This window comes from Neobacillus camarae, from assembly GCF_054950115.1.
Genome location: NZ_JBUCKX010000001.1, coordinates 445,001 through 502,671, shown reverse-complemented (window position 1 = coordinate 502,671; position 57,671 = coordinate 445,001). Strand labels below are relative to the sequence as shown.

Genomic DNA, 57,671 nt, shown 5'->3' with positions numbered 1-57,671 from the left:
TAGAAAAATAAAGAAAAAATGGGGAAATGATTATGCTGCGAGATTTATTAACACTCTATAAAGACTCCTATTTGCTAAAAGAAACATCAGATATAGCTTGCGACAATGTTTATGTTTTTTGCGATGTGCAAAATAATGAATCGATTTGTATCCCAAAACAAGAAATCGGCGAAAAAGAATTAAGACTTTTGAAAACCCTTTATCAACAGTTGGAATCCAGCCCCGTATTTCCATCAGCAACTGACAATTGGCATAAATTTTTATGGTTGAATGGCCCTGCTCCGGTTCTGCCTTTACAAACATCCTACCGGTTTATCCAGTTTCAGGTGTTTAATGATCACGTTGCCCATAAAGAATTGGAATCAGCTCTTAAAGGATTTTTCACAGAAGAAGTCATGATTATTTGGGATAGTTTAACCAGGGGCTTAATTATTAAGGAGAAACGCCAAATTTCACTTTCCGAAGAAGAACTTATATCCATGTTGGAAACACTAGAAAGTGATTTTTTTGTAAAAATTTCATTTTTCATTGGGAAAATCTACCCGTTTTCTGATCAACTCCCTTCTTTGTTTAAGCAAGAACGGGAATTCTTCACTTTTGCTCTGACAAATATCAGTCACTCGGGCATTTTCAATTATGAGCGGATTTTTCCGGTCTACCTTGCTTATCATATGCCAGTTGAGATTATTCAAGCCATGAACCCGGACGTATATGAGCTTTTTTCCCAGGATCCTGAAATGTATTCGACCATTCTTGTATTCCTTGAGAATAATTTAAATGCCAGTTTAACGGCTAAGAAATTGTATATTCACCGGAATACCCTTCAGTACCGAATTGATAAATTTACGGAAAAAACCGGAATTGGTTTGAAAGATTTTTATGGTGCCTTTACGGTTTTCTTAGCCTGTTTATTATTCGAACACAAACGGAATTGACTACAGCCACCAATCCATCTGAGGTATTTATAAACCGGTTACAAAATGCCCAATAGAAACGCTTTCATTTTTGTGCAACCTGTCTATATGGATTTTTTGCCCCTCCTTGTAAACTAAAAGTACAGCAAACAACACAATCAAACAGGGAGGCAAAAAAAATGGCAGAATTGAAATTAGATCATATCTATAAAATCTATGATAACAAAGTAACAGCAGTATCTGACTTTAACTTGCATATTCAAGATAAGGAATTCATCGTATTCGTTGGTCCTTCCGGTTGCGGAAAATCAACCACTTTACGTATGATTGCAGGACTTGAGGAAATCTCCAAAGGGGATTTTTATATTGACGGAAAACGCGTAAACGATGTAGCTCCAAAAGATCGTGATATCGCGATGGTATTCCAGAACTACGCCCTGTATCCGCACATGACGGTTTATGATAACATGGCCTTTGGTCTAAAACTGAGGAAATTCCCTAAAGATGAAATTGACCGCCGCGTGCAAGAAGCTGCGAAAATTCTTGGCCTTGAAGCCTATTTAACCCGTAAGCCAAAAGCTCTATCTGGCGGCCAGCGCCAGCGTGTTGCATTAGGCCGTGCCATCGTCCGTGATGCAAAGGTATTCTTAATGGACGAGCCATTATCTAACCTAGATGCTAAACTACGTGTAGCGATGCGTGCAGAAATCGCCAAGCTTCACCGCCGGTTAAACACTACAACCATCTACGTAACCCATGACCAAACAGAGGCCATGACAATGGCAACACGTCTGGTTGTTATGAAGGATGGTATTATCCAACAGGTTGGTTCACCTAAAGAAGTATATGAAAAACCTGAAAATGTCTTCGTTGGCGGATTTATCGGTTCACCAGCAATGAACTTCTTCAGCGGCAAACTCGAAGATGGCAAGTTTGTAATTGGAAAAAACACTGTTACAGTTCCTGAGGGCAAGATGAAATATCTTCGTGAACAAGGCTATGTTGGCAAAAACATAACTCTTGGCATCCGTCCAGAAGATATCCATGACGAGCCTCTATTTATCGAAGCTTCAGCCGGTACCAAGATAAATATTAACGTCGAGGTTGCCGAGTTAACCGGTGCTGAATTAATGGTATATTCAAATATCGATGGGCAAGACTTTGTGGCACGGATTGATTCCCGTACTGACATCAAACCTAATGACAAACTGGAATTAGCGTTTGATTTAAACAAAGCCCACTTCTTCGATGCGGAAACTGAAGCAAGAATTCGTCCGCAAGGCGAGTAATGACCGCGTTATCCTAATAGTAGAAAATTCATGGAGGCCCCAACACTTGGGGCCTCTATTCATTGATAAAAATGGTTTCATCCTTTAAACAGGAAGGGCAGCGGAACAGATGCGGACATTTATGGCCGGTTTTTGATTCCGGGTAGCCATCCTCCATTTTCATTAAATCAATTTCCATATAGGCACTATAATCATCGTAATAATCCATTTCCCTGCCACTCTCCAACATAGGTTGTCCGCAGTCAGGACACAATACATAAACTTCCCTCATACCATTGCAGACCGGGCATATTGACATGTTTTCCACCCTTTTGAGTTTTATCTTTAAGGATAGTTTGTGTCATGAAAGGTGCCCCTATGTTATGGAATAAATTTCTAATTGTTTTTTCGAATAAGCAGGTGAATTATCGCCATAATATTGATTAACAGCAGCAACAACAACAACAACAGAAATTAATTCACAACGATGGATGCAGCCAAAAAGGGTTCCACCGGTGCAATTCCGGTACATCCAGCCAAGGAAGAAAAGGCAGCGCTTAGTTATCAGGTTAACTGGGCGCTCCCCAAAAGGCAATAAGTTAAAACAGTATGACAGTATTTGGTATGGGTTAGGTCAAGGTGGCAATGGTTTTACCCATTATGGTTCAATTCCATACTAACCCCAAAAATAATAAGAGGAGTGTTAACTAACTATGGCTAACAACAACAACTCTAACCAACTTTTAGTACAAGGAGCACAACAAGCACTTGACCAAATGAAGTATGAAATCGCTCAAGAGTTTGGTGTAAATCTTGGTGCTGACACTACTTCTCGTGCTAACGGATCTGTCGGAGGAGAGATTACTAAGCGCTTAGTATCTATGGCTGAATCTCAACTTGGTGGATTCCAACGCTAGTTTTAAAGTAAAAACATTTATTGAAAAATAAAATAATATGGCTTAGCCCCTTCCATTTGGAAGGGGCTTCCACATGTAAAAAAAGCCGCGGAAACTTGTCCGCAGCCTTTTACTTAATTCTTAATTCTTAATCAAGGTATAACCAATATAATAAGAAAGGATTAATAAACTTCCAATTGCCAATACAACCGAATAGTCCGACATTTCTTCTCCACCCCATTTTGAAAAAATGATAAATCACTTTCAAATTAACACAAAAAAGAAGTTTCTCGAGTGATATTTGTTACACTTAAACGGCAAAAATGTGAATAATTTTTGAAATGTAAAAAAGGGGGAGAAAAGTTAGTCTGCCGTATCCTACTGAGCTGTCAGACTTATTCAATCGCAGATAATTCCTTAAAGCGCTGTTTAGATTGCTTCTCATCAAAGCTGCTAAAAATTCGATAATTTTTTACGTCTAAAATTCTGAAATGTTTACTCAAAACATTTTGCTGTAATACATACCCATTTTTTCTTGAGAGAATTCTCCACCAGACCCGGCCTCCCAATGTTTTGGTTTTACGGTAATCAATTTCCTCTCTAGCCACTGTTTCCAATACTTCAAGAGGCTCATTGCCGAACAAAAATTGAACCGTTTCCGTTTCCCTGAATAAAGCACATATGGCCACTACTACAGACCAGTTGGCGAGCACCCTTCCCTTTTCAATTTGAACAAGGGTTTTTTTGGATATGCCAACAATGTCCGCCATTTTTTCCTGGGTATACCCTGCCTCGGTCCGAATTAATCGGAGCTTTTCCGATATGATTTGAATAATATCCTCCCTGGTCATATTCAGCCCTTCCTTCACTAACTTCTAGTGTAATTTTACACAAAGAAATCCCGATTTAAAAGAAATAAAAAACTGCTGACAGGATTAGCAGCAGTTCTCGAACTATTTATTTCACCTGTTCTGGAATACAACATTCCTTGGAACATGATTTGTTTAACTCACAAGCAGCACATTTGCCTTGTTTTGATTTTTTTATAAATTTGACCAATGCCCAAGATGCATATCCAAAAATCGCAATTCCAATGATGATACTGGAAATCATATTTTTCATCTCCCTTACATGTTAAACAAGACCAAACAGTTTACCGCCTTGATAAATGATAAAAGATAAGACATAGGCGATCACCAATGCATACCCAAGCGCAAATGCCGTCCATTTTTTCGAACCTGTTTCTTTATAAATGGTAGCCGTGGTTGCCAAACAAGGAATATACAATAAGATAAATACCATAAAGCTATAGGCGGAAAGTGGAGTATAAAAATTGGACAAAAGCCCCTGCAAACTTGCATCGTTTGGCGCAAAATAAATGATATTCATCGTTGAAATAATGGATTCTTTAGCTAGAAATCCGGTTATTAACGATGCTGAGGCCTGCCACGTTCCAAAGCCTATCGGCTCTAAAATGGGAGCGAAGATACCACCGATGGCAGCAAGGAAACTATGGTCCATATCAACTTTTAATCCGCCGGGTCCCGCATAGGATAATAACCAGATAAAAACGGATCCTGCAAAAATAAAAGTCCCGGCTTTCCTTACAAATCCTTTTCCTTTATCCCAGGTACTTCTCCATAGTGATTGGAACTGTGGGAGCCGGTACGGCGGAAGTTCAATCACAAATAAAGATGTTTCTGATTTTAACATGGTGGAAGAAAAGATTTTTGCAAGAGTCAGCGCAACCACAATACCCAGAACATACATGCTTAACACCACAAATGCCTTTTGTTCAGCAAAAAAGGCTCCAACGAATAAGGCATATACAGGTAGACGTGCCGAGCAGGACATCAATGGTGTCAACAAGATCGTCAACAGACGTTCACGGGGAGTTTCGATGGTCCTTGCCGCCATGATTCCCGGAACATTACAGCCAAAACCAATCATCATTGGTATAAAGGCCTTTCCATTTAACCCGACAGACTCCATGATCCGGTCCATGACTAAGGCAACACGGGCCATATACCCTGAGTCCTCCAAAAGGGAGATGAAAAAAAACAGAATGAAAATTTGCGGGACAAACACCAGAACCCCGCCAACCCCTGCCACTAATCCTTGAATCACCAAGTCATGAATAAATCCGGAAGCCCCCACCGTGGCCAAAGTCTTCTCAACCCCAGTGGTTATGGGGCCTGTCAGCAATGCATCCAAGGCATCAGACAATGGCGTCCCCAGCCAATCAAATGTGAGCATGAACATCAAATACATAAACAGCAGAAAAATCGGCATCCCTAAATATTTGTTGGTCACGATGCTGTCGATTTTATCAGTTAACGGAATAACCGCTTCCTTTTTGACAGCCACAGCGCCAGTTAAGGTTTCAATTGCTTCTTTCCTCTTTGAATAGATAAAGTTGGCCAAAGATTTACTGTCGTGATTTTTTATCAGGCTTGCTTCCAATTCCAAGGTTATTTTTTTCAGCTTTTCCGCGTCAATGATTTTATGAAGATAATTCTTTACATATTCATTACCTTCTAAATATTGGACTGCCAGAAACCGATGAGAATGATCCGTCTTGCCGTCGATTTCACGGGATATGTTGGCTATAGCCGTTTCTACTTCTTTCCCGTATGATACAAGATGGCCGCTTCGGGGCTGGTTAGATTTAGTGGAAATCACATCGAAAAGTTTATCACAGCCTTTACCGCTGCGTGCCACAACGGGCACAACTGGTACTCCAAGTAAATCGGAGAGCTTGCGTGTATCAATGTGTATCCCACGCTTGGCAGCAACATCGATCATATTTAAGCCAATTAACATCGGCTTTTTAAATTCAAGCAATTGCAAGGTTAAGTGCATATTTCGTTCCAGTTGGGAAGCATCCAGTATATTTAACAACCGGTCAACCGATTCATTTAAAAAGAAGGAAGTGACCACACCTTCATCCTTTGATAAGGGATTTAAGGTATACACCCCAGGCAAATCGATTAATTGACCAAGATTATTTTTAAAAACGCCTACTTTTTTCTCAACCGTTACACCGCTCCAGTTCCCAACATACTCATATGATCCTGTAAGATTATTGAACAATGAAGTTTTGCCGGTATTTGGGTTACCAATTAGTGCAATTTCCATTATACTTTCACCACTTCTATTTGAACCGCTTCTTTGCGGCGTATTCCAACACATTGTCCGCATGATTCAATCATAATGGGACCTCCGAATGGCATTACACATTTGACACATACTTCGGAGCCTTCTGTAATACCGAGATCGAGCAAACGTCTTTGAACAAGGTGACTTACATGAGAAATATCCACAATTTTTCCTTTTTCTCCTGCTTTTAATGAACTAAACATGTATGATCACCCTTTGATTTTTAATTGAGAATGATTCTCTTTCTTATATAGACATTTTACCATCATTTTTGGACTTTAGGGTACTAATTTTTTGACAAATTACCGAAAAAAAAAAGAAAGCCTGCGGCTCTCTTTTTAATCGTTACCTATAAGTATATTCTCCCTTTCCACACATCCAGCATGATTACGCCTCTTAGCGCTGATGTAAAAAAGCCTTTTTAGGCATGGCACCAATAACTAAGATAACAATAATCGCACTGATAATGAAGCTAGGCAGCATGTATGTTCCATTATATAGCAATGAATAAACAGTTACAGGCTGTCCTTCAGGCGCATACTCGCCAAAGAAGACGATACCAGAAACAACATGGCACAAATACCGAAGCGCACTTCCGATTAAGGCCCCGACAAAGGAATAAACCATCCACTTGCCTTTCTCACCTTTTCCCAGCGCATTTTGAATTTGGCCCGCAAACACCCCAGCCATACCAACCACAGTAAAGGCGATAAAATAATCAATAATTCCTTGGATGATGGTATAGATTTGGGCAAAGCCTAAAATAAACTGTAAAAGTCCCAATAAAAACCCACTCAAAAGACCGCCTTTGATTCCCCAGCGATAAGCAATTAGGAAAACAGGTACCATGGCAATCGATACGGACCCGCCTTGGGGCCAAATCTTTAGCGAGAGGATATTGGCCGCAAAATCCAACAAATAAGCCAATGCGGAAAATACAGCCACCTCCGTGATAAAACGAGTATTACTCCTGCTCTTATCCATTCTTTCTCCCCCTATTGTTTTATAAAGATAAAATAAAAAAAGCAATGCAGACGTAGGATTGTCTGCATTGCTAATAAACTTATGCAAAGAACCACATCCCTACGCTAGTGCTAACTAACAGGTTCAAAGGGTCAGAACAAAAAAAGTTCACTCTCAGCCGACCAAAAGGCAGCTCCCCTTGTGGAAATATTCAATTAATCATCTATGACTATACCCCTAAAAAAACGCAATTACAAGAAAAAGTTTTTTCTATACCGTTCATTCCGCTCTCCCCTATACCATGCCTTGCATATGATGTAAGAAAAAACTGTGGAGAATGGATTATGTTTACATTAAAGGTAGATCACGAAATTGAATTGCAACTGTTACAAAGCCATCATGCCCTGCAGCTATTTAAGCTGGTTGAGGAAAACCGGGAACATTTGCAGGAGTGGCTTCCATGGGTAGGCAGCATGACAACACCTGTTCAATTTGAGGCGATTATTCCTGTCTGGCTCAATCAGTTTGCCGAGAACAGCGGCTGTAATCTTGGAATCCTTTACCGGGGTGAATTGGCCGGTTCAATTGGATTGCAACAAGTTGATTGGTTCAATCGGAACGCGAGTATTGGATACTATCTTGCCAAGAATGCAGAAAGACACGGAGTCATGACAAGGTCGGTAATTGCCTTGCTCCATTACGCATTTACTGGATTAGGATTAAACCGGATTGAAATCCGGTGCGGCGTGAACAATTTTAAAAGCAGAGCCATCCCTGAACGATTAGGCTTTGTAAAAGAGGGTATTGTACGGGACGGAGAACTGTTAAATGGTTATTATCATGATATCATCATTTACAGTAAACTAGCCCGTGAATGGAATAAGTCCCCAGCAGTTTGATTTTTATATACTTGCTGGGCTCTTTTTTTTGTGTTCAATTATGATTTGAAAAAGCATGCCACCTTGCAGATAAGCAGCTTTATCTTGCAAACGTCCGTCCCCTATTCCCAGCGCATATTAAATTATTTGCCCAGCGGGTATTTTTTTGAAATAATAAACATGTACATATTTCTGTAGAAATCCCTTATAAGGGTAATAATGAAAGTAACAGTAATTTTAAGTGAGGTGGTATGCCTTACAAATGTAAGGTGACCGATGATTTGGATTAATGTATTGATTATCGCACTGTTAGTGGCATTCACGGCCTTTTTTGTTGCCTCTGAATTTGCCATTGTACGGGTGCGGACAACGAGAATCGACCAATTGGTTTCCGAGGGAAACAAAAAAGCGGAATCAGCGAAAAAAGTGATATCCAATATCGATGGATACTTATCAGCAACACAGATAGGAATAACAGTCACATCGTTAATCTTGGGCTGGCGCGGCGAGCCGACAGTCCGTGCCATTTTAGTTCCGATATTTGAAATGATTCCATTACCGGCATCCATTGAACACTTTATTTCTTTTTTTCTTGCGTTTGCCATTATTACATTTTTTAATGTGGTGATTGGAGAATTAGCCCCCAAAACCTTTGCAATCCAAAAATCCGAGGAAATTATCATGTTGGTGGCAAATCCCCTTATCTGGTTTTACCGGATTCTTTACCCGTTTATCTGGATTTTAAACCACTCATCACGGTTTATTACCGGGTTATTCGGCATTCCACCTGCTTCCGAACAGGATATTGTCATGTCGGAAGAGGAATTGCGGATGATTCTGTCCCAAAGTTATGAAAGTGGAGAGATTAATCAATCCGAATACAGTTACATGAATAATATTTTCGAATTTGACGACCGAATTGCAAAGGAAATTATGGTACCGCGGACAGAGGTTATAACCCTTTCGAAAGATGCAACTTTAGAAGAAATTATTGAAACTGTTAAAGAGGAAGGATACACAAGGTATCCGGTAATCGACGGAGACAAGGACAATATATTGGGCATCGTTAATATTAAAGAAGTTTTGACGGATTGCATCCAGCAAAAATGCGGCGGAGACCAGCCGCTTAAACAATATATTAATCCGGTTATTCATGTCATTGAAACAATTCCGATCCAAGAATTGCTGGTCAAATTGCAAAAGAGTCGTTCCCATTTGGCCATTTTATCAGACGAGTACGGTGGTACCGCAGGAATTGTTACAGTAGAGGATATTCTCGAAGAAATTGTTGGTGAAATACGAGACGAATTTGATGTGGACGAAATGCCCCTTATTCAAAAGACCGGTGATTCCCACTATATTCTAGACGGCAAGGTATTAATCAGCGAAGTAAATGACCTGTTAGGCACTAATTTAGAAGAAGAGGATATCGACACGATTGGCGGATGGTTTCTAACCCAAAAGTTTGATGTCCAAAAAGGAGATACCATCGAAAAGGACGGGTTTGAATTTCAAATTAAAGAAATAGAAGGCCATCATATTCTCTATATTGAAGTAAGAAAAGCCGAGGCTCTAGTTTAATGGTCATTTCTTAATAATTAATTGGATTTGTTAAAAATGGCTGTTGATTGCAGCAAAAGATGCTTAGCAAACCCGTGTGCGTACCTGGTAACCTGCTCTGTCACGTACGCCCGCAGGAGTCGAGCGCATTCCGCATCAATCAATAGACTTCTAAAAAATCGATAAAACAATATCGTTTAACAGAGCTTTATATTTAAAACATCCATACTCTTTCCAATAGCACTGGCGTCATATAGTCCAATAGACGCAAGTGCTTTTTTTTTCATTATTCCATTCATATTACCTATTTCGTTCCATAAAATGTAGATATCAATACCTATTAAAACTGGAACGTTTGACTGTACGGTTTTAAATGAAGTATAATTATTGTTAATTTAAAAAAATTGAGGTGGTTAGATGGGGCTGTCTATCGTATTGGGGAATTAGCACAAAAAGCAATGGTCTCTAAACGCACGATTGACTATTATACATCTATAGGCCTACTCGTCGCCGAGCGTTCAAAATCCAATTATCGGATTTATTCAGATGAGTCACTAAATGATCTAAGATTTATAGAAGAATGTAAATGTTTGCATATACCGCTTGACGAGATTAGAAGAAAACTAGATATGAGAAAATCTAGGAATCTTCAAGCTACAGAAGTTGATAAGCATGTAAGTGCGGTTGCCCAGCAAATGAAGCAGCTTGAAAATGATTTATTTGACCTCATCCCCTTTCTTGAAAAATTGGATGATCGGCAAAAGGAAAAATTGACGAGCAATTTAAGTTTATTGAGATCGGCTTTAATACAATCCCTGTTAATGGTTTCAAGTTGATTGCAAAAAATTAGGAGGTGACACCTTACTCGTCGTAAAAAACGGGATAAGGGAATTTATTTGGACATATTTAACTTGGTTTTGATAGCCATTTTAATTGCTTTAACGGCATTCTTTGTAACTTCGGAGTTTGCTATAGTTAAGATTCGAAGTTCAAGGGTTGATCAGTTAATCGAGGAAGGAAGTTCGAAGGCAGTCACTGCAAAAAGAGTGATTTCAAATTTAGATGAGTACCTATCTGCCTGCCAGTTAGGTATCACCGTAACGGCTCTTGGTTTAGGTTGGATTGGGGAATCAACCATTGAACATTTGCTTGACCCGGTGTTCCATGCATTGAGCATTCCCGATAATGCAACAAAAATATTATCCGTCTCATTGGCATTTGTGATCATCACCTTTCTGCATGTTGTTGTAGGAGAGCTCGCACCAAAGACACTGGCTATTCAGAAGGCTGAGTGGATTACCTTAAATGTGGCACGCCCGCTGATCCTTTTTTATAAGGTGATGTATCCATTCATTTGGGTACTCAATGGTTCCGCGCGAATCGTTTCCAGCATTTTTGGATTAAAGCCAGTTTCTGAGAATGAACTTGCCCACACAGAGGAAGAACTGCGAATCATTCTTTCTGAGAGCTATAAAAGTGGCGAAATTAACCAGTCTGAGTTTAAGTATGTGAATAAAATTTTTGATTTTGATGATCGGATTGCAAAGGAAATCATGGTACCACGAACGGAAATGATCTCACTATCCAAGGATGATACATTAGAGACTTTCCTTAAAGTTATCCGTGAAGAAAAATACACAAGATATCCAATTATCGATGGAGATAAGGACCATATTATCGGCCTTGTTAATATTAAAGAAATAATGACCGATTTGATTGGAAATGAGCAGCTATCTGCACAAACCTTGGAAAATTATATCCGGCCGATTATTAGAGTAATAGAAACGATTCCAATCCATGATTTGCTTGTAAAAATGCAAAAAGACAGGATGCATATGGCTGTATTAATGGATGAATACGGCGGGACATCAGGTATTGTAACGGTTGAGGATATTTTAGAAGAGATTGTCGGTGAGATTCGTGATGAATTTGATATGGATGAAGTTCCTGAGATTCGGAGAATCAAAGAAAACCATTATATCATTGATTCAAAGGTGTTAGTAACGGAAGTTAACGATTTATTAGGAATTGAAATTGACGAGGAAGATGTCGATACAATTGGCGGCTGGATTTTAACCGAGAATTACGAGGCAAAACAAGGCGACAAGATTCTTTATGACGATTACACCTTTAAAATTACCGAAATGGATGAACACCATATCAAATATATTGAAGTCACCAAAACAGCAGGAAATAATGAAACAAACGTAAAACAGATTACGTTGGCAGAATCAGAAGCTCTATCATAAAATAGGAAAACAGACCTTATAAGGAGGTCTGTTTTTTTGGCCTAAAAAATGGGCCAAATGTCCAAACGAAGAAGCAGCCGTTTGCATACATTGCAGTAAGGAGGTGATCATCAATGAGTAATTTATATAATTATCATGCACTTCTTTACTTGGCTTGCATCTTGGCTGGATTTGCCCTGATAAAGGTTGCAGCGGTTTCATTTTTAGCCAGTCTGGCAACTGTTTTAGTTATTATCGGAGCAATTGTAGTCCTTATCTTTGTAGCCGCTCTGCTTTACTTGGGATTCAAGACATTGCTTCATAAATAACATTGTATTATTTATTTCTCATTCCATGAAAAGTAGCCGGGGACAAATGGGCTGCTGCCCTGCCTGACCCGGCTTTCTTTTACATAGGCTGCATCCTAGGTGCAGTAGTTATTTTGATTTTAATAATAATATCTCTTCTTCTGTTTTAGCTATTTTCATCAAATGGGAATCAAGACGGCGATGGATATGCTCCATTTCCGTTCGATGGGAGTCCTCAATTCGTTCCAACGCTTCTTTGATATCAGACAAATCTATTTGGTTAACCGCTACACGGTGTTCAATACTGTCAACCTTTTCTAATCTCGAGAGCCTTTTTTCAATGATCTCCAGTGTCTTATTGAAGGTTTCAATCAATGATTTAATATCATTACCACCATCATGTAGGTTTTCAAACTCCTGCGCCATAACAATCCCTCATTTCTTCTTTCCTCTATATTATCATCGTTACTACTATATGTATGTTACAAAAATGGGAACAAAATCATGACCCCATCTCAACCATTTTAAAGGTCCTATTTTATTTTTTTCAACAAAGCCCTTTTTATGAAATCCCGGTTTGAAATTGTGCCAATATTAATACAAATAATTGAACATTTTTTAACATTGTCGTCTTAATGCCTATTCATGTGAAAAACATCATATGAGAGCGGTAATAAATTTAATATTCTAAATTTGAAAGTTAAAAGGGATGAATATATAACATTGATCCCCCTCTTAAAAATTATGACAAATTATAAAAAGGTTGGTGACAAAATGCTATTAACAATTGATGAAAAAGCGGCTGCCTGGTTTAAACAGGAATTTCAGGGTACCATGCTTTCCAATATCTGCATGTTTCCGCAATATGCCGGATTCGGTGAGAAGAATAAAGGCTTTACACTGGCTTTTTCAGCAGAAACACCAGCAAATATCGGTTTTACGCAAGAAATTAAAGGTATTACATTTTTGGTGGATGGTAATGATGTTTGGTTTTTCGAGGAAACTGAAACGTGCATGACGGTGGACGAAAACATACATGAACTGCAAATCACATACAAAACAATTAATTAAACTATTATAAAAACCAAGCCAGATCCTTGATCTGGCTTGGTTTTAAAAATTAATTGACTTGTTTGTCCAGGCTTGGCGCGAAAAGCTTTTCACTTTCATACACTTTACCAAGCGTTTCTTCAGCTTTTGCAAATGTATCGGAACCAGCGTCTAAATTAGGAGCATCTTTCTTTAACTCTTCAGCTTTTTCGTTATAGGCTGCTGCAAAATCCTTTACTGCAGCTTCAAGATCTGCTTTATGCTCCTTTAATCCTTCCGGAATGGCAACATTTGAAAGGTCAGCTGCAACCGCTGCTGCCGCTTCACTGGCAGCTGTCTTTTCTTCTGGTGTCGGCATATCTTCAGGCGCAGCATCCGTCTTTGAAGCCTTCGCCACATAAGCATTTAGGTCCGCATCTTTTGCGTTAATTGTTTGGCCAAGTTCATCATAGAATTTAACCAATTCCTTTTTAACATCTACTTTTGGAGTTGCCGCTGTTTCAGCCGCATCCTTCTTTTCATTATCGTTGCTGCTTGAGCAGGCAGCAAGGCCAAAGACAAATATTGCAGATGCTGCTAAAAATAGTAATTTCTTCATAATTCATTCCCCCTACTCTATCTTTTGAGCCCTGTTTATTTTACAACATAAAAGAAGACGAGGAAAGCAAAAAAATGTTACAATAATAATATTCCGTGGATTTTTATTAAAATTAAATTAATTAACAAAAATATGGTTAAAATTCTATAAATCGTTAAAAGGGTTTCAAAATATGCTGACCTCGCTATTCAGAAAATTACGAATAAATTGTGAACTATATTACAATAATGCCAGTTTTTTTATATAATAGGAGTGTAGTAAAATTTTCCTAGCTTTTTTGGATTTTTCTCTCTGTTGTTTCCATACCTTTACAAGAAAGGGGGTGGACATCATAGAACACACAAGGCCACAGATTGTCTGGTTTGGTTTAACTTTTGACCTTTCCATAATCTTAACAAGTACAGTTGCAGCACTTATTGTTTTCCTCCTTGCATACTTGTTAACACGAAACCCCGCAGACCATCTTCCCAAGAAATCACAAAATTTTATGGAATGGGTTATTGAATTTGTAAAAGACATCATGAAAAACTGTATGGGTGCATCCAACAATTTATTTATTTTATCTACAGGTGTTACTTTATTGATGTATTTATTGATTGCTAACTTTATGGGCATACCATTTTCTATCGTTACCGCACAGGACAAACCTGTTACATGGTGGAAATCACCGACTGCAGACGCACATGTAACGATGACACTTGCTATCATGATCATTGTCTATACTCATTTTATTGATATTCGCACCAATGGATTTAAACATTATCTACTCAGCTTTTTCAAGCCATTCACAGCTTTGTTTCCCATAAATATCCTCGAACAAATCTCTACTACTCTTACATTGGGATTGCGTTTATTCGGAAACATCTATGCCGGCGAAGTCATGTTGGCGCTATTGGCTAGTACAGTAACGCACGGAATTGTAACCGCTTTCCTGGTTGCCGTACCCATGCTCATATGGCAGGCATTTTGTATCTTTATCGGCGCAATTCAAGCATATATATTTGTAACACTTACGATGGTCTATATTTCACATCGATTAACTTAATTTTAGGAAGGGGTTGAACCGCTTTGGGGGATGTTACGATATTTGGTCTGCCTATTTCAATAGGCACCATGATCTATCAAGCAGGACTGTTTACTATCCTTGTCTTTGGTTTGAAAAAGTTTGTTTTCAAGAAAATGATTGAAGTTCTCGACAGGCGCAGACAGCATATAGAAAATCAGCTGCAGCTTACTGAACAATTTAAACTGGAAGCCGAGAAAAACCTTATGGCCAGTGAGAACATTTTGAAACAAGCAAGGATTGATGCAAAAGAAATGCGTAAGTACAGTGAGAATGAAGCGAAGTTGATTATCCAATCAGCTAAAGAAGAAGCAAAACAAATAAAAAGAGAATCCACTGAAGGAGATTACCCATCACAAGGCCTTTTCCATATGCAGACTGAGCAGTATAAGGGGGCGTAAAATGTGATGAAACACCAGTTTACTAAATACTTGGGCAGAGTGACTGAAAATCTGGAGATAGGACTCGAAGAAAGATGGATTTATGTTCATTACACGAAAGGATCGGTAGAAAAAAATGCATGCCTTTTAAAAAATGAAAATAAATCTGAACTTGAATATTTGGAAAGCTTTTTTGCGGAGAACCGAGTTTCAGAAGAAATGAAAAAGGATGTCCGGAAATACTTTGAAAAAGGGCGCGACCAAGACGATAACCAGTGGAATGAATTCACAAACTTTTTAATGAAAACGCTTTCCTTGAATATGGTTTTCGGTTTAACCATTGCATTATGTGTGTTTGGAGGCTTTAAACTCGGAAGTTGGATTGACACTCGCTATAACTTCCAATCCATATTTACAATAATTTTTACATTATTAGGAATAGGAGTTGGGTTGATTACGATTTACTCGATGATTCAAAAGTACTTTATGTCACGTGGAGCCAAGGCAAGTCAATCGAAACAAAACAAAGCCAACGATAGTCAGACCAATGAAAAACAATATAAGGTCATTGATGTAACAATCGATGATATCCGTCAGGCGGTTAGGGATTTTTCCAATCACTTGCCGAAAGGTGTATATCGGACCATCTTGGTCCAGGATGATAATAGCATAGACTTTAATCAGCTGGCCCCTTTTCTTAAAGGCATTCCATCCAAGAAATATTATATGTCCAAAGAAACCTATGATTTATTTGAAGAAGAGGAAAAACAAATAGCCGCGGAAATGGACTTGGTTCAAAGGGCGGTTGACCAATATGTAAAAGAGCATCGTGAATATCCGATGCTAAAATTTGACCCCCAACATCGGGTCAACTATTTCCAACTGCTTCAGGATAAATACCTTAAAAACCAACCACAAACGCCATTTTATATTACTGACCTGGATGGTTTAATTACGCATATAAAACCCACCCGTAAAAAATCCTCTTCGTCTTAAATGAGGAGCAGGCCATGCTATCAATATAAAAACCTTCTTTTTAAAGTCCACTAGACCTTAAAAGGAGGTTTTTTTTGCTTTTTTTGACAGAATTGAGATAATAGCAATATCATGATTTAATTTAGTAAATGAGAGGTACATACAATGGAAAATCCGAAAAACAATACAAAGCATTTGGCAACTATTTCTCTTGTGATTATGGCAGCCGGATTCTTAGTAACTCTTCCATTAAATCCATCTATTTGGAAATCAATTCTCCAAGGTGGTTTTGAAGCAGGGTTAGTGGGTGGTCTTGCGGATTGGTTTGCCGTCACAGCTCTGTTTCGGCATCCTATGGGTATACCGATACCCCATACAGCCTTGTTGCCGAAAAACCGCAACAAAATAATTGATAAAATTATTTCCATGCTGGAAAATGACTGGCTGACCATGCAAAGTATACGTGAGAAAATTAATACATTCCCGTTTACTGAAAAGCTTTTAGTACTGATAAACAGAGAAATCGAATCATCAGCAGTTAAAACGAATACAGTCTCGGTTATCAAGCATTTAATAGCCAGAGTAGACGAGAAAAAATTGGCTCCTGTAGTTGAAAAAGAGCTTAAATCCCACCTTAATGAGCTGCAAATAAACTCCATACTTCCCCTGCTTATTGATCAAATCAGGATAAGGAAATATGACGAGAAGTCACTCGATCTAATCCTTAAAGAGGTAGACGAATGGGCACAGCAAGATAGTACAAAATACCGTCTTGGCGGAATGGCGGTGGCAATGATTGAAAATATTAAGGCGGATGGGATCATGCAGTTTGCTTTACGATCGTTTAGTAATCTGATAAACGAAGAAAAATTAGGTAATATTATTCAAAATTTAATTTTGAAGGGGATCGACAGTTTTCGTGATCCTAATAATTCGAATAGGCAAACCTTGCTTCACCATATTCATCAAAAACTGGAAAGCTTGAAAACAGAAGAAAAATTTCTTGAAGAATTGGAACAGCTTAAAGCCCATATCATTGCCAATTGGGATGCGGAATCCAAAATTGAATCTGTCCTTTTCCAATTAATACAAAAGGTGATATCCTTTGTCGACAGCCCGGATTTTTATGAAGACTTCGTTCTTCCCATAATCAAAGATAGTATACATGAAATTACCAGCGACCAAGCAAGAATGGCACAGCTGGAAGGCTGGATGAAGGATCGTATCTCCAGCTTTGTTGAGAAAAATCATTCCAAAATAGGTAGCCTTGTTCGAGAAAATTTAGACAAATTGGAAACCAGTACATTGATAAATATGATTGAAACCAATGTAGGGAAAGATCTTCAATGGATTCGGGTTAACGGGGCGGTTTGTGGCTTTTTAATAGGACTTGTATTAACAGGGATTAAAATCATATTTTAACGAGGAATTACTCGCAAAAGAAACCAGTGTTATGATTTACAAACATTTGGTTGAGTACAACCTAATGCCTAAAAACCCCATTTTTGTCCTAACATTTCTCTGTTCTACTTCAAAAACGCATGACATATTTACTATTGTAGGCCATTTTGAAGCGATATGGAGGAATGGGAATGGGCGTTAGATTGATTAAAATCTCCGTCGTTTACTTTGTCATTGGGGTATGTATCGGTATGTTTATGTCGATGACGGAAAGTTTTAATTTCACCCCTGTGCACGTCCACATTAACCTATTGGGGTGGACAGCAATGACTTTGGCAGGACTCATTTATGTTGCCTTCCCAAGTGCAGGTGAAACCGCATTAGCCAGAGCCCACTTTTGGCTTCATAATATTGCCCTGCCAATTATGATGATTGGCCTTGCCTTTTTAGTTTCCGGTGTGGAGGAAGCGGGGCCTGCAGTTGCAGTCGGGGGAACATTAATGGTACTGGGAGTCATTATTTTTGCTATTAATATTCTTAAAAATGTGAAGAACTAAAAGGAAAGAACAGTGTAAACAAACAAATCATTTTTCCCACCCATGGACTGGCCCAATCAGGGCCTTTTTTTTTCGCCTTATTTTGGTGTGTTCTTTCTGCTATTTTTGGATAAAAGCATGAAATTTTATTGATAATTTTGTAAAATTAAACAAAAGACTTGTATCTATTATAAAGAAAACTCGCCGATTGGCGAGCCCGTTAGGGCGAAGACAGAGGCGTAGTTGCATTTGTGCCTGATAGGAAAGTTTTTTACTTTCCTATCGGCTAAAAATAGTACATAAACGCATTCCCATAAATGGAGGTCAATCGTTTTGAACAATCCACATCATGATCCCTTTAGGACCACATTTGATAGCTTGGATGAATTTGCAGACTTGATAAGTCAAGTTCTTAAATGCCCCATCACGATTGAGGATGCCAATCATCGGCTTATAGCATACAGTACCCATGACGAACGAACTGACCCGGCCAGAATTGCAACCATCATAGGCCGCAGAGTACCGGAAAAGGTCATTAACCAATTATGGAAAGAAGGCACCATTCCTGCACTTCTTAGAACAAAAGAGCCAATCAGAGTGCAAAGTATGAATGATATTGGTCTCGGTAACAGAGTAGCCATTTCGATTTGGAAAAATGAAGAGATCCTGGGATTTATTTGGGCCTTGGAAATCGAAAAGTCACTTACAGATAAAGAAATGAGTCTTTTAAAAAACGCGGCCGAGGCCGTAAAAAATAAACTCCTTCAGTTGCAAACCAGAAAAAACAAGAAGGAAGAACGTTCCCAAGAACTGTTTTGGAAGCTGTTAACAGGACATTTGTCAGACCCAGACGAAATCTTGGAACACTTTCGTTCACTAAAAGTTACACCGGCCTTATCCTTTATCATCCTGGTGTTTCACTTTAAACAAAATATAAGCAATAAGGAAGAACAATACATTTCTTACCTATTAAAAACCAATCAACGGTTACAAATTATTCTTTATACCGTGGACTGTGATCAGCTTATTTTACTCATTTCCGCCGACCAAATTAAAAACCTTGCTGAAGAACTTGGTCATTTTTCCAGGATATTTGTTGGGAAAATGAACGAAAGGCACGGAATTACTGGAATCACCCCTGTTTATAGCGGCGTGTATCAGGCTTATCAAAAAATCGGCAAAGCCTACAATGAAACGTTGACGGTACTTGCCATTAAACAAAAGTTCCCTGTTGAAACAGACCATATAGACCATTTCCAGCAGCTGGGCATTTATCAATTTTTTGACCTGATAATAAAGAATCGGCAAAATAGTGACTATGAGAACCACACATTAACAAAGCTTCATGAATATGACCAAAAACATAACGGGAGCCTGGTTAAGACATTGGAGGTCTATCTTGACCATGACAGCAATTTGAATGACACGGCCAAGAAATTAAATGTTCATGCCAATACATTAAACTACCGTTTACGGCGTATCACCGAAATTGGCCATGTTAATCTGAAAGACCCGAACCAAAAGATGATGCTTTATATCGATATTAAACTAGAAAAATATCAAAAAGGTAATTAACGTTTTGTAGATTTCACCAAAAAGTTAGATTATCTTTCTCTAATCCCAACAAAGAAATTCTTCCGTAAACATTTTATACTTTATTCATAGCATATTGCTTTTTGCTACTAAGGGGGAATTGGGATGTATATAGGTGTTCCTAAAGAGATAAAAAACAACGAAAATCGGGTTGCCCTGACTCCTGCAGGCGTGACAGCCTTCGTTAACGCAGGCCACAGGGTCTTAATAGAAAAGGAAGCGGGAATTGGCAGCGGTTTTTCGAACGAAGACTACCAAAAAGCGGGAGCAGAGGTTCTTGATCATGCGGCACAGGTTTGGGCAAAGGCCGAAATGATTATGAAGGTGAAGGAGCCGCTTCCTAATGAATACCAGTTTTTCCGTTCTGGGCTAATATTGTTCACCTATTTGCACCTTGCAGCCGAGCCTTCGTTGGCAAAGGCCTTAAAGGACAGTGGAGTCATTGCAATTGCTTATGAAACGGTTACCGTTAACAAGACGCTTCCGTTATTGACTCCAATGAGTGAAGTGGCAGGACGCATGGCGCCTCAAATTGGAGCGCAATTTTTACAAAAAAACAACGGTGGTCTGGGAATTCTGTTGGCTGGTGTCCCTGGAGTAAATCGTGGCAAAGTAACCATTATCGGCGGAGGTATCGTTGGCACCAATGCGGCGAAAGTGGCGATTGGCTTAGGAGCTGACGTGACCATTATTGACCTGAGTGCTGATCGTCTTCGTTATTTGGACGATATTTTTGGAAATCAAATCAAAACACTGATGTCCAATTCATACAACATCGCGGAGGCAGTAAAAGAGGCAGATTTATTAATAGGTGCTGTCCTGATTCCTGGCGCAAAGGCACCTAAATTGGTAACAGAAGAAATGGTAAAAACGATGAAACCAGGGTCTGTCATCGTTGATGTTGCCATTGACCAAGGTGGCATAGTGGAAACGGACGATCATGTTACTACACATGATAATCCAACCTTTGAAAAATATGGGGTTATCCACTACTCTGTTGCCAATATGCCTGGAGCAGTGCCCAGAACATCTACCCTTGCATTAACTAATGTAACCGTTCCTTATGCCCTTCAGATAGCTAATAAAGGAGTTTCCAAAGCAATCGAAGAAAATCCAGCCTTAAAACTGGGCGTTAATGTGGCCAATGGGGAAATTACTTATGAAGCGGTTGCCAAAGATCTTGGTTACCAGTATGTAATCGTGGAAGAAGCTCTTAAAAAAAAACTGGTCAATCATAAATAAGAAAAGCGCAAGCGCCCTGGTGAGCGCACGAAAGGCCTCCTCCAAAAAGCTAACGCTTTTTGGAGGAGGCCTATGCTGCCGAAGCCTTCCTTGTGGAGCTCTCCAACTGAGATAAAGTGAAACTTCAATCAGCGAGCGTTTTTCTCGCTGATTGTTAGTTGAACCAATCGGGTTCTTACGGGCAGTTGAGATTCTACTGCCCGTTGAACGGGATAAAGGAAACACGGAGAGCGAAGGCGTCTCGCCGCTAGGGGCTGGGGCTGGACAATTCTCAAAGTCAAAAATTATAGCGATAGTAAAGAAGGCAGCGACAGCTGCCTTCTTTTTATCCAATGGCCAAGCTTATAAATACTTCCGATGCACCCCTTTGCCATCATAGGTAAATAACATGGGCCTATCTTCTATAGCTGTTTCAATATGAACCTGCCGTCCCCACAATTGGTGAATATACGGCAATACCTTTTCCAAATATTTGACGTCCAGCTCTACACCCTCATACCAGTGCTTGAGATACAACTCCCCATTTTTCTGGTAGTCACCATCATTAACCGTAATATATGGGAAGCCCCCGTTCACACGCATATTCACTAATTGGTCACGGATATGTTCCCACTCTTTGTCTATAACTTTGTAATCGCGACCTTGTTTTTGGAACAGATACATATCTTCCCGCATTACTAAATCCTTCGTTAAATAATTCCTTAAAAATGAAATATCGGATTCAATTTCTCTGACCTCAAAAATTTTCTCCCGTCCGGAGTTAGGCTCCACTCCCCTTCTTTTCATCTCCTGTGTAGGATTATTGTAACGCTCCTCGATGTCTTCAAAGATTTTCAACCCCAGATAGTAAGGGTTAATTCCTGTCCTAGAAGGCTGAACCACTCCAGCGTTTAACTTAGCGAATTCTATCGCTTCCCCGCTTGTTAAATTCAGTTCCCGCAGGATTCTTTGGTGCCAGTAGGACGCCCAGCCCTCATTCATAATTTTCGTTTCTAATTGCGGCCAGAAATAAAGCATCTCCTCCCGCATCATTGTTAAGATATCCCGCTGCCAATCTTCCAGTTCTCTACTGTACGTTTCAATAAATAATAATAAATCTTTCTCAGGTTTAGGCGGGAATTTCTTCTTTCGCTGTAGTTTCTTTTCTGGCTTTTCCTTTCTATCCAAATTCCACAGGTCATCGTAAGGAGTGACAATTTGCGGACTTTCGTCTTCTGCTTCTTCATCTTCCAGAGACCAAGCTAATTTTGGCCTCATGAGCGATGGATCAATATGTTCGTCAATTGATAAAACTGCATCAAGGAAGTTTTCCACTTCTTTTTTACCGTACTGAATTTCATATTGATGGATTCTCTCCGCCGTAGCCGCCATACTTTCTACCATATCACGCTTTGTGTTTTGGAACCGGACATTATTTTTGAAGAAATCACAGTGCGCTAACACGTGGGCAACAATCAGTTTATTCTGAATCAATGCGTTAGAATCCAGTAAAAAAGCGTAGCATGGATTGGAGTTGATCACTAGCTCATAAATTTTACTTAAGCCCAAATCATAATGAAGTTTCATCTTATAGAACTGTTTACCAAAACTCCAGTGTGAAAACCGGGTCGGCATTCCATAGGCACCAAAGGTATAAATAATTTCTGCCGGACAAATTTCATACCGCATCGGATAAAAATCCAGACCAAAACCACTGGCGATTTCGGTTATTTCACCGATGGCTATTTCCAGAGCTTTGCGTTCTTCCTCATTCATCAGCCATTCCCCCCTTTTCCTCTTACCACAATGTATGAAGCTAATTCGGGAATGATGAGAAAATGAAAAAAACAATAAGCAAGTGCTTATTGTTAAATTGTCGAAAAAGGGATTTTTCTCAACAACTTTATTTTTTATCCGAATCTAAATACACGATTTAAAGATTATTCCTGCAAAAAGTTTTGTTGATTTCCGCTCCGGGCCTTCGCTTTCCGCGGGGAGACCCTGGAGCCTCCTCGGCGCTGACAGCGCCTGCGGGGTTCTCCAGTGACCTCTCTATCCCGCAGGAGCCGAGTGCCCTCCGCTCCAATCAACATGGGGCAAAATCAACTTAAAGTAACGCGATACGCTTTTCCACATGTGCCTAGAGTGCCGATCCAATAGAGCTGTTTAAAAGGCTTAAGGCTATATACCATAAAACCATAATGAGTTAACGCAGTAAGCCATCAAAGTGACGAAAAAATAGGAGGCTGTCGAAGTTTTTTCGACAGCCTTACAATAAGCAAGTACTTATTTTTTTTCAACAGTTAAGTTGATCAGTTTTTGATTGGTGAGGTCATGACTTATTTTCACTATGACAAAGAATTTCTGGTTCTTTTCGTGAACTTGGAAACGGAAAGAATCCACCACATTTGTATCTGTGACTTTTTGTCTTCCTAAATATTCATATTCCTGCACCTGACTTGCAGGATAGTCTGCTTTGACTATAGCTATGGCCATTCTTCCATACTTTTCATAATGGACCTGCTCAGCATATGCTTGATTAGAAAATAGCAGTAATAGGCTTAACATAAGAATTGAAGCAAAATTCTTCTTCAACTGGCCCCCTCCTTTTCCGCCTGCTATTATCTTTTCCGCTTTTTCAACGAAATATGAATACATTCGATTAATTTGAAACGTAACTCCGCTATACAGGTAAATCTTGAAAACACCGATATAATAAGGCCACCAACATTTTCTGAGTTTGTTCTTTAGGATTTGTCATACAATAATCATAACTCCTAACAAGGAGGAGAATAAAATGAATAAGTTGGATTACGACCGGGCGCTATACTATACGCATCGGTCAGAATGGGATAACTTATTAATTCTAATGGTCCGGACAACAGACCAATTTTTATCAAAAAAGATTGAACATTTCCTGCATGCCTATAATTTTGAACGGGATTATTCCGTCATTGAGAAGAATCTTTATAGCCTGCTTCGTTACATCGATCATGCCAATGAAACACTGGAGAATGACCCGAACGGGATTCCGATGTATAGTCTTTCCTGAAAAAACAAGTCGATACCAGCTTTAACACGGGACCTTTATACTGCTGAACCAAAGAATTCCACCAAAAAAATCCCGAAAGGTTTTATCTTTCGGGATTTTTCTTGATCTATTGAACCTGCTTGATTTTTTGGTCCACCAAATCCATAAAATCTTTCTCAATCGTTTTCAGCTTTGCCTTACTTTCCTCTAGACTTGTGCTGTTTACACCAAAATAGAACTTTACTTTAGGCTCGGTTCCGGAAGGACGGAGGCAGACCCATGAACCATCTTTGAAAACGTATTTTAATACATTCGACTTCGGAAGACTGATTTTTTCCTGTTCAGTACTTGTCGTTCTAATGCCGGACAAATAATCTTCTGTGCAAGCCGTTTCCAATGAGCCAAGGCTTTGAAGCGGTTCGCTGCGGAAAGAGGCTAAAATTTTCTGAATCATCTCTGCCCCTTCTTTGCCTTTCAATGTTAACGAACGAAGTCCTTCAAGATAAAATCCATATTTATCAAAAACCTTCATTAACCCCTCATAAAGGGACATTCCCTGTTTTTTATAATATGCACAAACTTCTGTAGCCAAAAGGGCGGCCTGTACGGCATCTTTATCGCGGGCAAAATCACCGATTAGGTATCCATAAGACTCCTCATACCCGAAAAGGAAGGTATGCTCACCGCTAGCCTCATATTCATTAATTTTTTCTGCGATAAATTTAAAGCCGGTTAACACATCCACTGTTTCCAACTGATTGGCTGAGGCTATTTTCCTGCCGATTTCTGATGTTACAATCGTCTTTAACACCACACCATTCGCCGGTAGTGTTCCTTTTGCTTTCTTTTGAGTTATTAGATAATCCAAAAGTAATGCACCGGTCTGATTACCCGTTAGGACAACATATTCCCCTTCCGGATTAAGGACGGCTATTCCCAAACGGTCCGAATCAGGGTCTGTGCCAATCAAAATGTCTGCACCAATCTTTTTCCCATCACGGATGGCCAATTCAAATGCCGCATGTTCCTCCGGATTAGGGCTCTTGACTGTAGAAAAGTTAGGGTCAGGAAGTTCCTGTTCTTTTACAACCGTAACATCTTTATAACCTAAGCCGTCCAGCGCAGCCCGAACCAGTTTATTGGCTGTCCCATGCAATGGCGTAAACACAATCTTTAGGTCCGTTTCATGGGCAAGATTTGGATTCTCTGAAATGGTCAATAATTCATGAATATAGGCTTGATCGATTTCCCGGCCGATTATTTTAATTAGATTCTCTTTTTTAAGATTCTCTTCACTATCTACTTCCACTAATAATTCATTGCCGATATTGTTAACCATCGCGATAACACGGTCGGCGTCAGCCGGTGTTAACTGGCCGCCATCGGGCCCATATACCTTATAACCGTTATACTCAGGTGGGTTATGACTTGCTGTAATGACGATTCCGGAAAAAGCATGTAACTGCCTCAAGGCAAATGAAAGTTCCGGTGTCGGCCTTAGTTCATCAAAAACATAGGTTTGAATCCCTTTGGTTGCCAAAGTTCTCGCAGCCTCCATGGCAAACTCTGGCGACTTGTGGCGTGAATCGTAGGCTATGACGACCCCACGACGCTTTGCCTCTTCACCTTGCTCCTCTATGAATGCAGCTAGGCCGGCAGAAGCCTTACGAATGGTGTATATGTTCATTCGATTGGTGCCTGCGCCAATTTCACCGCGCATTCCGCCTGTACCGAATTCCAAGTTTTTGTAGAAGGCTTCTTCCAGTTGTTTGTCATTTTTTGCTAGTTTCTCTAATTCACTTTTCAATTCAGGATCCAATCCATCAAATTCGATCCAGCTTTGTGCCGTAGACTTCCAATCCATCTGTTTCCCTCCGGTTATTCTCTAAGGTCATTGTATAAACTGCCAGGTAAACTGCTTAAGTTTTACCAGAGCCATTCCTCTTCTATAATACCTCAAAATGGGGCAATTTAAGAATAAAAAAAAGAAAAAGCCTAAAAATTGGCTTTTTCTTTCCTATACCAGCAATTCATTATCGGCTTTTGTATACATGCTTAAAACGGTATTTTTCATATTTTTGGCTTGGACAAACTGTTCCAATTCAAATGGAAAGAATAGCCCGAATGCTTGCAAGTTTGCTGCATTCTTATTGAAAATTTCCGCATAGTGATCATCCAGGACCGGGGATTCCAATATGGATATGAGCGTCTGGATGCTTGTCATTACTTGAAACGCATCCTTTAACGTACTGAATCCCTCAAGATGTTTATCCGAAGTCTGGAGTACCTTTAATCGTTCAAATTGATCAATTTCATCATCTGTAAAATAGCGTGGAAAAATATTTGAATATATATACCTCACAAGTCCGCATATCTCTTTCTCTTGACTTGGCGTAGAGGCAAAAACAATCTTCACTTATACCCCACCCTTTGCCTTTGCTTCATTCTGTCGTTATTATATATATACAGAATAACATAACCGGGCAATTAGATACGGTGGTAATTAGTGGATAAGGAGAACATTATGATAAAAACTGCACGGCTGGGAGATTGGTTTCAAATCATCATCCCGGAAATCTGGGAAGGTAAGACACTCGATGATATTTTCCGTGGAGAGTGGGCCGCCCCAAAGAAATTAATCCATACTTTTCGTATGGAGAGAAAGGTCCGTATAGACGGTATAACGGCTAATTGGCAAGCACCTTTACATAGTGGAGCGAAACTACAAGTTCTGCTTTTTGAACCCGAAGAGATTCATATTAAACCTGTCTACCATGAAATCGGTATTCTTTACGAGGACGACCATTTGATTGTCTTTAATAAACCGCCGTTCATGAACACTCACCCCAACGACCCGGAGAAAGACACGGACACACTGTTAAACGCGGGCACATTTTATTTACTTGCAAACGGCGATATGCGCAATATACGGCAAATCCACCGGTTGGACAGGGATACCACTGGTGCTATTTTGTTTGCGAAGCATCATTTAGCAGGATCTATTTTAGACCGAATGTTGACAAAAAGGGAAATTAAAAGGACCTATGTTGCGGCCGTACATGGAGTACTTCGTCAGAAAAGTGGGGTAATCAACCTTCCAATCGGCCGTGACCGCCATCACGGTTCGAAAAGAATTGTATCGTCAACCGGGCAGCACGCCATTACTCATTATCAGGTAATTAAAAAAGATGAAACCAAACAAATCTCTTTTGTTAAATGCTGGCTTGAAACCGGGAGAACTCACCAAATTCGTGTCCATTTAAGCCACCTCGGCCACCCTTTGGCCGGAGATACTTTATACGGGGGAGAAGCGAGTATTAACAGACAAGCACTCCATGCAGCGAAGCTTGAATTCTTGCACCCGTTTACTCAAGAAACCATCACTTGTCATGCTCCTGTACCCGACCATTTGAACATTTTTGAAAGTGTGGATATCGATTCGATATAGCGCAAAGAAGCCTCCCTGACCGGGAGGCTTCTCAAGATGTATTATTCGATTAACTGGCTTTTCGAAATGCCCTCATTATAAAGCTTAACAGCAGTACTAAAACGGCTGAACCGATAATGGCGGGAATAATGGCAAAATCGGCAACCCGCGGGCCCCAATTTCCTAAAATCGCAGTACCGAGCCATGCTCCTACAAAACCGGCAATAATATTACCAATAATACCCCCTGGTACATCTCTTCCCACTATAAGACCAGCTAACCATCCAATGATTCCACCGACAATTAATACCCAAATAAAGCTCATTTTTAGAACACTCCTTTTCAGTATTCATTTTTTCACTTATTCATAAGCGGATTGAGCTTGCTCTTAAGGCAGTTTACGGTACCGCCTTGACTTTAACATTCCCTAAATATTTATTTATAAACATAAAAGTTTCAGGAACTTCTAAGCGTCCATATGGCTAATTGCTATACATAAAAATCATCTAGATGGGTATATTAAAATTCAATAGATATCAGTCCTATTCAGAAAATTCTAATGTAAAGTTTTTGTAAATTTTATTAAGAATCTTTCTTTTTTCGACAGATATCAGATAAAATAATTTGGGTTGAAAGGTATTTTTGAAATCTGGAGGAATACATATGGCATTCAAAAAAAATGATAAGTTTTCGGCGTTATTAAACAATATTTCTGCCAATTTAAAAGAAAGCTCCAACTTCTTTGCCGATTACAAATTAAAAAATATCAGTGATTTAAAAATCTTTTCAGAAAAAATGAAGGAATACGAATCAAAAGGTGATTCCTTTGTCCATGAAATTATCAAGGAATTAAATGACGCGTTCATAACCCCTATCGAACGTGAGGATATTCTGCATTTGGCAATGAGCATGGATGATGTGTTGGATGGACTTGAAGCAACCGCTGCCCTGTTTGAAATGTACTCCATCACTCAAGCAGATGATTTTATGCAGCAATTTGTTGTTTCCATTCAAGGCAGTGTGGAAGAAATCGATGCGGCTGTGGCTCTATTGTCTAATAAAAAACTGCCACAAATAAGAGAACACGCGATTAAGATTAAAGATTATGAATCAAAATGCGACAATGTGCTACGTTCCTCAATTAAAAACTTATTTAATGTTGAGAAAGACCCAATCCGAATCATACAATATAAAGAAATTTACGAAAATCTTGAGGATATTGCCGACTACTGTCAAACCGTTGCCAATACTCTAGAAACCATCATTATGAAAAATGCATAAGGAGCCATAATATGAGTCTTGTTTTAATGTTAACGATTTTTATTGTAATCGGCGCTCTTGCATTTGATTTTATTAATGGCTTCCATGATACGGCAAATGCAATCGCCACCGCTGTTTCAACCAAAGCGTTAAAGCCCCGTCAAGCTATTATGATGGCGGCAATCATGAATTTTATCGGTGCGCTGACCTTTACAGGCGTCGCCAAAACAGTTTCCAAAGATATTGTCGATCCCTTTGCGTTAAGTAATGGATCTGTGGTAATACTTGCTGCGTTAATATCTGCAATAATATGGAACTTATTAACATGGTATTTTGGGATTCCGAGCAGTTCATCGCATGCGATTATAGGTTCTATAGCCGGTGCCGCCATTGCAGCTGAAGGGTTTGCCGTCCTCAATTATGCTGGCTTTTTGAAAATTATTGAGGCCCTGGTTCTTTCTCCCATATTGGCATTTGTTATCGGTTATATCATATACAGCATTTTTAAGGTAGTTTTTAAAAACTTGAATCTGGCCAAAACCAATCGCCGGTTCCGGTACATCCAAGTCGCTACCGCTGCATTACAATCCTATTCGCACGGTACTAACGATGCACAAAAATCGATGGGTATCATTACCCTTGCACTTATTTCTAGTTCTTATCTGCCCGCTAATGCGGATGTTCCATTCTGGGTACAAATTTCCTGTGCGGCTGCTATGGGATTGGGTACCTCCATTGGCGGATGGAAAATTATTAAAACCGTAGGCGGAAAAATCATGAAAATCCGACCGATTAACGGAGTTGCAGCGGACCTGACAGGTGCAGCGGTTATTTTCGGCGCTACCTTTATCCATTTGCCGGTGAGTACCACTCACGTTATTTCTTCAGGTATTTTAGGTGTAGGTTCCGCACACCGGATTAAAGGGGTAAAGTGGGATACCGCTCAAAGGATGATTATTACATGGGTTATCACCTTGCCAATCACCGCCATGATTGCAGCGATCATTTATTTCGTGTTAAGTCTTTTCTTCTGACACCACCAAAAAAACCAGGGAAACAAAAGTTCTCCCTGGTTTTTTTGTGTTAAAAAGGAGCATTGCCCAAGGCAAAGCTCCTAAAGTTTCTATTAATATTGGCTATTGGAAATTTCGCCTTTGCTGATTGCGATTCCCGAGCTTGCTCCGATTCTGGTCGCTCCGGCTTCAATCATGGCCAAAGCATCTTCCCTGCTCCGGACTCCTCCGGAAGCCTTTACTCCTATGTCAGGACCGACTGTCTTGCGCATTAGTCTTATATCCTCAACGGTCGCCCCGCCGGTTGAGAAGCCGGTGGAAGTTTTGACAAAATCTGCTCCCGCTTTTACCGACAGCTCACACGCTTTTACTTTCTCCTCATCGGTTAATAAGCAAGTTTCAATGATGACCTTAACCAGGGCTTTATCTTTTGCAGCTTCTGTGACTGCCCTGATATCCTCTTCCACCCATTCATATTGCTTACCTTTTAGTGCGCCAATGTTAATGACCATATCAATTTCATTGGCCCCATTTTCTATGGCATTTTTAGTTTCAAAAGCTTTTGTTTCCGAGGTGGAGGCTCCGAGAGGGAAGCCAATCACCGTACATACCTTGACATCTGGTGTATCCTTTAACAGCTCAGCCGCGGTTTTAACCCAGCCCGGATTTACACAGACCGAGGCAAAGGAATATTCTTTTGCTTCCTTGGCTAACTGATCGATTTGCTCCTTAGTCGCGTCTGCTTTCAACAATGTATGGTCAATCATTCTGGCAATATTTTGAGTCATTCGTAATCCTCCAAGTCTCCAATGATAAGATTTTAGCACGGTTGTTTGTCCATGGTAACTATAACAAAATAACTGAACGATTGTAAATGAAATCCAGATACATTGCATTGCTCATACTCAAATTTTTATATTACCTCATCGCCCTCCGCTGAAAAATGGTTTGTATCTTGAGAAGCATCATATATTTTTCGCATATTGATCATTAGTGATTTTGCTTAAAACTACGTAAATACTAAATGGCTCATTTCCGGTGTTTTTAAGCGCCATTGCCTCTTCACTGTTCACATGAAGCAGGTCTAACGCTGACACTTCTGTTTCTTGCCCATCTGTTATAATGGTACCATTTCCAGTTATTACATAAAGATAGACTTCTGAGTTAGGATGCTTATGGGCAGGAAGTGCTTGTCCAGGCAGGAAATTTAAAACGAATGCAGTGGTTTCACCTTTTTTATATATGATTCGTTTAGTAAATTTCTCCTCGCTATATTCCATGTAGGTTCTTACTGAATTCTGTTCCATCTGACGGCCTCCTCATTATTGTTATTTATAGTTTAACTGATAATGTTTCTCGATTAAGTGAAATACATCACATTAGATACCAAATAATCAATGGATTTTACAAGTTCTATCATAACCTGAAACGATATAACAAATACTAAAGAAACCATATACTTGCTAAGCGGCATAGGAGGCTTGGACCTTGTATTCTAAATCCATTCTCATCACCATCCTTGCAATTTTGATTACCATGTCTGCAACTGCTAATTCTGTCTGTGCAAAAGGAACCTCGGCGGATGATGTGCTGGTCGACTTGCGTGTACTGGAAACAACGGATATCCATGCGGATTTGGTTAACTATGATTACTACTTAAATAAAATAAACAACAGGGTCGGGCTAGTTAAAACGGCTGCTCTTATCCGAGAAGCCAGAAAGGAAGCCAAAAATTCTTTATTATTTGATAATGGGGACCATTTAAAGGGAAATCCACTTGGAGAGTATTTGGCAAGAATTAAAGGAATACATAAGGGGATCATCCACCCGGTTTACCGGGCATTTAATTATTTGGGATATGATGCCATTGCCATTGGCAATCATGAATTTAATTTCGGCATCAAGTTCCTTAAGGCGGCACTTAAAGGGGCCGAAATGCCGGTACTTAACGCAAATGTTTATTCTATTAAGCATAATGTGCCCTACTTTACCCCTTATGTTATTTTAAAGCGGAATGTGATTGATCAAAATGGGGAAAAACATGAGTTGAAAATAGGCGTGATTGGTTTTATGCCTGTACAAATCATGAGATGGGATAAGTCCAACCTGGAAGGAAGGGTGTATGCAAAACCCATTGTGGAAACGGCAAAGACTTTTATTCCCCTTATCAAAGCAGAGGGCGCGGACATTATTATTGCCCTAGCCCATACTGGAATAAGCAGTGACCCGTATCGGTCCGATACGGAAAATGCGGTTTACTACTTAACGAAAATCCCGGGAATTGATGCCATCCTTGCCGGACATTCACACAGTGTCTTTCCCGGACCATCATATCAAAATCTTCCCCACACCAACTTGAAAATGGGGCAAATCAATCGAGTTCCGGTCGTGATGGCTGGTGCCTTTGGAAATCGTCTAGGAATTATTGATCTTACATTAAGAAAACAGCATGACGGATGGAAGGTTGTAGAGGGAATATCGACGACAAGGACCATCGCAGATGAAAAAGGGCATCCCCTTACTAAACGAGATAAAGGGTTATATGAGGTAGTAAAACCGGAGCATATGGAAACCGTACGATTAATCAAAAAGTTGTCCGAATAACGATACCTATTATTCACAGATTGTTCAATTGTTTTCCCCAAAGAGCAAATAATGAAGAATCAGTTATCCGGCTAATCACTCTAGGGCATGGATTTCTCCATAAAAATTGATGGCATGATAAGCAGCCGGATAACAAGAATCATTAGTATAATACAACCAAGACAACGAAATAAACCAGCATAATGACCAGCCCTACCGGGACACCAAAACGAGCCCATTCTTTACTCGTAATGTTTAATTTACCTGCCGAAATGATATTGGGAATGTTTCCTGGAATCAGCATCCCACCGCTGATCATTAAACCGAGCAAGACAGCTTGAATCGTTTGCGCATTCATTGCCGGGCTTACCTCTGCTGCCGCCAAAGTGGCGTTATCCAATATAGCCGATATCATATTGATCCAATACAATATATTCGGATGAAGCCCGATGATATACTCGTTAATTAATGGCTCAAACCCGTGCCCCAGGAAGGTTAACCCCATGACAAACAAATAAATTTTTAGTGACCGTATCAGAATCTCTTTATAGCTCTCCGCCTTTTGTTCCGATTCCAGCCCCTTTGTACTTTCATGAGGCTTAACCAGGAACATGGTCAACACGCCGAGGACGAGGACAGCGGGTATTACTTCCGGTCCGATTAATTTCAAAAGGTAGAAAAAGTCTTCATTTAATTTGCTAATGGTAATCGTGGATAATGGCTCCCCAATCGGTGTTAATACTGCCCCAAGCCCAATGGAGAAACAGGCTAGTACCGTTAACCTTATTTCTGATTTACGGTCAAGCGGCAGGATATTCACAATAATGACCAATACGATTGCAGCGATAATCGCGGTTATAATACTAGAAGCAAGTCCCAGAATGATGACTGTTAGGGCAAAAAAGATTCTTGGTGACAGCAGCTTGTTCAGGGATAACACTCCCTTTTCCAGCGGCCCTTGCAGCCATTTACAAATCAGCCCGGCAATCAATACAGCCAGAGTAATATTGATTGGGTCCACTAACGCTTTTTTTATAAGATGCCCATCCATCATGCCACTGATAGAAGCCGCAGCTATCCCCATGATAAAGAGGAATACTTCCAAATTATGTTCCACTTTTTTGACAGAAAACGGCAGGAACAAGACCAAAATCAAAATTATTACTAGTCCAATCATTTTTCCAAATCCTTTTCTATTTTATATGTATGACAACCCTTCTCTATTATAAGCTATTTTATCATGTTATTCATGTAAAAAATTCCCTAATAAGAAAAGAGCAAGCGCCCTGGTCAGCGCTCGACAGGCCCCCTCCAAAAAGCTATCGCTTTTTGTTCGTGCGATGCTTATGCTGCCGAAGCCTTCCTTGTGGTGGGCTCCAACTGAGATAAGTGAAGACTCGCCGTCAGGCGGTTCATAAGGCATAGTTGAACTTATGCGTTCGGAATTTGGGGAACAAATTCCGTTTAGCTAAAGGAAACACGAAGAGCGAAGCGCATTCGTGCATGACTTATCGTAGGGCGGAGACCGAAGGCGTCTCGGCGCTAGGGCGCTCCTCGAGAAAGCTATCGCTTTTTCTTCGTGCGAAGTCTATACTGTCGAAGCTTGCCTTGTGGAGCTAGACAATTCTCAAGGGCCAAAAAATTTTTTCTTTTTATCCATAAGTAAAGCCGGCGGGTGCTCCGCCGGTTATTGTATCTATTTCCCGATAAACATTTGCGACCAATTTTTACCTGTTTCTTCAAACCCAACGCCAATATGAGTGAAATTTGGGCTTAGAATGTTTTTACGGTGTCCTTCACTATTCATCCATGCATTTACAACCTCTTGAGGTGTTCGCTGTCCTTGGGCGATATTTTCCCCAGCTGATTTATACGTCACCCCAAAGTCCCTCATCATGTCAAACGGAGAACCGTACGTCGGGCTTGTATGGGAAAAATAATGATTTTGCTGCATATCAACTGCTTTTTTCTGGGCCACACTGCTCAGCTGAGTATCTTCTTTAAGAGCAGGAACTCCATTTTTGCTTCTTTGCTGATTGGTTAAATCGATCACTTGTTTTGCATATTGGCTTACAGTTGCAGATGTAGCTGTATTTGTTTGTCCCTGCTGCTGTGTCGGTTGTGCCTGTTGTGGTGCTGGCTGCGCCTGTTGTGGTGCTGTCTGCGCTTGTTGTGGTGCTGGCTGCGCTTGTTGTGGCACTGGCTGCGCTTGTTGCGGTGCTGGCTGCGCCTGTTGGGACAAGTTATACTGTCTTGGATCGAGTTGGATAAACTGATATTTAGCATCCCTGATTAATACCGCTGTGGTATGAGGGTATTGGCTGCTATTTAAAGTTGTTTGATATGCGGAGATAAAATCGCCATTATCCTTTCGGTTGACACGTTTATTGTTATCATTGAAAAGGTTAGTGTCTAAATCCGGATCATTATTATTCTTATTGTTATAATCCTCAGTTAGCGGACCATTGTGGTCAATACCGTTGTCTCTTCCGTTCCGGACACCCATCAAATTTGTTCTGTTATCTCTATTAGTGTCCACACGGTTTTGGTTATCGGTGATATCATTGTTGCCATTGTTATTACAAGCAGCAAGTCCGAGTGACAGGATTGTTGTTAATACGAGGCTGTATCCTTTTTTTATCAATTTAAAAACCCCCTTTTTAAAATTTTCTTGCGTTCTTATTTTTGTTTTTTTTCGCAAAAGTATTTATGGAAATTTTCGCAAAAAAAAGCCGCTTTTCAGCGGTTTGGGCAGTTGCTTATCTATTCATATGAATCATAAATTTATATCGGTCGGCGCGGTACACAGATTCAACATATTCAACCGGAGTCCCGTCAGTTAAATATGTCACCCGTTTAATTAACATGATGGGAGCATCTTTGCTAATATGAAGGAATTTTGCTTCATTTTGGCTGGCCAAAGATGATTCGATGATTTGGGAAGCATGATCAATCTTTAAATTTAATTGGTTTTCTATATAGGCATACAAGGATTGGGTGGCAATACTTTCGGTTAGGCCCTTAATAAGTGCCGCGGGCAGGTAATTTGTTTCCATTGCCATGGGAGTGCCATCAGCTAACCGAATTCGCCTGATTTCATAAACAGTTGAAAGTACGGGTATTGAGAGTTCCCCAGCCACTTGACTGGGAGCAGCTATCGTATCGAATTGCAGCAAATGGCTGCTCGGTTCCAGTCCACGGGCTTTCATATCTTCTGTGAAACTCGTCAATCCGTGGAGGGGCTGTTCAATTTTCCGTTCAGCTACAAAGGTACCTTTTCCTTGTACCCGATAAAGGTATCCCATATTAACCAGTTCAGTAATGGCTTGTCTAACGGTCATTCTGCTTATTTGATATTTTTCCGCATATTCACGCTCTGGGGGCAGGGAATCACCAGGCTTTAGTTTCCCTCCATCAACTAGCTCTTTAATATGTTCCTGTAATTGGTAATAAAGTGGAATCGGTGAATTTTTATTAACCACCATTTTCTAGACACCTTTCTGCTGACGCTCACTTGATACAGCCGCTTGATCGGCAATGATGGTTACATTAGGATGCAATTTAAGTACCGATGCAGGGAAATCTTCCGTTACAACTCCATTTAACAAGTTCGCCAATGCTTGTTTTTTTTGTTCTCCTGAAACCAACAGAAGGATTTCTTTACTTTTCATGATCGTTGCAATCCCCATCGTGATGGCTTGGGTCGGAACTTCTTCCGCGTCCTTAAAATACCGGGCATTGGCTTTAATGGTTGAAGGCGCTAAACTGACGATGTGGGTATTGGATGAAAAAGCCGTGCCTGGTTCATTAAATCCTATATGACCGTTACCGCCGATACCAAGAATCTGTAAATCAACTCCTCCATGATCCTCGATGAGTTTCTCGTATCGGGCACATTCAGCCGCAAAATCTTTTGCATTTCCATTCGGTATATGGGTATTGGATAAATCGATATCAATATGTTTGAACAGCGCTTCATTCATGTAATAACGGTAACTATTGGGGTGGTCCCCTGTTAGGCCAATATATTCATCCAAGTTAAATGATACCACCTCTCGATAACTGGTACCGTTCCTCTGATAATCACTTGTTAGATTTTTATAGGTTCCAACCGGCGTTCCCCCAGTGGCTAGTCCAAGTCTTAATTTTGGATTATGACGAACCTTATCGATGATATATTGGGCGGCAGTGGAACTCATATGTTGATAATCCCTAACCTCCATGAGTTTCATTATTTCGTCCCCTCCTTATCAAAGGCCAATTTTCCACGGCAAAAAGTCATCGCGACATCATAATTTTGATCAAGAATCACAATATCCGCATCTTTGCCAATCGTGATGCTGCCTTTTCGGTCATATACTTTTAATTGTTTTGCCGGATTAGCCGATGCCATTTCTATTACATTCCCTAATGTACAACCGGTAAAATCCATAATATTTTTTACGGCATGTCCCAATTTCAAAATGCTGCCGGCTAAAGTACCATCCTTAAGAACAGCTTTCCCGTCCTTAACGGTCACCTCTTGTCCGCCAAGATCATACTGGCCATTTTTTAAGCATTTAGCACGCATCGAGTCGGTGATTAGGATTAAGCCGTTGCTCATTTTTTGTTTATACGCCAAATTCACCATTTCAGGGCGGACATGTATACCATCCGCTATTATTTCTGCCGTCAATTCGTCATGCAGCAGTGCTGCCCCCACTACTCCGGGTTCACGGTGATGAAGCCCTCTCATTTGATTAAACAGATGGGTGACATGGTTTGCTCCTGCGGCAACTGCATCCTTTACTTGTTCATATGTGGCATCGGTGTGGCCCAGTGAGGCAATGACTCCGTTCTCGTATAAATATTGGACCATTTCCATACCACCAGGCAGTTCAGGTGCCATCGTGACAATTTTAATCCAGCCATTAGCCATGGCCTGCCATTTTTTAAACAGTTCCAGGTCCGGATCTATGATATGATTTAGCGGCTGCGCACCAGCTCGTTTAGCGTTAACAAATGGCCCTTCCAGATGGATTCCCAGTATTTCTGCCACCCCTTGATTCCTCTGGCCACTGATATATTGTGCCGTATTTTTCAATGCATTTTCAATCAGACCTGCTTCTTGTGTAATCGTTGTGGCTAAAAAACCGGTTGTCCCCTCTTTTGGAAGCGCGGAAACCATTGTTTCTAACGCTTCTGCTGTAGCATCCATCGTGTCAGCCCCATTTACGCCGTGGATATGAACGTCAAGAAAACCCGGTACAGCATAAAAACGGTCTGGCATTTCGATTACTTCGGCATTTTGGTCGTCCTTCAGACCTTCCAATGAACCGAATTTGGTAATTTTGCCGTCAGTCAGTTGAATATAGCCGTTCTCGATGATTCCGTTTTCCGAATAAACTTGCATTCCTTTAAGCAAAATAGATTTAGTGTCCATAAGCAATCTTCCTTTCATAAGTATCTTTATTTTATCATTCTAAAGGTATAGTTGTCTATACCACATAAAAACACAAAAGGGACGGCAGGTGCTAATACACCTGCCGTTTTATTATGCGTATACTTCAGAGTCTTGATTCTGGAAGAAAGTTTTCATCGCGTGGAACACATCCGCTTTTTGCTTAAGGATATAGTAACGGAACTGTTCGTCTTTAATATTCTTGTAAGCTGACATTAAGGTCGAATGCCTATTATATTGATTTACTTCACCATAGCCAAACATATTCGATACCTTCATTAATTCCTCCACCAGTTTTACACACCGGGCATTGTCTGATGTGAGGTTATCACCGTCTGAAAAATGAAATGGATAAATGTTATACTTGCGAGGGCTATATTTATCATTGATAATCTCGAGGGCTTTTCGGTAGGCGGATGAACAAATAGTTCCCCCGCTTTCTCCTTTAGAAAAGAAATCTTCTTCAGTTACTACTTTTGCTTCGGTGTGATGGGCAATAAATTCAATCTCCACTGTTTCATATTTCGTTCTCAAGAAACGTGTCATCCAGAAAAAGAAGCTGCGTGCCATATATTTTTCCCAGATACCCATACTGCCGCTTGTATCCATCATTGCAATGACGACTGCTTTGGAATCAGGCTTTACTACCTCATTCCAAGTCTTAAATTTCAAGTCTTCCTTGTAAATTGGATGGAAAGCCGGATTTCCATTCATCGCATTCCGTTTAAAGGCCGTCATCATGGTCCGCTTTTTATCAATATTCCCCATAAGACCGTTTTTGCGGATATCATTAAATTCAATGTTTTCGACTAAATGCTCCTGTTCTTCTTTCCGCTTTAGATTTGGCAGTTCCAGCTGCTTGAATAAAGCTTCTTCAAGCTCCATTAACGAAACTTCTGCCTCAAAATAATCTTCACCCGCCTGGTCCCCGGCCCCTTGCCCCTTGCCGGGACCTTTTTGCGCGCTTGATCCATCACGTGCCACTACATCGCCGATTTGACTGTCACCCTCACCTTGGCCCACGTGTTTGTTTTTGTCATAATTATAACGTATTTTGTATTCGTCCAATGAACGGATTGGAATTTTTACCACATCTCGACCGTTTGACATGATAATGCTTTCTTCCGTGATAAGATCAGGTAAATTATTTCGAATAGCCTCTTGGACTTTCTCCTGATGCCGCTGCTGGTCATCGTGGCCTTTACGGTGGAGGGACCAATCTTCTTTCGAAATCACATATTGATGGTTATTGACAGACATGTAAACCCCTCCTTAAAAAATTTTTTAATCCATGCACACATTTGGTTTCACTTCATAGAATAACGCGAATGGGAAAAAGACCGATAATGATGGATTACTTTATCCTATGCAAGAAACACGAATTATTTACAAATTATTTTGACAATTAGTTAAATGCCTATAAAGTTGGACAAGGTAATCACGAAAAAAAAACGCCCTTTTTTTCTTTTTGGTAATTAGAAAAGAGACAAAAAAGACTGGCAGATTTCCTGCCAATCTATCTTTATCGATTTAATAAACTGCCGACGTATCTTAGTAATTCATTGGCGGATGTAGAATTATAGCCATGTTCATCAATTAACCGGGCGACCACTTCATTTATTTTCTTTAATTGCTGTTCATCCGGTGTTTTGGAGGATGTAGTAATTTTCACGACGTCCTTTAAGTCCGCAAATAATTTCTTCTGAATCGCTTCCCTTAAGCGATCATGGGAGTTATAATCAAACCGCTTTCCCTTTCTGGCAAAAGCAGAGATTCGGATGAGAATTTCCTCCCTGAAAGCCTTTTTGGCATTTTCCGATATTCCAATTTGCTCTTCAATGGAGCGCATCAGTTTTTCGTCCGGATTAATCTCTTCACCGGTCAATGGGTCACGAAGCTTGGCTTTGTTACAGTATGCTTCGACATTATCCAAATAGTTGTTCATTAAAGTTTTGGCCGATTCCTCGTAGGAGTAAACGAAGGCTTTTTGGACTTCATTTTTGGCAATGGTGTCGTACTCTTTTCGTGCCAAAGCAATATAATTCATATACCTTTCACGTTGTTCAGTTGTGATGGACGGGTGCTGGTTGAGTCCATCCATTAGCGACCTTAACACATCGAGGGCATTAATAGATGGCACTTCTTTGCGTATAATGGTTGATGAAATTCTGTTAATTACATAGCGCGGGTCAATGCCGCTCATTCCCTCATCGGGATATTCCTTTTTTAACTCCTCCACATCGGCAGAGTTGAAACCATCCACATTCTCTCCGTCATACAGCCGCATTTTCTTCACCAGATCTATGTCACCCTTTTTGGGTTCCTTCAACCGGGTAAGAATAGTAAACATGGCAGCCACTTTTAATGTGTGTGGCGCAATGTGGACATCAGAAACATCGCTTTCTCTAATCATCTTGTCATAAATTCTCTCTTCTTCGGTCACTTTAAGATTATAAGGAATTGGCATGACAATAATCCGCGAGTGCAGAGCTTCATTTTTCTTATTGGAGATAAAGGAGCGATATTCCGTTTCATTGGTATGGGCAACGATGAGTTCATCCGCTGAGATTAAGGCAAACCGGCCTGCTTTGAAATTTCCTTCTTGTGTCAATGACAACAAATGCCAAAGGAATTTCTCATCACACTTCAACATTTCCTGGAATTCCATCATTCCACGGTTTGCTTTGTTTAGCTCGCCATCAAATCGGTACGCCCTCGGGTCGGACTCCGAACCAAACTCGGCAATGGTTGAGAAATCAATGCTGCCTGTTAGATCGGCAATATCCTGCGATTTCGGATCCGACGGGCTAAACGTTCCAATCCCAGTTCGCTTATCTTCTGAGAAAAAGATTCTTTCAACCAAAACATCCTCAATCCTGCCGCCATAATCTTGCTCCAATCGCATCATATTGAGCGGCGAAAGATTCCCTTCGATTCGAATCCCATACTCATCATAAAAATCCTGTCGTAAGTGATGAGGAATTAAATGGAGCGGATCTTCATGCATTGGGCATCCTTTTATCGCAAAAACCGATCCCCTATCAGTAAGTGAATATTTCTCCAATCCTCTTTTGAGCATTGTGACAAGGGTGGATTTACCTCCGCTGACGGGACCCATAAGCAGCAAAATTCGTTTTCTGACATCAAGCCGTTTGGCTGCTGGATGAAAATATTCTTCTACCAGCCGCTCTAAGGGCTCTTCCAGACCGAATAGTTGATTACAAAAGAAGTTATATTTTTTCTTTCCATTGACTTCCTCAATCCCAGCATCCTTGATCATATTATAAACCCGAGAATGCGCAGACTGTGCTACCCATGGCCTTTCCTTCAACAATTGTAAATAATCGGCGAATGTTCCTTCCCAACGCAGTTTCTCTTCTTCTTCACGGAATCTTTCAATTTTTTTTAAAATATCCATAAGGCCCTCCCCCTGTGATTGATCAGAGACGATTAATATACTCTATGCATGGAATTGATTGAACATGCGTAAACAAGCCGGTTTTTCTTTTTTCATGCATCAGTGAATCTTGGACTTTTTCATTTTCATTTGTTAGGATATAATATTATGTATATGTACGAAAATTAGAACTTGTACAAAAAAGAGGGGGTAATACATACTATGGGACTTTTTCTAATCCTTTTAGTCATGATTGCTTTTTTAGCGGCAATTTTTACTGCAGGGTACAATGACAAACCAGGGGTAAAATAATTAGAGGCTGCCGATTTGGCAGCCTTTTCATCTTAAATCCAGTTTATTGTTTTGGACAAATTCCTTCATGTACATCCGGCTCTTTCGTTCCAACATATTGGCGATTTGCTCCGTCCAGCGATCCTTTCTGTTTCCTCCGGTTCGTTGCTGATAATAACTTGAAATAGTTTCATCATATTCTTTAAGCTGGGACCTAAAGGTTTGCAGGTCCTGCTGATATTCATCTTCATGATAAATGTGCTGGAAAGGAAGCCTTGGCTTTTGATCGGCTATGTTGGCGGGCCAGCCAACGGCAAGTCCAAACAATGGAATAACCCGATCCGGTGTTTTTAACACCTTTTTTACCTCTTCGAGATGATTCCTAATCCCGCCTATGTAACAAATCCCCAGTCCCATGGATTCTGCTGCAATTGCCGCATTTTGTGCAGCCAATGACGCATCAATAAGACTGACCATAAATTTTTCCGTGCTCTCAATTGACGGAATAACTTCCTTTTTTTCTTGTTCACCAATTAAACTGTGGCGAAAAAGATCGGCACAAAACAAAAAAAAGTGTCCGTTGTTCACAACATATTCTTGATTGCCCGCCAGCTCGGCCAATTTTATCTTTTTCTCCTTGTCCTTAATGCCAATAATCGAGTAAGCTTGAATAAAACTTGAAGTGGAAGCACTTTGAGCGGAAGTAACAATGGTTCTGATTTGATCCTCGGTTAATGGCTTGTCCTTAAAATGGCGGACGGAACGATGATTCATAATCGTTTTTAGGGTTTCATTCATGGTATTCCCTCCAAAAGTTGCGAAAAAAGGCCTATATACGCTCAGGCCCTTTTTCGATTAAAATGGAATAATTTTGTTGTCGGAGCGCCTCATAAATTAAAATTGCAGCTGTATTAGATAAGTTTAATGACCGGACATTATCATTCATCGGGATTCTTATTGCACGTTCCTTATTGTTTTCAATCAATTCCTTTGGAAGCCCCGTCGTTTCCCGGCCAAAAATAAAATAGTACTCCTTGTTCAAGTCACTATAGTCAAACGAGCTATGGGGAATTTTCCCATAATTGGTCAAATAGAAATATTCACCATTAGCATTTTTCTCAAAAAACTCATCTATAGAATCGTAATAATTAATATTAACAAACTCCCAATAATCCAAACCGGCCCGTTTCAGCATCTTATCGTCTTTTGAAAAACCCAATGGCCCGATTAAATGAAGAGTGGTATTCGTTGCTGCACATGAGCGTGCAATATTTCCCGTATTGGATGGAATTTCTGGCTGGTATAATACTACATGGTTGGACATCACTTTCACCTCGTAAAAAACCTCTAAATGCAATTATACCACTCTCAGTATTCCCATCAACTTTTGCTCCTCATCCATCAATAATCGAGTAAAATTTATATTTGATATTGGGGGTATAGGCAGAAGAATCTTCATACGCCCAGTATCTTTTCCTGCTATTATAAGTGTTGGCATTAACCAGCGGCATTCCAAAGGCATCTTTTCCTGTTACGATGGTGTTATGGTTGAACCTTCCGTCTCCCTCAAAATCGTAACAAATGACATCCCCTAATGATAACTGGTCAGGACTAGAAACTTCTTGTGCACGTAAACCCAGTTTTGATTGAGATAAATAATTTCTTAACGAGTGAGCAACTGCCCAGCTGTAGCTCCAGTTCTTTTGGATGTACCACCATCCGTTGCCTCGGTTTGGCTCGCCCCGCATAGGGGCCCCACCTGCATTAAGGCATTGCGAGATATAGTTCGTGCAATTATTTTGGAAGTATTGATAAGCCGGATTAGGTGTGTTCCACCATCGTTCCGCATATTGTACAGCCCTTAATCGATTATACTGGAAACTCAACCGAACCTCAGATTCAGCACTTTCCCTTATATTAATTTCAGGCCCATTATTTTGATAACTGGTTTGGGCTATTTCCTCATCCTCAATAAGGGTGCCCTTATAAAACTTAGCAATTCTTTCTTCTGTCTCCTCTTCCATATACAAATTTCCTCTTTGCTTAATAAGATACTGATAATGGGCCAGATACTTAACCCTTTGAAATTCCTCCTCATCTACGGATTCAATCAAATTTCCGCTCGCTTTAATTTTGACTATTTCTGCGGACCTTTTATTCAGTGACTCCAATTTTTTTTCCACTTTCATAAACGCTTCTTCATCAGAGTTCTTTGTATTTCCCACAAACTGTTCCATCCTAGTTTCAAATAGTTGTTGAAGTACGTCCCGCATCTGCATCGCCTCCTTGCTTTTATGCATATGAACAAACAAACAAAAAAAGAGCGATACTTAGTTCGCTCTTTTCTGTTCCATCTTCTCTAGGCCTTTAGCAATTTCATTTTGTATGACCGGGTCTTTTTCCCTATCTTTTATATTTAACAGCGCCGTGTATGCCGCTTCTCCGCCGATTTTCCCAAGCGCCCATACCGCAGTTCCTTTTACGGCCACGTTCGTTTCATTCTCCAGAACCTTCAATAATTCTGGTACGGCTGATTCGTCCTTGAAATGAGCCAATGCAATGATGGCATTGCGTTGAATCGGCCTTTTTCCCCGCCACGAGCCCGCAACAGTTCCGAACTGTTTCTTAAATTCGCGGTTGCTTAGCGAAAGAATGGGTCTTAACAGTGGTTTCGCCAATTCCGGGTCAGGTTCCATTTCCTCATGAAAATGAAAATTCTTACCCTTATTGTGGGGGCAAGCGGTCTGGCAGGAATCGCATCCGTAGATCCGATTGCCGATTTTGTCTCTAAACTCTTCGGGTATCATTTCCTTAGTTTGGGTTAAAAACGAGATGCAGCGCTTGGCGTTAATTTGCCCGCCTTGGACGAGAGCACCTGTCGGGCAAGCATCCAAACATTTGGTGCAGGAGCCGCACTGGTCTTCGATTGGGTCATCAGGTTCTAAAGGCAGGTTCGTAATCATTTCCCCAAGATAGACGTAAGAACCAAATTCCGGAGTAATGACTGCACAGTTTTTCCCGCTCCAGCCAATGCCAGCACGCTCGGCAACAGCCCGGTCCGAAAGTTCGCCAGTATCAACCATTGATTTAATTTTCGCATCTGGAACTTTCGATTGAATAAAAGACTCTAGTTTTTCCAATCTGTCTTTAAGGATATGATGATAGTCTAATCCCCAGGAGGCTCGACTAAAGATTCCCCGCCGCTCCCCTTTTTTGCTTTCCACCCTGTTTTTCATTTTGGATGGATAGGCCAAAGCGATGGAGATGATGGAGTTGGCTCCATCTAGTAAAACAGCCGGAGTGGCACGTTTTTCAATATCGGGTTCCTCAAATCCCGATTGAAATCCCAGTTCTTGCTGCCTGATTAATCGATTTTTCAACTCAAGGAAGGGGTCGGCGGTGGTAAAACCAATTTTATCAATGCCGATTGTTTGGCTGTAAGCAATAATTTCAGCTTTTAATTGTTTAAAATCCACTAAAAAGTACCTCCCTTCTGTTTGACATTGATTTATTGAAGTGAAAGATTGTAGTAAAATTATTAACTGACATTTAACTATGATAAACTATTTTCAAGAAAATTTGGAGGTGGAATCGTTGGAAATCCGTGTCTCAACAGAATTAACCCAGCTTATTCCTTGTTTTAAAGCAAGTGTCATTCAATATAAAAATATTACAATTGCGGATTCGCCGCAAATGCTGAAAGGAAGGCTTCAACTCTTCCAAGAGTCGATTTACTTTGATTTCGACGATAAGGCCATCACTGACTTTCCGGGCATTCAAGAATGGCGGGCTGTTTTTAAAATGACTGGCAAGGACCCAAACCGCTATCGCCATTCCGCAGAGGCGCTGTACCGAAGGATACAAAAACAAAATTACTTGCCATCCGTCCAAAGTGCCATCGATTTAAACAATTTTTTCTCTCTGCAATATCAAGTACCTATCGGAATCTATGATGCGGATTTACTTAAAGGGGATGTGGAGATTCGGATCGGGGCAACAGGGGAAGAATACATAGGGCTGAATGGCAGAAGCAATTCACTGGATCATCTGATTGTTTTAGCGGATGAGTTTGGTCCGTTTGGCAGTCCGTATGTGGATTCTGAAAAAACCTCTGTTAGTTTAAAGACCAAGAATGCTTTACAGGTCATTTTTTTACGGCCATCCATCCATTTGGAAGATGCGGTTAAGCTGACTGAATCGTTAATGAATATGTTTGTGCAAATTCATGGAGGCAATGCTTCCTATCATATTACGGGTGCCGTTAACAGAAATTAAAAAAATAAATAACGCAATGCATCGTTCTTATGAAACCGACACACTGCGTTCGTCACTATGTATGGAGCGGGTGATGGGAATCGAACCCACAACAACAGCTTGGAAGGCTGTGGTTTTACCACTAAACTACACCCGCATTTTTGAGTATCATTTCTGAAATGACTATTACATTCTACATGGATTCGATTGTTCAGTCAAGCAACATTTGCAAGTTTTGTCGAAAAATATTAGTGCTAATAAATACACCGATCTAGGTTCTGTCATTAATGGAGCACTTCATGAGGACAGAATTTTGGATCTTCTTAAGTTTTTGTCCTCATGATGGCTTCATGAGGACAAAACTTTTGATTTTTTTCGAGTTTTTGTCCTCATGACGGCTAAAAGAGGACCTTGCACTTTCTACCTGCCATTTTTATTATACCCGTCCCTAGCTCTGTATTGCTGAGGGGCGCGGGTAGGGTATCGCAACGGAAAACTAAACATATGGACAAGGGATGTAAACGGAATCATCGCAAATAAAATAAATGATACAATCACATGAACTTTAAAAAGGAGAGGCACTCCAATCATTAAATCCGCCAACGGGTGAAAAGTGAAAAGACTTCTGAACCATGGACCAATCGCCAACCGGTATTCAAAGGCCCCCACTGTCGTATTGTAGATTAGTGTCATGTATGTTCCTAACCCGGCAGCCAGTAACAGCCAGATAATTGTAAAGTACCCTCCTGCCGTTGTATGGGCCTTGACTCTTGGATGAGCAAACTTTCTAAATAACAAAACAACCAAACCGATGACCACCATCAGCCCGGCTAGCCCGCCTCCAGCAATGGCGAAGATATGATAGGTTTCATCATTGACTCCAAGAGCATTATAAACCTCTATTGGAATTAACACACCCATGATATGTCCAATAAAGGCGAAAATAATCCCGTAATGAAACAGCATTGATCCCACCCGCAGCCATTTCTTCTCGAATATTTCGGTCGAGGGTGCCGTCCAGCTTTTTCCCCGAAAGACAAATCGATAAAACGTGGCCACCACCAGGATGGTCCCGCACATATAGGGAAATATCGTCCACCAAAACAAGACTTCCACAATCATCCCTCCTGTTTACCCGTACATCAACGGGTAAGGAAGCTCGTTTAAATCAGCTTCCTCTCTTGAGTTTTCCAGATTGGCTATTTCGTCAGGCTTTAACTCTTCAAAGGCAAACATCTGTAATAATTGAACCGCTCGTTTATAAGGGTTCCTATCCTCAAGATGCGTTAATACACGGCTAATGGCATAGGCCACCCGCTTTGCTAGTTTCAAAAATTTTTCTTCTTCAGGGCCAACTGCCAATAATTCTAAGAGCATTGGAATATAATCAGCCAATTCCTTGCCATCGAAATCGAAGCCCGCTTCCATTATGAGTTTTTGCATTTGAATCAGGGCCGCACCGCGTTTTTTACTGTCCCCCAATTCATGTGCGGTTAAATATAGGTTGGTTTTATCCCGGTAATCAAAGCTTTCCACATATAATTCTTGGAGTTCTTCTAACTTCAGCTCAAATAGCGGCCGAATTCTGCTTAGGATTTCATCACGAACTGATTCTTCACTAATCTTTTCACAAAGCCATTCTTCCACTTCAGATTGGCCTTGGTAAAAGGCCTGGTCAGGATAGTCTAATATATTCGCCATTAATAACAGAATCGCTTTCTTCTCGGTCATAAGCCCTCGCTTCTTTCGAAAGGATATGTCACCATTCCTTCTGGCGGTGCCAGTTCTTCAATGCTGCATGCCCCTCGTTTATAATCCAAATCATCATTCATCTCACGCCGGCCAGTCGGGATCACAAATCGTTCATTATACTTGGCGACGGCAAGCAGCCTGGCCATCTCTTCCAGTTCCTCCGGGGTGGTATCAGCTTCTTTTAAGAGTTTACTCTCAGCTGAGAAATCAATTCCGCCTACGGTTTTGGATCGCATATGCACCCGCATGGCGGCCATTTTTAGCAGAACCCTGCGAATGACGGAGACATCGTCAGCTGTTAACAAGGATGCCAGATACTCCATCGGGATTCTCATTTGGTCAACAGCCGGTATATACCCTTCGGCGTTAAGCTCTTGCTCATTGGTAATATGATTCATAATCGGGCTTAGCGGTGGAACATACCAAACCATTGGCAAGGTCCGGTACTCTGGATGAAGCGGCAGCGCAATTTTCCATTTCATCGCCAGTTTATAAACCGGTGACTGTTGGGCACTTTCAATCCAGCTATGGTTAATTCCCTGTTTTTCTGCCTCGGCAATCACTTCCGGATCAAACGGGTCTAAGAAGACAGAAAGCTGGGATTCATATAATTCCTTCGGATCCTCTACCGAGGCCGCTGCTTTGACCTTGTCAGCATCGTATAAAACAACGCCTATATAGCGAATCCGGCCAACGCACGTTTCTGAGCAAATCGTTGGCAGGCCTGCCTCGGTACGAGGGTAACAGAAATTGCACTTTTCCGCTTTATGTGTGTTCCAATTGTAATACACCTTATGGTAGGGACAGCCGTTCATACAGAAGCGCCATCCCCGGCATGAATCCTGGTCTACTAGGACAATTCCGTCTTCATCCCGCTTATATAAAGCTCCCGATGGACATGAAGCAACGCATGATGGGTTCAGGCAATGTTCGCAAATCCGCGGCAAATACATCATAAACGTCTTTTCGTATTCCATCGCTATATGCTCTTGCAGCTTCTGGACATTCGGATCAAGCGGAACGGTTTCACTGCCTCCTGCCAAATCATCATCCCAGTTCGGTCCCCATTCAGGTTTATCGATAAAGTCTCCCGTGATGGTCGAACGGGGGCGGGCAACCGGAATGCTGTCGCCTTTTTTCCTATTGTGGAGGTGTTGGAAATCATATGTCCATGGCTCATAAAACTCATTCATATCAGCCATATTCGGATTGTAGAAAATACTCGCTAACTTCGTTACCGGCCCTCCTGCACGCAGGTGGAGTTTTCCCCCCCGGAGCGTCCATCCGCCTTTGAAACGGTCGGTGTTTTCCCATTGTTTTGGGTACCCTGTACCTGGGCGGGTTTCAACATTATTAAACCAGACATATTCCATGCCTGGACGGTTTGTCCAGACATTTTTACATGTAACCGAGCAAGTGTGGCAGCCGATGCATTTATCCAAATGCATGACCATGGCAACCTGTGCTTTAATCCTCACGCCAATCGACCTCCTTCAACGGACGGATAATCGCCATTGTGTCCCGCTGGCTGCCCGTGGGCCCATAATAGTTAAATCCGTAGCTAAGCTGGGAGTAGCCGCCAATCATATGGGTCGATTTCGGAACAATCCTCGTGACGCTGTTATGGGTACCGCCCCGGACATTATTTATGGTATTAGCCGGAACGCCCATCGTACGGTCTTGAGCATGGTACATGTAAACTGAACCACGCGGCATTCGATAGGTGAGAACGGCCCGTGCCACAACAGCCCCATTACGGTTATAAACCTCTATCCAATCATTATCCTTAATTCCAATCTCGGCGGCATCCTGCTCATTCATCCAGACTACCTGCCAGCCACGGAACAACTGCACCATATTAGTAGAATCCGTAAACATCGTATGGATTCCCCACTTTTGATGCGGGGTCATATACCGAAGACTGATTGATTTCCCGCTATTCTCGATTTCCTTCTCGCCTTTCATAAAAGATCCTTTGGTGATCGGAGGAATATACAATGGAAGGCCTTCACCATAATCCAGCATTACTTCGTGATCGAGATAAAAACTTTGTCTGCCCGTCAGTGTGCGCCAAGGAATATGGTATTCCTTGTTAACCGTGAACGGGGAATAACGCCGGTTATCCTTCTCCATACCGCTCCAAACAGGAGAGGAGATGGCTTGGCGCGGCTGGATGGTTAAGGCATCAAGTGTATAATCCTCTTCCTCACGATTTGCCGCAATTTCCGCCAGTTTCTTGCCGGTAATTCCTTCAAGAGACTTCCATCCCTCTACAGCCCGCTTGCCATTGCTCGCCCCCGACATCAGCAGGATGGCATTTATGGCCTGTTTATCGGAATAAAGATCCGGGTAACCTTTTCCAATTCCCTCGTTTTTAGACTTGCCGAGCCTGTCCAATAATTCCTGGTAGACCTTGCCCGAATATTGAACGGCCTTTGTTCCATAACCGTTTTTAATATTCGGCCCAACCGTAGTCCACATCTCATATACATGCGGGTAATCCCGTTTGACGATATTAAAGTTTGGCATCGTTTTACCAGGGATTCCTTCCACTTCGCCTTTTCTCCAGTCCTTGACCTTGCCCATCGGCTGAGCGATTTGATTGATGGTATCATGGGCCAACGGTGACATGACCAAATCCTCATGGGCCTGCAAATGTTCCTTGGCAAGTTCCGAAAAAGTGCGGGCAATTTCCCTGAAGGCATCCCAGTCACTTCTGGTATCCCATGGCGGGCTGATGGCCGCATTAAACGGATGGATAAATGGGTGCAGGTCGGTACTGCTGATATCATGCTTTTCATACCAGGTGGCTGCCGGCAGAATGATATCCGAAAACAATCCGGAACTGGTCATCCTGAAATCCATACTGACAAATAAATCCGTTTTTCCTTCTGGAGGTTTCTCCGAAAGCTTAATAGATTCTGGCTGCCAGGAGCTATCTGTTTCCGCGAATAAAGCATCAGATGAACCGATTAAATGTTTCACAAAATATTCATGGCCCTTACCGCTGTCACCAAGTAAATTCGATCGCCAATTAAAAAACACACGCGGGAAATTCCGGGGGTCATTAGGGTTTTCAATCGCAAATTCTAGCTTCCCTTCTGTCAACTGTTTGGCGATATCCTTCACCAATTCCTTATCGTCTCTATTCCGCGTCCTAGCTTCCCTCATGACCTCCAGAGAATTCTGTGAAAGTTGCGGAAAGCTTGGCAGCCATCCCAAACGGGCTGACATGGCATTAAAATCTGCCGGGTGCATGGAAGAATATTTGCTGTCCCAATCTGTCTTCTCTTCCCGTTTTTCGTATTCATACCGGAATTGCTCGGTGGCAAAATAAAAGAATGATGTTCCATTCATGAACCGTGGTGACTTGACCCAGTCATTGGCAAAAGCAATTTGTGAGAATCCCTCCAAAGGACGGACCTTTTCCTGTCCAACATAATGAGCCCATCCCCCGCCATTCACACCTTGGGAACCGGTCAGCAAAATCAGATTCAAGATCGCTCGATAAATTTGATCACTATGAAACCAGTGATTGGTTCCCCCACCCATGGCAATCATGGATTTCCCTTTGGTCAGAGCGGCGTTCTCTGCAAACTCCCTAGCCACTTGAATGACGTGTTCTTTTTTCACCCCAGTAATGCTTTCCTGCCAAGCAGGGGTATATGGCCTAGACTCGTCATTATAGTCAATTGGGTAATCTCCCGGCAATCCCCGGTTCACCCCGGCATGCGCAAGGAACAGGTCGAAAACTGTTGTGATAATTAATTCATTTCCGGATTTATCCTTGACCTTTTTAATCGGGACCCCCCGCTTGACGGTACCGCCATCTTTCTCGCCAAAGTAAGGAAATTCCACCAACGCCGTTTCGTCTAAATCTTTGACAAACGACATCTTCGGTTGAATATTTTCTAAGTCAAGGTTCCACTTTTGGCTCTTATCCCAGCGATATCCCTCGCTGCCGTTAGGAATCGCAAAGTTATTTGCGGCTTCATCCCAGACCACTGTTTTCCAGTCGCCCAACTCATGGCTGTCTGACAAATCGGAAGCCCGTAAGAATCGGTCGGACCGATAACCGCCATTTTGCTGTTTTTGCAGAAGAATCAAAAACGGTAAATCTGTATATTGTTTCGCATATTCTTGAAAGTACGGGGTCTCTTTATCTACATAAAATTCTTTTAAAATCACATGTGTCATAGCCATCGCCAGGGCCCCGTCTGTTCCTGCCTTAGCCGGAAGCCAGATGTCGGCAAATTTATCGTATTCCGCGTAATCGGGACTTACCCCGACTACTTTCGTTCCGTTGTATCGTGCCTCCACCATAAAATGGGCATCAGGTGTCCGGGTCTGCGGAATGTTCGTCCCCCAAATAATAAAATACTTGGAATTATACCAATCGCCGCTTTCCGGAACATCCGTCTGGTCGCCCCATACCTGCGGAGAAGCAGGCGGCAGGTCGGCATACCAATCGTAAAAGCTTAGTATGGTACCACCTATCAAGGATAAAAACCTTGCCCCGCCAGCGTAGCTGACCATGGACATGGCCGGTATCGGACTAAATCCGACAATTCGGTCGGGTCCATATTTTTTTATAGTATAAATGGTGGAAGCTGCAATCATTTGACAAACATCAGCCCACGTTCCGCGGACAAAGCCACCTTTCCCCCTGGCCTTGACATATCGCTCCCGTTTTTCCGGGTTCGTCACAATATTTTCCCATGCCTGAACAGGATTCTCCCCTTTCTCAAGCTCTTCTTTCCATACACTATAGAGATCGCCCCGGACATATGGGTATTTCACCCGTGTGGGACTATATGTATACCATGAAAAACTAGCTCCACGAGGGCATCCTCTCGGTTCATATTCAGGAAAGTCATCCCCGGTTGATGGATAATCCGTTTGCTGCGTTTCCCAAGTAATAATCCCGTCTTTTACATGGATGCGCCAGCTGCAGGACCCGGTACAATTGACACCATGTGTGGAACGGACAATCTTATCGAATCCCCAGCGATTGCGATAAATGGACTCCCAATCCCGCGGGCGCGGATTTTCTTCCGTCCAGCCATCATTAATCCTTTCGCCACGGGTTAAATGCTTAAGTGAATGCAGCAATTTATTCTTTCTTTTCTCCATCTCTGCGTTTCCATCCTTTCACATGTTCACTTATTGGATTAAAATCTTCGCCTATTAAACGAAATGAATGGTCACTGGCTTGGAGTTCTTCATTAAAAACTTCCCAACTTGCCGCATTGGCCGCTGCTAAAATTAACCGTTGAAGGGTGTGAAAATCACTTACTTCATATATACGCTCGATTACTTCCGCATTCATAGGTCCAAATCTCATATGCAGCACCGCCATTAAATCTTCACGGTCATCAACCAATAAGGCATCCCTTTCAAAAGAAAACAACGTGTACAGCTCCTTTTATAGTTTGATCATTTTGTAATAGTCGGCAATTAATTGGGTTTTGCATTGCTCGGCTGTCTGTTTAAGAAAGACAATTACCTGTTCATCAGGATTTCTTGCTTGTTCGAAAGTGATGTGCATCGTTGCGGACTGGGCAAAGTTGGTTGAATACCTGATGATTACTTCATAACCTTCTTCTTCTTCCATTAACGTTCCATGAAAATCAAAAGGGTGAATATGATAGGATGAGAAGATTTCGGCCATTTTCTCATAGAGACCGGGAGCAGCAAATCGCATCAATCTCGTTTTTTCCATTTTTATTTTCCTTTCCCATTAATTACTAAGATTTATGATGCTTCATGTCCAAGAAGATTATTCATTTCATCATCATTATGTATAGAATCAATAATCAATAGGGAATCCATATAAGAAAGCATGTACTGGTCAATTTCACCCTTGGCAAGGGAATCTTTCAATTGATGGACGATTCTCCTCATCATATCATGATCCCTTGTCAATTGAGTCACTACGTTTTGCAGTTCTGGGCTTTCCTCTGCCATTTCCTTATATAATCCTTCTTCTTCTGCCTCCGCGTGCTTGAGTGTTCGGGATTCCCAATGTTCAATAGTGATTTCCGCAACTTGAACCGCCTTTTCCTTTTCCCCCTCCATTAAATATTTTTGAAACATATTCCTTAAATCCCTAGCCTCATTTAATGCCGCATCATGTATTGAGGAGTGGGCATCCTGTCTCCGTAAGCTTGGTCCTGACATGCAAACACATCCTTTTCATCTTTTACGGCATTATCGATTATTGCCGCACTTATACTAGAAAGTTTTTCCAACTAATCACATCCTAAACCAAAAAAAGGAGCCGAGGTAAATCCCTCAACTCCGTTTTTCTGTAATATCGCTGAAGAGTCCCAAATAATATTTGACCTCGCCGGCATCATTTCTGACCTCGCTGATGGTAAGCCATTCCAAGTAAGTATCGCCATTCTTTCGTTTATTCCAAATTTCCCCTTGCCAATACCCCTCATTTTTAATGGCTTCCCACATTTGATCGTAAAACTTCCGATCATGTTTTCCTGACTGTAAAATATTCGGATTCTTTCCTTGCACCTCTTCGGCCTCAAATCCAGTGACCTTTGTGAAAGCATGGTTTACTTTTTCGATGATTCCTCTCGTGTTGGTGACCATCATACTCTGGCCGATATTTTCCATGATTTTAGTTTCTAAACTCAATCTGTCAATGTAATACATCCATACCACTATCACGAAGCTTGCCAAAGCAAACATCGCTAAGGACATGAACCCGATTGCAAAATGCCCGGTCATGTTAAATACAGTTGAAAGGACAAGTGGAGGGAAGAAGCCGCCAAGACCGCCCATTGCCGACACAATCCCGTTGGCAATACCTGCTTGTTTTGAAAAATAGTAGGGGACCAGTTTAAAAATCGTCCCGTTCCCAATTCCGGCACAAAAGGCAACCGTTAAACAGCCAATCGAGTACAAGGTAATATTGGGAGAAAAGGATAGCAATACACCTGATAAAGTCAGTCCGCCAAATACAAAAAACAAAATGAAAAAGGGATTAAACTTATCACCAAGCCACCCGCCAATCGGCCGCATTATGGTAGCCAATGTAATAAATCCTGCCGTCCGCAGTCCGGCATCCACCGAAGTGAGTTTAAAATTCGAGACTAAAAAGTTTGGCAGATAAACGGTGAAAGCCACAAACGAACCAAATGTAATAAAATAGAACAAGCTTAAAAACCATAATTTTTCATTCTTATACACGCTTTTTATTTGTTCATTAAGTGGTTTATGTACCCTGGGTTCCTTTCGGTCACCGAGCAAGAAGTTTAACAATGCGAACAGGATAACAGGAATCAGAAATAACCGTACAGTCGTGGACCACCCAAAGTGATTGGCCAATATTGGGGCTGAAAAGGAAGTAACGGCGGTTCCGATATTTCCCGCACCATATATTCCGTTCACAAACCCGTGCCGTTCCTTTGGATAGTATTTTGGTATGGAGGTTACACCGATAGAAAATACCGCTCCCCCTATGCCAAGAACCAGCCCGCCAATAATTAAATCCATCATCGAGTCTGCAATGCTAATATAAAAGACCGGGAAAATCAGAATTACAAAACTGATAAAAAAAATCGTTCGAGCCCCAAATCTATTCGTCCAAAATCCCAAAAAGATTCGCAACAGTGAACCCAAGATGACTGGGACTGCCGTCACCAAAGCGATTTGATTGGCGGTTAAGGAGATGTCCTTTTTGATAAAAGGCATTAAGGATGAAATGATAACCCAAACCATAAAACCAACCACAAGGCTTAAAGTCTGCAGCGGTAATTGGAGGCGTTGAGTGCGCATTGATGCTATTCTCCTTTCCATTTATCTAGAAGCAATAACTTTTATTTCAATAATTTGCACTCATCATGGAGAATTATTCTTTAACAATCGATATATTGCTCCAATCCGTTCTGACCGGAACATTAATTTTGATAACAAAAAAAAGACAATGCCTGATTATTTCAGACATTGTCTTTAAATAAATATATACCGGTGGTCGGGGTCGAACCGACACTCCAGAAGGAACACGATTTTGAGTCGTGCGCGTCTGCCAATTCCGCCACACCGGCATTTTATGGAGGCGGCAACCGGATTCGAACCGGTGGTAAAGGTTTTGCAGACCTCTGCCTTACCACTTGGCTATGCCGCCATAAATGGAGCGGAAGACGGGATTCGAACCCGCGACCCCCACCTTGGCAAGGTGATGTTCTACCACTGAACTACTTCCGCATATTGGCTGGGCTAGCAGGATTTGAACCTACGAATGACGGAGTCAAAGTCCGTTGCCTTACCGCTTGGCTATAGCCCAATATTAAAACTTTTTTATTAACGTTTCTTAAGATATTATGGGGCGGCTGATGGGAATCGAACCCACGAATGTCGGAACCACAATCCGATGCGTTAACCACTTCGCCACAGCCGCCATAATAGAATGGCAGGGGTAGTAGGAATTGAACCCACACCAAAGGTTTTGGAGACCTTCGTTCTACCTTTAAACTATACCCCTATAAAATGGTGGAGGGGGACGGATTCGAACCGCCGAACCCTGAGGGAGCGGATTTACAGTCCGCCGCGTTTAGCCACTTCGCTACCCCTCCACATATATATTCAGTTTGCCAGCAACAAGTGCCGACGAGAGGAATCGAACCCCCAACCTACTGATTACGATTCAGTTGCTCTACCTATTGAGCTACATCGGCATAGCATAAACAAATGGTGGCTCAGGACGGAATCGAACCGCCGACACAAGGATTTTCAGTCCTTTGCTCTACCGACTGAGCTACTGAGCCAACTAATGGCGGTCTGGACGGGACTCGAACCCGCGACCTCCTGCGTGACAGGCAGGCATTCTAACCAACTGAACTACCAGACCGAATTGCGGGGGCAGGATTTGAACCTGCGACCTTCGGGTTATGAGCCCGACGAGCTACCGGACTGCTCCACCCCGCGATAATAAAAAGTAATTTTGTTTTGTCCATGCTCTTAGCTAGGACTATCCCCATCTCAGATAGCTTATTCAAGCAGCAACATGATGGTGAAATGATTAAATGGTGGAGGATGACGGGATCGAACCGCCGACCCTCTGCTTGTAAGGCAGATGCTCTCCCAGCTGAGCTAATCCTCCAAAATGGTGACCCCTACGGGATTCGAACCCGTGTTACCGCCGTGAAAGGGCGGTGTCTTAACCGCTTGACCAAGGGGCCAGATTTATTAATGGAGGAGAGCAAGGGATTTGAACCCTTGATACGCGATTAGCGTATACACGATTTCCAATCGTGCTCCTTCGGCCACTCGGACAGCTCTCCATTTTAATGGCTCCGCAGGTAGGACTCGAACCTACGACCGATCGGTTAACAGCCGATAGCTCTACCACTGAGCTACTGCGGAATAATGAAACAGCCTGGCAACGTCCTACTCTCACAGGGACTTTCGTCCCAACTACCATTGGCGCTGAGAAGCTTAACTTCCGTGTTCGGTATGGGAACGGGTGTGACCTTCTCGCTATCGCCACCAGACTATTTTTTTATTAGACACTATTTTATTATAATGTCTTTTTCATATTTTGCAAGAGGAATTTTATATTTTTTTCATTCCCTCAAAACTGGATAATCAGAAGAATCTTTTGTAAATGAGTTCGCATTTTCTAATATGTCTTGGTTAAGTCCTCGATCAATTAGTATCAGTCAGCTCCACACGTCACCGTGCTTCCACCCCTGACCTATCAACCTGATCATCTTTCAGGGATCTTACTAGCTTGACGCTATGGGAAATCTCATCTTGAGGGGGGCTTCATGCTTAGATGCTTTCAGCACTTATCCCGTCCGCACATAGCTACCCAGCGATGCCTTTGGCAAGACAACTGGTACACCAGCGGTGCGTCCATCCCGGTCCTCTCGTACTAAGGACAGCTCCTCTCAAATTTCCTGCGCCCACGACGGATAGGGACCGAACTGTCTCACGACGTTCTGAACCCAGCTCGCGTACCGCTTTAATGGGCGAACAGCCCAACCCTTGGGACCGACTACAGCCCCAGGATGCGATGAGCCGACATCGAGGTGCCAAACCTCCCCGTCGATGTGGACTCTTGGGGGAGATAAGCCTGTTATCCCCAGGGTAGCTTTTATCCGTTGAGCGATGGCCCTTCCATGCGGAACCACCGGATCACTAAGCCCGACTTTCGTCCCTGCTCGACTTGTAGGTCTCGCAGTCAAGCTCCCTTGTGCCTTTACACTCTGCGA

Annotated in this window: 56 protein-coding genes, 16 tRNA genes, 2 rRNA genes, 1 pseudogene and 1 riboswitch (1 of these 76 cut by a window edge); of the genes and pseudogenes, 23 read left to right on the top strand and 52 right to left on the bottom strand. The window is 41.4% G+C overall.

The window, feature by feature from the left end; all coding sequences use genetic code 11:
- The first annotated feature begins 32 nt into the window (after window positions 1-32).
- On the top strand, window positions 33-935 hold the full coding sequence (locus tag ACY8D0_RS02395) for a PucR family transcriptional regulator (RefSeq protein ID WP_462408889.1): 903 nt from the start codon (window positions 33-35) through the stop codon (window positions 933-935).
- 158 nt (window positions 936-1,093) lie between these two features.
- The gene (locus ACY8D0_RS02390) at window positions 1,094-2,203 is read left to right on the top strand and encodes an ABC transporter ATP-binding protein (protein WP_462408888.1); all 1,110 of its coding nucleotides are present in this window, start codon (window positions 1,094-1,096) and stop codon (window positions 2,201-2,203) included.
- 55 nt (window positions 2,204-2,258) lie between these two features.
- Here the strand turns inward: ACY8D0_RS02390 and ACY8D0_RS02385 are convergent, their stop codons facing one another.
- Window positions 2,259-2,501, bottom strand: coding sequence for a hypothetical protein (locus tag ACY8D0_RS02385; protein ID WP_462408887.1), 243 nt, complete (start codon window positions 2,499-2,501; stop codon window positions 2,259-2,261).
- 394 nt (window positions 2,502-2,895) lie between these two features.
- On the opposite strand from ACY8D0_RS02385, the gene ACY8D0_RS02380 reads away from it, so the two are divergent.
- Window positions 2,896-3,099 (top strand): alpha/beta-type small acid-soluble spore protein, encoded by a 204-nt coding sequence (locus ACY8D0_RS02380; protein ID WP_251554904.1) that lies wholly within the window; start codon window positions 2,896-2,898, stop codon window positions 3,097-3,099.
- Window positions 3,100-3,473: 374 nt separating this feature from the next.
- Here ACY8D0_RS02380 and ACY8D0_RS02375 read toward each other — a convergent pair whose 3' ends face one another.
- The 5 genes from ACY8D0_RS02375 to thiT form a co-directional block, all read right to left on the bottom strand.
- Complete coding sequence (locus tag ACY8D0_RS02375; RefSeq protein WP_462408886.1) at window positions 3,474-3,929, bottom strand: helix-turn-helix transcriptional regulator; 456 nt, start codon at window positions 3,927-3,929, stop codon at window positions 3,474-3,476.
- A 106-nt stretch (window positions 3,930-4,035) separates the two neighbouring features.
- On the bottom strand, window positions 4,036-4,191 hold the full coding sequence (locus tag ACY8D0_RS02370) for a FeoB-associated Cys-rich membrane protein (protein ID WP_462408885.1): 156 nt from the start codon (window positions 4,189-4,191) through the stop codon (window positions 4,036-4,038).
- Between the two features lie 21 nt (window positions 4,192-4,212).
- The gene (gene feoB, locus ACY8D0_RS02365) at window positions 4,213-6,216 is read right to left on the bottom strand and encodes a ferrous iron transport protein B (protein WP_462408884.1); all 2,004 of its coding nucleotides are present in this window, start codon (window positions 6,214-6,216) and stop codon (window positions 4,213-4,215) included.
- Entirely contained in the window at window positions 6,216-6,440 is a 225-nt protein-coding gene (locus tag ACY8D0_RS02360) for a FeoA family protein (RefSeq protein WP_462408883.1), read from the bottom strand. The genes feoB and ACY8D0_RS02360 overlap by 1 nt, the downstream gene beginning before the upstream one ends.
- A gap of 193 nt (window positions 6,441-6,633) precedes the next feature.
- On the bottom strand, window positions 6,634-7,221 hold the full coding sequence (gene thiT / locus ACY8D0_RS02355) for an energy-coupled thiamine transporter ThiT (RefSeq protein ID WP_462408882.1): 588 nt from the start codon (window positions 7,219-7,221) through the stop codon (window positions 6,634-6,636).
- 79 nt (window positions 7,222-7,300) lie between these two features.
- Window positions 7,301-7,410: riboswitch (TPP riboswitch) on the bottom strand.
- Between the two features lie 134 nt (window positions 7,411-7,544).
- On the opposite strand from thiT, the gene ACY8D0_RS02350 reads away from it, so the two are divergent.
- The 6 genes and pseudogenes from ACY8D0_RS02350 (at window position 7,545) to ACY8D0_RS02325 (ending at window position 12,195) form a co-directional block, all read left to right on the top strand.
- Entirely contained in the window at window positions 7,545-8,099 is a 555-nt protein-coding gene (locus ACY8D0_RS02350) for a GNAT family N-acetyltransferase (protein ID WP_462408881.1), read from the top strand.
- Window positions 8,100-8,354: 255 nt separating this feature from the next.
- Window positions 8,355-9,659 (top strand): hemolysin family protein, encoded by a 1,305-nt coding sequence (locus ACY8D0_RS02345; protein WP_462408880.1) that lies wholly within the window; start codon window positions 8,355-8,357, stop codon window positions 9,657-9,659.
- A 383-nt stretch (window positions 9,660-10,042) separates the two neighbouring features.
- Window positions 10,043-10,255: pseudogene (locus ACY8D0_RS02340) on the top strand (MerR family transcriptional regulator); the annotation flags it as partial.
- 12 nt (window positions 10,256-10,267) lie between these two features.
- Window positions 10,268-10,474: a MerR family transcriptional regulator gene (locus tag ACY8D0_RS02335; protein WP_462409973.1), complete on the top strand. Its 207-nt coding sequence runs from the start codon at window positions 10,268-10,270 to the stop codon at window positions 10,472-10,474.
- 60 nt (window positions 10,475-10,534) lie between these two features.
- A complete protein-coding gene (locus tag ACY8D0_RS02330) occupies window positions 10,535-11,887 on the top strand; it encodes a hemolysin family protein (protein WP_462408879.1) in 1,353 nt (450 codons plus the stop codon).
- Window positions 11,888-12,000: 113 nt separating this feature from the next.
- Window positions 12,001-12,195 carry a hypothetical protein gene (locus ACY8D0_RS02325; RefSeq protein WP_462408878.1) on the top strand — a complete coding sequence of 65 codons (195 nt, stop codon included), beginning with the start codon at window positions 12,001-12,003 and terminating at the stop codon, window positions 12,193-12,195.
- A 108-nt stretch (window positions 12,196-12,303) separates the two neighbouring features.
- Here ACY8D0_RS02325 and ACY8D0_RS02320 read toward each other — a convergent pair whose 3' ends face one another.
- Entirely contained in the window at window positions 12,304-12,600 is a 297-nt protein-coding gene (locus ACY8D0_RS02320) for a hypothetical protein (RefSeq protein WP_462408877.1), read from the bottom strand.
- Window positions 12,601-12,948: 348 nt separating this feature from the next.
- Here ACY8D0_RS02320 and ACY8D0_RS02315 point away from each other — a divergent pair, with 348 nt between their 5' ends.
- Complete coding sequence (locus ACY8D0_RS02315; RefSeq protein ID WP_462408876.1) at window positions 12,949-13,245, top strand: HesB/YadR/YfhF family protein; 297 nt, start codon at window positions 12,949-12,951, stop codon at window positions 13,243-13,245.
- Between the two features lie 49 nt (window positions 13,246-13,294).
- On the opposite strand, the gene ACY8D0_RS02310 is transcribed toward ACY8D0_RS02315, so the two are convergent.
- Window positions 13,295-13,822, bottom strand: coding sequence for a hypothetical protein (locus tag ACY8D0_RS02310; protein ID WP_462408875.1), 528 nt, complete (start codon window positions 13,820-13,822; stop codon window positions 13,295-13,297).
- Window positions 13,823-14,144: 322 nt separating this feature from the next.
- On the opposite strand from ACY8D0_RS02310, the gene atpB reads away from it, so the two are divergent.
- The 7 genes from atpB (at window position 14,145) to ald (ending at window position 21,012) form a co-directional block, all read left to right on the top strand.
- On the top strand, window positions 14,145-14,867 hold the full coding sequence (atpB, locus tag ACY8D0_RS02305) for a F0F1 ATP synthase subunit A (protein WP_462408874.1): 723 nt from the start codon (window positions 14,145-14,147) through the stop codon (window positions 14,865-14,867).
- A gap of 23 nt (window positions 14,868-14,890) precedes the next feature.
- Window positions 14,891-15,286, top strand: a complete 396-nt coding sequence (locus tag ACY8D0_RS02300) for a F0F1 ATP synthase subunit B (RefSeq protein ID WP_462408873.1) — start codon at window positions 14,891-14,893, stop codon at window positions 15,284-15,286.
- A 6-nt stretch (window positions 15,287-15,292) separates the two neighbouring features.
- Window positions 15,293-16,261: an AtpZ/AtpI family protein gene (locus ACY8D0_RS02295; protein WP_462409929.1), complete on the top strand. Its 969-nt coding sequence runs from the start codon at window positions 15,293-15,295 to the stop codon at window positions 16,259-16,261.
- A 144-nt stretch (window positions 16,262-16,405) separates the two neighbouring features.
- Window positions 16,406-17,662, top strand: coding sequence for a DUF445 domain-containing protein (locus ACY8D0_RS02290; protein WP_462408872.1), 1,257 nt, complete (start codon window positions 16,406-16,408; stop codon window positions 17,660-17,662).
- A gap of 170 nt (window positions 17,663-17,832) precedes the next feature.
- The gene (locus tag ACY8D0_RS02285; RefSeq protein WP_462408871.1) at window positions 17,833-18,198 is read left to right on the top strand and encodes a cytochrome-c oxidase; all 366 of its coding nucleotides are present in this window, start codon (window positions 17,833-17,835) and stop codon (window positions 18,196-18,198) included.
- Between the two features lie 312 nt (window positions 18,199-18,510).
- Entirely contained in the window at window positions 18,511-19,752 is a 1,242-nt protein-coding gene (locus ACY8D0_RS02280) for a PucR family transcriptional regulator (protein WP_462408870.1), read from the top strand.
- A 123-nt stretch (window positions 19,753-19,875) separates the two neighbouring features.
- A complete protein-coding gene (ald, locus tag ACY8D0_RS02275) occupies window positions 19,876-21,012 on the top strand; it encodes an alanine dehydrogenase (RefSeq protein ID WP_462408869.1) in 1,137 nt (378 codons plus the stop codon).
- A 342-nt stretch (window positions 21,013-21,354) separates the two neighbouring features.
- Here ald and ACY8D0_RS02270 read toward each other — a convergent pair whose 3' ends face one another.
- Both ACY8D0_RS02270 and ACY8D0_RS02265 read right to left on the bottom strand, forming a co-directional pair.
- A complete protein-coding gene (locus ACY8D0_RS02270; RefSeq protein ID WP_462408868.1) occupies window positions 21,355-22,767 on the bottom strand; it encodes a SpoVR family protein in 1,413 nt (470 codons plus the stop codon).
- A gap of 510 nt (window positions 22,768-23,277) precedes the next feature.
- On the bottom strand, window positions 23,278-23,586 hold the full coding sequence (locus ACY8D0_RS02265; RefSeq protein WP_462408867.1) for a DUF3889 domain-containing protein: 309 nt from the start codon (window positions 23,584-23,586) through the stop codon (window positions 23,278-23,280).
- A 202-nt stretch (window positions 23,587-23,788) separates the two neighbouring features.
- On the opposite strand from ACY8D0_RS02265, the gene ACY8D0_RS02260 reads away from it, so the two are divergent.
- Window positions 23,789-24,043 carry a YhdB family protein gene (locus ACY8D0_RS02260; protein WP_462408866.1) on the top strand — a complete coding sequence of 85 codons (255 nt, stop codon included), beginning with the start codon at window positions 23,789-23,791 and terminating at the stop codon, window positions 24,041-24,043.
- Between the two features lie 106 nt (window positions 24,044-24,149).
- On the opposite strand, the gene ACY8D0_RS02255 is transcribed toward ACY8D0_RS02260, so the two are convergent.
- Complete coding sequence (locus ACY8D0_RS02255; RefSeq protein ID WP_462408865.1) at window positions 24,150-25,886, bottom strand: phospho-sugar mutase; 1,737 nt, start codon at window positions 25,884-25,886, stop codon at window positions 24,150-24,152.
- Between the two features lie 153 nt (window positions 25,887-26,039).
- Window positions 26,040-26,438: a YhcU family protein gene (locus tag ACY8D0_RS02250; protein WP_462408864.1), complete on the bottom strand. Its 399-nt coding sequence runs from the start codon at window positions 26,436-26,438 to the stop codon at window positions 26,040-26,042.
- 108 nt (window positions 26,439-26,546) lie between these two features.
- Between ACY8D0_RS02250 and ACY8D0_RS02245 the strand changes: the two genes are divergently transcribed.
- The gene (locus tag ACY8D0_RS02245) at window positions 26,547-27,470 is read left to right on the top strand and encodes an RluA family pseudouridine synthase (RefSeq protein WP_462408863.1); all 924 of its coding nucleotides are present in this window, start codon (window positions 26,547-26,549) and stop codon (window positions 27,468-27,470) included.
- Window positions 27,471-27,519: 49 nt separating this feature from the next.
- Here ACY8D0_RS02245 and ACY8D0_RS02240 read toward each other — a convergent pair whose 3' ends face one another.
- On the bottom strand, window positions 27,520-27,774 hold the full coding sequence (locus ACY8D0_RS02240; RefSeq protein WP_462408862.1) for a GlsB/YeaQ/YmgE family stress response membrane protein: 255 nt from the start codon (window positions 27,772-27,774) through the stop codon (window positions 27,520-27,522).
- 338 nt (window positions 27,775-28,112) lie between these two features.
- On the opposite strand from ACY8D0_RS02240, the gene ACY8D0_RS02235 reads away from it, so the two are divergent.
- The gene (locus ACY8D0_RS02235; RefSeq protein WP_462408861.1) at window positions 28,113-28,730 is read left to right on the top strand and encodes a DUF47 domain-containing protein; all 618 of its coding nucleotides are present in this window, start codon (window positions 28,113-28,115) and stop codon (window positions 28,728-28,730) included.
- An 11-nt stretch (window positions 28,731-28,741) separates the two neighbouring features.
- Window positions 28,742-29,743: an inorganic phosphate transporter gene (locus ACY8D0_RS02230; RefSeq protein ID WP_462408860.1), complete on the top strand. Its 1,002-nt coding sequence runs from the start codon at window positions 28,742-28,744 to the stop codon at window positions 29,741-29,743.
- 92 nt (window positions 29,744-29,835) lie between these two features.
- Here the strand turns inward: ACY8D0_RS02230 and deoC are convergent, their stop codons facing one another.
- On the bottom strand, window positions 29,836-30,510 hold the full coding sequence (gene deoC, locus ACY8D0_RS02225; RefSeq protein WP_462408859.1) for a deoxyribose-phosphate aldolase: 675 nt from the start codon (window positions 30,508-30,510) through the stop codon (window positions 29,836-29,838).
- A 177-nt stretch (window positions 30,511-30,687) separates the two neighbouring features.
- Complete coding sequence (locus tag ACY8D0_RS02220) at window positions 30,688-31,029, bottom strand: cupin domain-containing protein (RefSeq protein ID WP_462408858.1); 342 nt, start codon at window positions 31,027-31,029, stop codon at window positions 30,688-30,690.
- Between the two features lie 181 nt (window positions 31,030-31,210).
- On the opposite strand from ACY8D0_RS02220, the gene ACY8D0_RS02215 reads away from it, so the two are divergent.
- A complete protein-coding gene (locus tag ACY8D0_RS02215; RefSeq protein ID WP_462408857.1) occupies window positions 31,211-32,326 on the top strand; it encodes a metallophosphoesterase in 1,116 nt (371 codons plus the stop codon).
- Window positions 32,327-32,468: 142 nt separating this feature from the next.
- Here ACY8D0_RS02215 and ACY8D0_RS02210 read toward each other — a convergent pair whose 3' ends face one another.
- The 11 genes from ACY8D0_RS02210 to queG form a co-directional block, all read right to left on the bottom strand.
- Window positions 32,469-33,482, bottom strand: a complete 1,014-nt coding sequence (locus tag ACY8D0_RS02210; RefSeq protein ID WP_462408856.1) for a DUF1646 family protein — start codon at window positions 33,480-33,482, stop codon at window positions 32,469-32,471.
- Window positions 33,483-34,001: 519 nt separating this feature from the next.
- On the bottom strand, window positions 34,002-34,949 hold the full coding sequence (locus tag ACY8D0_RS02205) for a CAP domain-containing protein (protein WP_462408855.1): 948 nt from the start codon (window positions 34,947-34,949) through the stop codon (window positions 34,002-34,004).
- A 115-nt stretch (window positions 34,950-35,064) separates the two neighbouring features.
- A complete protein-coding gene (gene phnF, locus ACY8D0_RS02200; RefSeq protein ID WP_462409928.1) occupies window positions 35,065-35,787 on the bottom strand; it encodes a phosphonate metabolism transcriptional regulator PhnF in 723 nt (240 codons plus the stop codon).
- Between the two features lie 6 nt (window positions 35,788-35,793).
- A complete protein-coding gene (nagB, locus tag ACY8D0_RS02195) occupies window positions 35,794-36,537 on the bottom strand; it encodes a glucosamine-6-phosphate deaminase (RefSeq protein ID WP_462408854.1) in 744 nt (247 codons plus the stop codon).
- Window positions 36,537-37,727 carry an N-acetylglucosamine-6-phosphate deacetylase gene (nagA, locus tag ACY8D0_RS02190; RefSeq protein ID WP_462408853.1) on the bottom strand — a complete coding sequence of 397 codons (1,191 nt, stop codon included), beginning with the start codon at window positions 37,725-37,727 and terminating at the stop codon, window positions 36,537-36,539. The genes nagB and nagA overlap by 1 nt, the downstream gene beginning before the upstream one ends.
- A gap of 111 nt (window positions 37,728-37,838) precedes the next feature.
- A complete protein-coding gene (gene yhbH, locus ACY8D0_RS02185; RefSeq protein WP_462408852.1) occupies window positions 37,839-39,005 on the bottom strand; it encodes a sporulation protein YhbH in 1,167 nt (388 codons plus the stop codon).
- Window positions 39,006-39,267: 262 nt separating this feature from the next.
- Complete coding sequence (locus ACY8D0_RS02180) at window positions 39,268-41,163, bottom strand: PrkA family serine protein kinase (protein WP_462408851.1); 1,896 nt, start codon at window positions 41,161-41,163, stop codon at window positions 39,268-39,270.
- A 318-nt stretch (window positions 41,164-41,481) separates the two neighbouring features.
- Entirely contained in the window at window positions 41,482-42,231 is a 750-nt protein-coding gene (gene nfsA / locus ACY8D0_RS02175; RefSeq protein WP_462408850.1) for an oxygen-insensitive NADPH nitroreductase, read from the bottom strand.
- Between the two features lie 31 nt (window positions 42,232-42,262).
- Window positions 42,263-42,757: a tRNA (uridine(34)/cytosine(34)/5-carboxymethylaminomethyluridine(34)-2'-O)-methyltransferase TrmL gene (trmL, locus tag ACY8D0_RS02170; protein WP_462408849.1), complete on the bottom strand. Its 495-nt coding sequence runs from the start codon at window positions 42,755-42,757 to the stop codon at window positions 42,263-42,265.
- Window positions 42,758-42,827: 70 nt separating this feature from the next.
- Complete coding sequence (locus ACY8D0_RS02165) at window positions 42,828-43,706, bottom strand: amidase domain-containing protein (protein ID WP_462408848.1); 879 nt, start codon at window positions 43,704-43,706, stop codon at window positions 42,828-42,830.
- A 57-nt stretch (window positions 43,707-43,763) separates the two neighbouring features.
- Entirely contained in the window at window positions 43,764-44,909 is a 1,146-nt protein-coding gene (queG, locus tag ACY8D0_RS02160) for a tRNA epoxyqueuosine(34) reductase QueG (protein WP_462408847.1), read from the bottom strand.
- A 118-nt stretch (window positions 44,910-45,027) separates the two neighbouring features.
- On the opposite strand from queG, the gene ACY8D0_RS02155 reads away from it, so the two are divergent.
- The gene (locus ACY8D0_RS02155; protein WP_462408846.1) at window positions 45,028-45,708 is read left to right on the top strand and encodes a B3/B4 domain-containing protein; all 681 of its coding nucleotides are present in this window, start codon (window positions 45,028-45,030) and stop codon (window positions 45,706-45,708) included.
- A 62-nt stretch (window positions 45,709-45,770) separates the two neighbouring features.
- On the opposite strand, the gene ACY8D0_RS02150 is transcribed toward ACY8D0_RS02155, so the two are convergent.
- The 26 genes from ACY8D0_RS02150 to ACY8D0_RS02025 all read right to left on the bottom strand — a co-directional run.
- A tRNA-Gly gene (locus tag ACY8D0_RS02150) sits at window positions 45,771-45,844 on the bottom strand.
- A 263-nt stretch (window positions 45,845-46,107) separates the two neighbouring features.
- Window positions 46,108-46,803, bottom strand: coding sequence for a respiratory nitrate reductase subunit gamma (gene narI, locus ACY8D0_RS02145; protein WP_462408845.1), 696 nt, complete (start codon window positions 46,801-46,803; stop codon window positions 46,108-46,110).
- Between the two features lie 15 nt (window positions 46,804-46,818).
- Complete coding sequence (gene narJ, locus ACY8D0_RS02140; protein ID WP_462408844.1) at window positions 46,819-47,418, bottom strand: nitrate reductase molybdenum cofactor assembly chaperone; 600 nt, start codon at window positions 47,416-47,418, stop codon at window positions 46,819-46,821.
- Window positions 47,415-48,917 carry a nitrate reductase subunit beta gene (gene narH, locus ACY8D0_RS02135; RefSeq protein ID WP_462408843.1) on the bottom strand — a complete coding sequence of 501 codons (1,503 nt, stop codon included), beginning with the start codon at window positions 48,915-48,917 and terminating at the stop codon, window positions 47,415-47,417. The genes narJ and narH overlap by 4 nt, the downstream gene beginning before the upstream one ends.
- On the bottom strand, window positions 48,907-52,572 hold the full coding sequence (locus ACY8D0_RS02130; protein WP_462408842.1) for a nitrate reductase subunit alpha: 3,666 nt from the start codon (window positions 52,570-52,572) through the stop codon (window positions 48,907-48,909). The genes narH and ACY8D0_RS02130 overlap by 11 nt, the downstream gene beginning before the upstream one ends.
- Window positions 52,553-52,849, bottom strand: coding sequence for a hypothetical protein (locus ACY8D0_RS02125; RefSeq protein ID WP_462408841.1), 297 nt, complete (start codon window positions 52,847-52,849; stop codon window positions 52,553-52,555). Before ACY8D0_RS02125 ends, ACY8D0_RS02130 begins: the two co-directional genes overlap by 20 nt.
- Window positions 52,850-52,864: 15 nt before the next feature.
- A complete protein-coding gene (locus ACY8D0_RS02120) occupies window positions 52,865-53,161 on the bottom strand; it encodes a hypothetical protein (RefSeq protein ID WP_462408840.1) in 297 nt (98 codons plus the stop codon).
- Window positions 53,162-53,193: 32 nt separating this feature from the next.
- Window positions 53,194-53,619: a hemerythrin domain-containing protein gene (locus ACY8D0_RS02115; protein ID WP_462408839.1), complete on the bottom strand. Its 426-nt coding sequence runs from the start codon at window positions 53,617-53,619 to the stop codon at window positions 53,194-53,196.
- Window positions 53,620-53,733: 114 nt separating this feature from the next.
- Window positions 53,734-55,233: a nitrate/nitrite transporter gene (locus ACY8D0_RS02110; RefSeq protein ID WP_462408838.1), complete on the bottom strand. Its 1,500-nt coding sequence runs from the start codon at window positions 55,231-55,233 to the stop codon at window positions 53,734-53,736.
- Window positions 55,234-55,420: 187 nt separating this feature from the next.
- Window positions 55,421-55,502, bottom strand: a tRNA-Leu gene (locus ACY8D0_RS02105).
- Window positions 55,503-55,508: 6 nt separating this feature from the next.
- Window positions 55,509-55,582 (bottom strand) — tRNA-Cys (locus tag ACY8D0_RS02100).
- Window positions 55,583-55,587: 5 nt separating this feature from the next.
- Window positions 55,588-55,662 (bottom strand) — tRNA-Gly (locus tag ACY8D0_RS02095).
- 4 nt (window positions 55,663-55,666) lie between these two features.
- Window positions 55,667-55,741, bottom strand: a tRNA-Gln gene (locus ACY8D0_RS02090).
- 38 nt (window positions 55,742-55,779) lie between these two features.
- Window positions 55,780-55,855, bottom strand: a tRNA-His gene (locus tag ACY8D0_RS02085).
- Between the two features lie 10 nt (window positions 55,856-55,865).
- Window positions 55,866-55,939 (bottom strand) — tRNA-Trp (locus ACY8D0_RS02080).
- Between the two features lie 6 nt (window positions 55,940-55,945).
- A tRNA-Tyr gene (locus ACY8D0_RS02075) sits at window positions 55,946-56,030 on the bottom strand.
- Between the two features lie 29 nt (window positions 56,031-56,059).
- Window positions 56,060-56,132, bottom strand: a tRNA-Thr gene (locus ACY8D0_RS02070).
- A gap of 14 nt (window positions 56,133-56,146) precedes the next feature.
- Window positions 56,147-56,222, bottom strand: a tRNA-Phe gene (locus ACY8D0_RS02065).
- A gap of 6 nt (window positions 56,223-56,228) precedes the next feature.
- Window positions 56,229-56,305: transfer RNA gene (locus ACY8D0_RS02060), tRNA-Asp, on the bottom strand.
- Between the two features lie 3 nt (window positions 56,306-56,308).
- A tRNA-Met gene (locus ACY8D0_RS02055) sits at window positions 56,309-56,382 on the bottom strand.
- Window positions 56,383-56,481: 99 nt separating this feature from the next.
- Window positions 56,482-56,557, bottom strand: a tRNA-Val gene (locus ACY8D0_RS02050).
- 4 nt (window positions 56,558-56,561) lie between these two features.
- Window positions 56,562-56,636, bottom strand: a tRNA-Glu gene (locus ACY8D0_RS02045).
- A gap of 11 nt (window positions 56,637-56,647) precedes the next feature.
- A tRNA-Ser gene (locus ACY8D0_RS02040) sits at window positions 56,648-56,738 on the bottom strand.
- Window positions 56,739-56,745: 7 nt separating this feature from the next.
- Window positions 56,746-56,820, bottom strand: a tRNA-Asn gene (locus ACY8D0_RS02035).
- Window positions 56,821-56,831: 11 nt separating this feature from the next.
- Window positions 56,832-56,948: ribosomal RNA gene (gene rrf / locus ACY8D0_RS02030) — 5S ribosomal RNA — on the bottom strand.
- Window positions 56,949-57,086: 138 nt separating this feature from the next.
- Window positions 57,087-57,671, bottom strand: a 23S ribosomal RNA gene (locus ACY8D0_RS02025) (it continues 2,360 nt past the right edge of the window).

Bases quoted from the DNA above. Each gene is read 5' to 3' on its own strand.
- ACY8D0_RS02350 (WP_462408881.1), top strand. From the start codon at position 7,545: ATGTTTACATTAAAGGTAGATCACGAAATTGAATTGCAACTGTTACAA.
- deoC (WP_462408859.1), bottom strand. From the start codon at position 30,510: ATGACTCAAAATATTGCCAGAATGATTGACCATACATTGTTGAAAGCA.
- ACY8D0_RS02115 (WP_462408839.1), bottom strand. From the start codon at position 53,619: ATGTCAGGACCAAGCTTACGGAGACAGGATGCCCACTCCTCAATACAT.
- nfsA (WP_462408850.1), bottom strand. From the start codon at position 42,231: ATGAATGAAACCCTAAAAACGATTATGAATCATCGTTCCGTCCGCCAT.
- ACY8D0_RS02260 (WP_462408866.1), top strand. From the start codon at position 23,789: ATGAATAAGTTGGATTACGACCGGGCGCTATACTATACGCATCGGTCA.
- trmL (WP_462408849.1), bottom strand. From the start codon at position 42,757: ATGTCCAACCATGTAGTATTATACCAGCCAGAAATTCCATCCAATACG.
- ACY8D0_RS02235 (WP_462408861.1), top strand. From the start codon at position 28,113: ATGGCATTCAAAAAAAATGATAAGTTTTCGGCGTTATTAAACAATATT.
- ACY8D0_RS02345 (WP_462408880.1), top strand. From the start codon at position 8,355: ATGATTTGGATTAATGTATTGATTATCGCACTGTTAGTGGCATTCACG.
- feoB (WP_462408884.1), bottom strand. From the start codon at position 6,216: ATGGAAATTGCACTAATTGGTAACCCAAATACCGGCAAAACTTCATTG.
- nagB (WP_462408854.1), bottom strand. From the start codon at position 36,537: ATGAAACTCATGGAGGTTAGGGATTATCAACATATGAGTTCCACTGCC.
- yhbH (WP_462408852.1), bottom strand. From the start codon at position 39,005: ATGTCTGTCAATAACCATCAATATGTGATTTCGAAAGAAGATTGGTCC.
- ACY8D0_RS02220 (WP_462408858.1), bottom strand. From the start codon at position 31,029: ATGGAACAGAATTCAGTAAGAACCTACATGGAATATAGCGAGGAGAAA.
- ACY8D0_RS02380 (WP_251554904.1), top strand. From the start codon at position 2,896: ATGGCTAACAACAACAACTCTAACCAACTTTTAGTACAAGGAGCACAA.
- ACY8D0_RS02110 (WP_462408838.1), bottom strand. From the start codon at position 55,233: ATGCGCACTCAACGCCTCCAATTACCGCTGCAGACTTTAAGCCTTGTG.
- narJ (WP_462408844.1), bottom strand. From the start codon at position 47,418: ATGACCGAGAAGAAAGCGATTCTGTTATTAATGGCGAATATATTAGAC.
- nagA (WP_462408853.1), bottom strand. From the start codon at position 37,727: ATGGACACTAAATCTATTTTGCTTAAAGGAATGCAAGTTTATTCGGAA.
- ACY8D0_RS02120 (WP_462408840.1), bottom strand. From the start codon at position 53,161: ATGGAAAAAACGAGATTGATGCGATTTGCTGCTCCCGGTCTCTATGAG.
- ACY8D0_RS02290 (WP_462408872.1), top strand. From the start codon at position 16,406: ATGGAAAATCCGAAAAACAATACAAAGCATTTGGCAACTATTTCTCTT.
- ACY8D0_RS02255 (WP_462408865.1), bottom strand. From the start codon at position 25,886: ATGGATTGGAAGTCTACGGCACAAAGCTGGATCGAATTTGATGGATTG.
- ACY8D0_RS02335 (WP_462409973.1), top strand. From the start codon at position 10,268: ATGAGAAAATCTAGGAATCTTCAAGCTACAGAAGTTGATAAGCATGTA.
- thiT (WP_462408882.1), bottom strand. From the start codon at position 7,221: ATGGATAAGAGCAGGAGTAATACTCGTTTTATCACGGAGGTGGCTGTA.
- ACY8D0_RS02385 (WP_462408887.1), bottom strand. From the start codon at position 2,501: ATGTCAATATGCCCGGTCTGCAATGGTATGAGGGAAGTTTATGTATTG.
- ACY8D0_RS02390 (WP_462408888.1), top strand. From the start codon at position 1,094: ATGGCAGAATTGAAATTAGATCATATCTATAAAATCTATGATAACAAA.
- ACY8D0_RS02395 (WP_462408889.1), top strand. From the start codon at position 33: ATGCTGCGAGATTTATTAACACTCTATAAAGACTCCTATTTGCTAAAA.
- ACY8D0_RS02180 (WP_462408851.1), bottom strand. From the start codon at position 41,163: ATGGATATTTTAAAAAAAATTGAAAGATTCCGTGAAGAAGAAGAGAAA.
- ACY8D0_RS02315 (WP_462408876.1), top strand. From the start codon at position 12,949: ATGCTATTAACAATTGATGAAAAAGCGGCTGCCTGGTTTAAACAGGAA.
- ald (WP_462408869.1), top strand. From the start codon at position 19,876: ATGTATATAGGTGTTCCTAAAGAGATAAAAAACAACGAAAATCGGGTT.
- ACY8D0_RS02245 (WP_462408863.1), top strand. From the start codon at position 26,547: ATGATAAAAACTGCACGGCTGGGAGATTGGTTTCAAATCATCATCCCG.
- ACY8D0_RS02370 (WP_462408885.1), bottom strand. From the start codon at position 4,191: ATGATTTCCAGTATCATCATTGGAATTGCGATTTTTGGATATGCATCT.
- ACY8D0_RS02210 (WP_462408856.1), bottom strand. From the start codon at position 33,482: ATGATTGGACTAGTAATAATTTTGATTTTGGTCTTGTTCCTGCCGTTT.
- ACY8D0_RS02130 (WP_462408842.1), bottom strand. From the start codon at position 52,572: ATGGAGAAAAGAAAGAATAAATTGCTGCATTCACTTAAGCATTTAACC.
- ACY8D0_RS02240 (WP_462408862.1), bottom strand. From the start codon at position 27,774: ATGAGCTTTATTTGGGTATTAATTGTCGGTGGAATCATTGGATGGTTA.
- ACY8D0_RS02270 (WP_462408868.1), bottom strand. From the start codon at position 22,767: ATGAATGAGGAAGAACGCAAAGCTCTGGAAATAGCCATCGGTGAAATA.
- ACY8D0_RS02285 (WP_462408871.1), top strand. From the start codon at position 17,833: ATGGGCGTTAGATTGATTAAAATCTCCGTCGTTTACTTTGTCATTGGG.
- ACY8D0_RS02325 (WP_462408878.1), top strand. From the start codon at position 12,001: ATGAGTAATTTATATAATTATCATGCACTTCTTTACTTGGCTTGCATC.
- ACY8D0_RS02230 (WP_462408860.1), top strand. From the start codon at position 28,742: ATGAGTCTTGTTTTAATGTTAACGATTTTTATTGTAATCGGCGCTCTT.
- ACY8D0_RS02310 (WP_462408875.1), bottom strand. From the start codon at position 13,822: ATGAAGAAATTACTATTTTTAGCAGCATCTGCAATATTTGTCTTTGGC.
- ACY8D0_RS02375 (WP_462408886.1), bottom strand. From the start codon at position 3,929: ATGACCAGGGAGGATATTATTCAAATCATATCGGAAAAGCTCCGATTA.
- ACY8D0_RS02295 (WP_462409929.1), top strand. From the start codon at position 15,293: ATGAAACACCAGTTTACTAAATACTTGGGCAGAGTGACTGAAAATCTG.
- ACY8D0_RS02165 (WP_462408848.1), bottom strand. From the start codon at position 43,706: ATGCGGGACGTACTTCAACAACTATTTGAAACTAGGATGGAACAGTTT.
- ACY8D0_RS02360 (WP_462408883.1), bottom strand. From the start codon at position 6,440: ATGTTTAGTTCATTAAAAGCAGGAGAAAAAGGAAAAATTGTGGATATT.
- ACY8D0_RS02320 (WP_462408877.1), bottom strand. From the start codon at position 12,600: ATGGCGCAGGAGTTTGAAAACCTACATGATGGTGGTAATGATATTAAA.